Here is a 45,228-nt window from a genome sequence, read left to right as displayed (position 1 = left end):
TCCCGAACGATCCTATTTCAAATTGACAATACTGCAACATTCCTTTAACATTAAATGTAAGGGAACAAGTTTTTATACCAAAAACGAGCGTTTTCGATAATTTGCATAATTAATGATTCAATGAATATGAAATACTGGTATTACTGGAAGTTGTCCTAGTTTTGGGATAGCTTTTTTATTTTACCTAAAACGTCGTTTTAGGTAATCACTAGATTACTTGTTCAAGATAATCCCTCAGTTTAAAAGTTGAAATGAGCTTAGAATCTCTCTACCATTAACGTAGTTTTACCGAATATAGATTTAGTTATAAGTTTTGGTGCTTTCTTCGTCTTTTTTCTCTGTAAAGAGATGCTTCACTTATTCCAGTTTTACGTGAGACATTTTTCGTGGTATCTTTCTTCAGCAATTCCATTGCTAGATCCAATTGATCCTTGCTGAATTTTTTTGGCCGTCCTTCTCGAAAATCAGGATTTAATTTGGCAATCGCCTTACCTTCTTGTGTACGTTCTACGATCATATCTCGTTCAAATTCTGCAAATGCCGAAAAAATTGTAAATGTCAATCTTCCAGTTGGTGTATTCTCGATTATACCCATATTCAAAATATGCACTTTGATTCCTCTTTTGAAAAGATTTTGAACAGTCTCCAATCCTTGAACAGTTGATCGAGCGAAACGATCTAATTTTGTGACGACTAACGTATCACCTTCAGATAATTCTTTAAGCAGCGTTTGAAATTCTTTTCGATCGATTTTTGTTCCTGTGAATTTTTCGGTATAGATTTTTTCACAACCGGCTTTTTTCAAAGCAACAATTTGAGATTCTAAATCCTGTCCCCAGGTACTCACTCTTGCATAACCAAAAATCACAATTTTTGCCCCATTTCTCACCTTACTTATGATAGTAAGATATGACAGTCTTACAGCCTTTATTTTATCAAATCACACAAACGCTATCAATACTTTTTTAAGTTTTGACAGTCGGAACCTTTAGTGATAAAAAAAGTTAAGAAATCGATAGGATATAATCCGATTTCTTAACTTTTTTTATTTCTTTTTTACATTTTAATTATTTAAATAATGCATTCACTACTGTTGAACTCATTTTTACAGATCTTGATACTCCGTTCCCAGAATTAGAATGTATACCAATAACCTGATTTGATGCATTCATTACTGGACCACCGCTCATCCCTGGTGCAGATTGAATTCCCGAAGATTCATATAACCAACCAAACCATTTATTGTGGGTGGAGGTCACTAAGTTACCCGAACTTTTGGAAAAAGTAACGTCATTAACTTTCCCATTGTATCCATAGAGCATACCATAACCTCGACTTGGTGGATTTTTCAAAATGCTCAAATTAGCTGGGGCTTTACCAGCATAAAGCTTTACTTTCAAATGTCCAAAATCTGATCTCCAAGCATCCTGTAATGGGGTTTGAATCCAATCCATATTGGTAACTTGTTGCGTGATCCCGTAAAGAGCTGTTGTATTGATACCACCTGTCTTTGATCGTGTACATCCTAATAATATGCTGCCAGATCCAGCCCAACCATAACCATGCTCTTTATCATAAAACACATGACCAGCAGTTGCAAATCTATCATTGGCAATCTTAAAAGCTGTAGCTGAACCATGTTCCACTCTTCCATCACTTAAAAAATAGTATAACTTTACTTTACCAATACTGCTATTTGGGTTTCCAGTAACGGGGGCAGAAACTCTTGCTCTAGTTAGTGGATTATCTAATTCACCAAAAGATTCCTCAAATGTTATCTCTTCTCCAGAATTTATGTCCGTTATTCTAATTTCCCCAGTGTAATCAGGAAATTTTTTTCTATATGCTTCTTTAACAATTTGATGCCACTTATCACCGTCAATAGTAATTTCTTGCGCTCCACTTCTAGTCATTTTTTTTGTCATGCTAGCACTGAAATCAATAGACTCAGCTTCTTTTGTTTGAACATCTGTCTCTCCTTGCGTTGCTTCAGCTTTCCCCCAAAAAAGTACAGAGCTTAGCAGAATCGTTAATAAAGTAGTCAGTAATAGGCCCTTTTTTCTCATTTTTTACTCTCCCTTTTTGTTGTATATAATACTTTTTGCTTCATACTCATCTGAGTCATGTCCATTTGAATAATAGACTGTCACTTTTATTTCATTTGACTGTATTTCAGAAAGCTTAATCGCTAAGTTCAATTCTGATTTTTCTTTACTAAGAACTGAACTAGTTAGCATCAAGTCACCATGAATGCTATCAACTAATTCCCACTTACCATCTTTCTTTATTGAATACTCAGTCTCAGAATCTAAAATCATGATATCCTCATTAGTATGATTCTCAATTTGTAATTTCGTCCCATCAAATTTAAAGACAATAGGTTCTTCTTTTTTAGGAACTTCTTTCATTCTTCTATCAACTTTTGAACACCCTACCATTAATACTATGAGCAAACTTAACAAAACAAATTTTTTCACTGTTAATCCTTTCATAATTTTTTTTAATTTCATATAGATAATTATATCATATAAAAAGACAAAAACAATATTTTTCTAATTCGACAAAAAAAACTATACCTAAAACGAATGTTTTTGGGATAAAGAAAAACACCATGAATTTTCATGATGTCTTTTTTGCTTTTTATTATAGAGTATTCATATTTCTGTCTACTTTATTAGATACTGTCCACTTTTAAACTCTATTCTTCTTCTTCCGCCATGAATGTATTGAAAACTTCTTCAATCATATCCCATTCAGCGTCTGTTTCGATTTGTTGTAATTCGCCTTCTGTTCCTTCGTTGTTTTCGATGTAAGCATAGGCTTGTAATTCAACATCTTCTTCTTCTGGAACACCTGCTGGATAAAGCAGTACGTAATTTTTACCAAATTCTTCTTGTCCATCAACGGTTAAAAGGATTTCGTATAGTGTTTCGTTTCCTTGTTCATCAACTAATGTGATGTGCTCATGTCCTTCGTGGTCATGATCGTGGTTATGCTCTTCTGCCATTGTTATGCTCTCCTTTTATCTGACACTTGTTTTCTAACAAGTCGTTTAAATTTTATTGCTAGCGCCATCTAGATAATTTTGTAAAATCATGACAGCAGCTACTTTATCGATTACTTTTTTTCTTTTCGCTCGAGAAGTATTGGCTTGTTCAACTAACATACGTTCTGCCTGAACCGTTGTTAAACGCTCATCCTGATAAGTAACAGGTATTTGGAACATGTCTTCGATTTTCTTTCCATACGCCATTGAGGCTTCTGCTCTTGGCCCAATCGAATTGTTCATGTTTTTCGGCAATCCCACTACAAAGCGAGTTACTTCATATTCTTTGACTAATTCTGCTAATCGATCAAAGCCAAATTCTTCCTGCTCTTCATTGATCCGAATGATCTCAACACCTTGAGCTGTCCAGCCAAATGGATCACTAACAGCGATTCCTACAGTCTTTGACCCAACATCAAGTCCCATTACTCTCATCGAATAGTGATTCCATGATCGGATAAGTAATATTTAACCAGCTCTTCCATGATCTCATCTCGTTCGTGACGACGAATCAAATTTCGAGCGTCTTGATAACGAGGAATGTAGGCCGGGTCTCCAGAAAGCAAATAGCCCACAATCTGATTGATCGGATTATATCCTTTTTCCTCTAAAGCCTTGTATACAGTAGCCAGAGTCTCACTTACTTCCTTCTTACGACTGTCATCAAAATCAAAACGTACAGTTTCATCTGTAAAACCCATTTATCTACACCTCACTTTTATTCTATTCATACAGTTTCATTCTACTAAAAACAAGGCAAAACTACAAACAAAACTTAACATTTTCTGCTATATATTAAAGATTTCCTTTAATTTTAACAGAATTGGATGATTATTCAGCAAATAAAAGTGTTTTTACTGTAATTTTAGGTAAAATAATCGCGATTCTTTTCTAATGACTGTTTTTTTATTGTATACTATTTTAAAGTGTTAAAGATAAAATAAAGGAGTTTTTCTTATGTTTTTCGGTATTAGTATTGTAATCGTCGTGTTATTAATCTGTCTATTTGGACTTTTATTGAAGCAATCGAAAAAACCAACTGGGGTTTTAGGTATTTTGATGATGCGACTTTGGAATGCCGTTTATCTGCCTTTAGTGAAATGGACAATGAATCGCGTGGAGTTAGCAGATCATTCGATTATTTTGGACATCGGTGTAGGGAATGGTCGTTCAAGCGAATATCTGGTTAACCAAAAAAAGGCATTAACTGTCACTGGAATTGATCTTTCTGAAGCCGCAATTTCTCAAGCAATCAAGAAATACTCGAGTGAAGCGATCCACTTTAAGACAATGGATGTTCACAAACTTGCATTTAGCTCCGAAACGTTCGATCTAGTCACCGCATTCCAAACACATTTTCATTGGGATGATTTAGACCAAGCTCTCCATGAAATCCATCGTGTTCTTAAAGTAGACGGAATACTCGTATTTGCTTGTGAGACAGCCAAAATCAGTTACTTTTTACCAGAGTTGAAAAAAGTTGTCGTTTTTCAAGCTTATATGTCAAAGTTAGGCTTTTCATTCGTTAATCACGACACAACTGATCAATGGACTATGTTTAGTTTTAAAAAAAAGTGATGCAAAACGAAACTATCGCTTTGCATCATTTCACTTTTATAAATTAGTCATCACTTTAACTAGCAAAGCCTTCTGGGCATGCAGACGGTTTGCGGCTTCTTGATAAATTGCAGAATGGGTTCCATCAATGATATCAGCTGCTACTTCTTCACCTCTATGAGCAGGTAAACAATGGAGAAATAAGTAATCTTTTTTCGCTTGAACAGCTAATCGATTATTCACTTGGAATGACTTAAAGATCGCTTCACGTTCTTTTTGTTCCGACTCATCTCCCATGCTTGCCCAAACATCTGTTACTAAAACATCAGCATTTTTGGCTGCTTGCTCTGGGTCTGTTAAAATCTCTATGTTACTACCGCTTAGCTGGGCATTCTTTTTAGCTAACGCCACATATTCTGCCTTGGGTTCATAGCCCTTAGGTGTTGCAATCGTCACATCCATCCCAACTAAGCTACCACCAATTAAAAATGAATGGGCCATATTATTCCCATCCCCTATATAAGTTAATTTAATCCCTGCCAACTTGCCTTTTTGTTCATAAATGGTTTGAAAGTCTGCTAAGATCTGACACGGATGATGATCGTCAGTCAAGCCATTGATTACTGGAATCGTGGCTTCTGCAGCAAGTTCGGCAACCATTTTATCTGAAAAAGTGCGAATCATGATCGCATCCACATAACTAGACATAACATTTGCCGTATCTTTGATAGGTTCTCCTCGACCCATTTGCGTGCTTTTTGAATCTAAAATAATCGCTTGTCCGCCAAGTTGAATGATTCCTGCTTCAAAGGAAACCCGCGTTCGAGTACTATTTTTTTCAAAGATCATCGCTAAAATCTTCCCAGCTAACACACCTCGGTAAGCTTCTGGCTTCGCTTTTATTGCCACAGCTAGTTCGATGATTGACAAAAATTCTTCTTTGGTCAACTCAGTTAAATTTAAAATACTTTTACCGTACAATGAATTTATCATTTACTATTCTCCTTTTCCGCTAAACCTGTTTATGATGCTAAGTTATTGAACACTTTATCAATTATGCTCAACCCTTGATCGATTTCTTCTTTTGTGATCGTTAATGGTGGTAGAAGACGCAAAACAGTTTGACCTGCTTTTAATGCAAGTAGGCCTTCTGACTCTAATTGATCTAATACTTGTTTTAACGTATTTTGATCGGCTAACTCAATACCGAACATTAGGCCTTTCCCACGCACTGTCATAATGTGCTGATGTTTTTCAGCGATTTTCGTTAGACCAGAATATAATTGTGCTCCTTTTGTTTGAACCGACTGAAGAAAATCAGGCTGATTAATTCGCGTCACAACATGACTTGCAACACTCATTGCTAATTTGTTACCACCGAAAGTAGAACCATGACTGCCCGGTCCAAAAAATTCCGCTAAGTTCGTTTTGCCTAGCATTGCACCGACAGGGATTCCATTCCCCAACCCTTTGGCTAAAGTAAAAATATCTGGTTCAATTTGATACTGTTCATAAGCATAAAAAGTGCCTGTTCGACCAATTCCAGTTTGAATTTCATCAATGATCAATAAGGCACCAAACTCATGACAAAGTGCCTGAACAGACTGAACCCATGACGCCTGTGCAGGTACGACGCCCCCTTCGCCTTGAATCAATTCCAACATAACAGCTGCTGTTTGCTGATTGATTTCTGCTTTTAAAGGCTCAAGCTCGTTAAAGGGTAAGTAAACAAAATCAGGTACTAATGGTTCAAACCCAGCATGAATACCGGCTTGACCTGTTGCACTCATTGCACCATAGGTTCGACCATGAAAAGAATTCGTAAAGGTGATGATCTTACTTCTGCCAGTTGCCTTGCGAGCTAGTTTGATTGCAGCTTCATTCGCCTCTGCCCCACTATTGCAAAAGTAGCTGACATACTCTTTGTTGTTCGCTAATTGTTCAGCGGTCTGTTCTTGAAGCAGATTCTCATATAAGTTAGGTGTATGCCATAAAAGACTAGCTTGATTTTGCAAGACTTGATTCAACTCAGGATCATTATACCCCAAATTCATCACGCCAATACCACTAGTAAAATCAAGATACTTTTTCCCAGAGCGATCAGTCAGTGTATTTTTAGCGCCTTTGATCAGCTCTAGCTCTTTTCTTTGATAATTTGGAAATAAGTAACTCATGCAAAAACCTCCTTCGACTTAATAATAGTCCCCGCATGTTGAAGTTTGTTTGTGATATGAACTTCTTTTACGCCGCCTTTGAGCGCTGTGACCGCACTTTCTAATTTTGGCAACATCCCGCCTTTGATAATATTGGCTGTTTTTAATTTTGGGACGTCACTTGTGGTGATTTCCTTTAACCACTGATTTTCTTTTTTTACACCGGGTACATCTGTTAATAAGTACAATTTTTCTGCTTGTAACTCTTCGGCTACTTTACAGGCGACATGATCAGCATTGATATTTAGCCATTCTCCTGTTTCCGTTAAACCTAAAGGAGCAATGATCGGAATATGTTTTGTCTCAAGTAAATGTTCTAACAATTCAGTATCTACTTGTGTGACCACTCCAACCGCTCCTAATGTATTTTTATCTAGAAATGTTCCGGTAATGATTTGACCGCAAGAAGCATTTAAACCAACTACAGAAAATCCTTCTTGTTGAAAGTGTGTAGTAATCATTGGCTGAACTTGACCAATCAAAACCATTTGCGTAATTTTTAGCGTTTCTTCCGTTGTGATCCGTAGACCATCTTGGGTCTTCACCGGCACATTCAAACGCTGCATCATTTCAGAAATATAATGCCCGCCACCATGGACGATCACTACTTTTTTTCCTGTTTTTTGCCAATGATCGACCTGTTCAAAAAATGATTTTGTTAAGTTATCACTGGCTACTCCACCCATTTTTATAACAATGACCTTCTTCATGCTTGTCGCTCCCTCTTTTTTTACTAGTGCAGATTAGTTAAAATTTTATGGATAAATCGGCAAAAGTTCTAAACCGCAACGTTCATCAAACCCTGCAAAAATATTTAAATTCTGAATGGCTTGTCCAGCTGCCCCTTTTCCTAAATTATCGATCACTGTTACAATCGTCACCATCTTGGTTTGCGGATTATAGGCAAGACCAATATCACAATAATTTGAGCCGATCACTTGTTTTAGAACTGGATATTGTCCAACTGCTTGGATTCGTACAAAAGGACTATTTTCAAAATGCGTACAATACAAATCAACTAATTCCTCGTCAGAAATCGGTTCATTCAATTTGGCATACGTGGTTAGAAATATTCCTCTCGTCACCGGAATCAAGGACGTTGAGAACTGGATTACTTCAAGCGTTGGCGCCCATTTCTTTAATTGCTGAACAATTTCAGGAATATGTTGGTGGCTATTCATTTTGTATACGGTCATATTGTCATGGGTTTCAGAAAAATGAGTTGTTTGTGATAATCCTTTTCCCGCACCTGAAACGCCTGATTTTCCATCAATCACGATCGAGTCCACATCAAGTTTTTTTTCTTTCAATAAAGGCGCTAACGATAATTCTGCTGCAGTCGCATAACAGCCTGGGTTGGCTATCCATTTTGCTTGAGGGTTTTCTCGATATTCCGCCAAACCATAATCAAATTTTTGCAGCAGATCTAGCGGTGCCGCAGAAGAACCATACCAAGTCTCATAAGCCCCAAGTTCTTTCAAGCGAAAATCACCGGATAAATCGATCACTGGAAAATCTGCCTGAATAAAAGGTTCGGCTAATTCCTTGGAAATACCTGACGGGGTTGCAAAAAAGACTAAATCACTTTTATTCATGATTTTTTCTGGATTGATTTCTTCTAAAGGTAAAGAAATAAGGTGTTTCAAATGGGGATTAACAGCCTCTAATGATTTTTTATTCATCGAATGACTATGGATAGAAACAACCTCGACAGATGGATGCTGTCTAAGATAGCGCAATAGCTCTAATCCGCTATAACCTGTTACACCAATAATTGAGACCTTCATTTACTTCACTTCTTTTCCTTTTAGTTTTTTTAAAGGGTGCTGTTTTTCATATTATAAGTTTTCTAATTATACAAGTCAATGGTTTTTTATTAATTTATTAAACTAAAATAAATAAATATACATTTTTGCGAATAAAAAAATCAGGAATAACGTGAAATTCGTCATCCTGATTTTTCTATTTATACAGAAAGGTAAATCACGATCGTCCCATCTGCTTTATAATGTTCAGCATCACTTTTGTAGGTCCGCTGCTTTTCTAAGTCTTCATCTTCCCAAATCTTCTGCCAAGCCCTTCCCACACCTTCTGGACTTGCAACCTCTACTGGGATTTCAACATAAGTTCCAGCTTGAATGATAGATGTCTCTGGAAAACAAGCTTGCTCACTTCCAACTAATAAATCATAATCACCTTTAAAATTACTTTCATAGTTTGAATAAACTGCATAAAAATCTCCAACTAAATGCATCGCAGGTACCTTGTTCCATAATGCAATGATTTCATCTAAACGGTGATTATTCGTGCGAATTTTGTTGCCTTTAATTGTTTTTTCAGTTAATTGAACGGTCATTCCTATCACTCCTTCTAATTTCTAAAATGAGCATAACACAAGAAAGATGACAATAGTCTGTCATCATTTTTATCAATTTTTAAAAATAAAACTGTATCGTAATGATTCCAATTAAAATGAGCAGTCCTGGTAAATAATTGGAGACTCTAATTTTGGTGATTTCCATAATGTTCAAGCTAATGCCCACAATCATTAACCCACCGATCGCACTGATTTCTCCCATCAATAAATCGAGCAGTTCTTTTGGAATATAACGCATCATAACACTTGCGAACAAGGCGATAATTCCTTGATACAAAAAAACAGGGAACGCAGAAAAAAGAACCCCAACACCTAATGTAGCCGTCAGCATGATCGACATAAAACCGTCCATCACAGCTTTTGTAAAGAGCGTTTGATGATTATTTGCTACACCACTTTCAATTGCACCGATAATTCCCATCGAACCAATTAAAAAAATCAACGAAGCCGTCACAAATCCATCTGCAAAATTACTTCCTGGTTTGGCGAAACGTTTTTCCAGTTTCAACCCAAACTCATTCATCTTATTTTCGATACCTAAAGCTTCTCCTACCATTGCACCTATACACAAACTAATCAAGATCACGATAAATGAAGATGTTTTAAAGGCCATCTGAATACCTAATACTAATACACCTAGACCGATTCCTTTCGTTACAGTATCTTTCATTTTCTCTGAAATATTTCGTAAAACAGCTCCTAATAAACTCCCAAATACAATCGCTACCCCATTGATCAAAGTCCCCAATAAAATCATTTATTCATCCCCATCATCCTAATTTTTCATACTTTTTTCTATTATACGATAAGTGACGTTAAAGTGATAATAAATTTTATTACGGATAGACAGTCGATCATTTGTGCAGAGTGATTGATAAATGTGGATCTTTTTACTGTTCCATGCTGTTTTTTCTAGCTACAATCAACTATACTAAGTTTAGATAAGATAGAACTTAAAAGTGAGGAAAATAAATGGCGACAATAGATACAGAAAAAGTCTTAGAAACTTGCTTACTGGCAGGAAAAATCATGCTTGAAAGCGATGCGGAAATGTATCGGGTTGAAGATACTATGAGTCGTATTGCATTAGCGTCAGGTGATTATCGCCTAGTCAGCTACGTTACTCAAACAGGGCTTTTCGTAGGATTAGACGGCACTTCTACGATTCGGATGGTTCAGATTTTAAATCGCTCGATCAATCTAGAAAAAGTCTCTACAATCAACCAACTATCAAGAGAATATGTAACAGGCGTTTTCACACTAGATGAACTTTTAGAAAAACTAAAAACCTTAGAGCAAGAACGAAAATTTTTCCCTTTATGGATGAGATTCGTCAGTGCAGCTGTAGTCAGTGGAACAATTATGATTTTGTTTGGCGGCGTTTGGGCTGATTTGTTTTTAACTTGTTTGATCGGAGGATTAGGCTATAGTCTTTATTACTTCAGCTTAAAAGTCTTAAGGATCAAATTTCTTTCAGAGTTTTTAGCAGCCTTTTTTATTGGCTGTGCTGCTCTTTTAAGTAGTCAAAGCGGATTAGGTGTTAATCAAGATATGATTATTATCGGCTGTGTTATGCCTCTTGTCCCAGGGGTTCAAATGACTAATGCTTTGCGAGATCTTTTAGCAGGTCACTATCTTTCTGGTGTTTCCAGAGGAACTGAAGCCATGATGACAGCCTCTATGATTGGATTTGCGATTGCCTTTGTCTTTCAATTATTTTACTAAAAACTTAATTTACGGAAATAGTCCCTCTTATTTTATAAGAATTCGGAGGTTTTCAGATGATTCATTTACTGGTTCAGTTTTCATTTAGCTTTTTAGCATCAGCAGCCTATGCCATTATTACTAATGTCCCTAGACGCTCGCTGATTGCTTGTGGTTTATCGGGGGCATCTGGTTGGATGTTCTATTGGTTTTCTGTTCAATTAGGCGCTACTGCCGCTTTAGGCTCCTTACTCGGAGCATTGAGTGTGGCGGCTGTTAGTTTTGTCTGTTCACGGCTCCTCAAGCTACCTGTTACAATTTTCAATATTCCCGGAATGGTTCCTTTAGTGCCTGGTGGACTTGCGTATCAGGCCGTCCGCAATTTGGTTATTGGCAACTACGAAACAGCTGCTTATTCTGCGGTACAAGCGGTTATGATCGCTGGGGCAATTGCATTAGGGTTAGTATTATCTGAGGTTTTGAATCATAATATCAGAAACTTTAGAGAAAAACGAGAGCTCGTAGGATTAATTAGAAAAAAAGAAGAAAAATAGCGTTTAATAATAGAGCAGGAGGTGGCTTGATGAGTGCGTTAATTGTTCTTTCATTATGATAAAACAGAAAGGATAAGAAGAATGATCACAAAAATAGAGAATTTAACTACGAATGAATTGGAAGAAATTTTAATCATTTGGCTAACAGCGAATCAGGAGGCCCACCCTTTTATCCCAAGTACTTATTGGCAAGACCACTTTGCTGAGGTAAAAGAAGCATTACCTTTAGCTGAGCTCTACATCCATCGTGATAATGAAAATATTACAGGTTTTATAGGGATCAGTGAAACCTATATTGCCGGCATATTTGTACAGCAAGACTATCGCAATCAAGGCATTGGCCAAAAGCTTTTGAATGAGGCTAAAAATGCTCATAATACGCTAACCCTTTCAGTCTATGCTAAAAATCAGCCTGCCTATACTTTTTATCTAAAGCATGGCTTTCAATTGATGAACGAACATCTAGATGATACAACAGGTGAGCTCGAATATCAGCTTATTTGGGAAAAATAGAAAAGTCAGTTCTCTTTTTGTTAAATGCGCTAATCCCAAATAAACGTTGAAAGCAGAAACAACAATAAGCCAGCATTCACAAAAATTGGTAAAACAATTTTCATGAATGCTGGCTTATTTTTCGGTCCTAAACGTTTCTGGCCCAACCTTAAAATGACCGATAGACATATTGATTTTTCGGTTCCTCAACTTGTTTGACTTTTGTAACATCTACTACAGGAATGTCTCGTTTAAACGGGGCATAATACCCAGAATGAATGGTTCCTGTCAATTCTACCCAGTCATTATTTTTAAAGGTCTGGCCTTCTGGCATATGAGTCAGCAACCCAAACACCCCAGAATCTGCAACGCAATGAATAATTCCAAATCGGAACACAAACACATCAGACTGTTCTTTTTTCGTCGAGTTAAACGCAAATCCTTTATAGCTAATTGTTTTTCCAATAAATTCACTCGGATAATTATAGATCAGTTCCATCACTTCTAAATAATTTTCTTCAGTTACCGTGACATGATCATCTTTAATATACCTCGTTAGCGCTTGTTTCATTTGCTTATCATAATCTGTTTTATCAAAATAAATGCTTGTATCTGGTTTTAAATATTGTGTCTCAACATCTGGATCACCGACCGATTCTTTACTCAAGGGAAAATTAAAGCCTTTTGCTTCAACAATCGATGTATCCAAGCTAACTGTTGGAAATAGAAATCCTACTATTAAAGGTAACACCAGTAACATATAGGCTATCCCGCGTTGATAAGGTTTATTTAAACCATGATCGTGTTCATCATGGTGGTGATGCTCATGCGGCTTTTGATCCACTTCTTTATTCCATAAAATCAGCTGCACGATTGCGAGCACAAAAGAAAGCACCATCGATAAAATGGCTAAATAACGGTAATGAACGTTTATATATTGATTCAATCTACCTGAAACTTGTAGAAACATCATTAATGTAGTATACCCCACTAAAATCAAAAATCTGATCATCTTGCTTCCCTCCTCAAATCGCTAGCGCATACAGACTGACTACGACTGTTACGATCCCAACAAATTTTAACATAAACGACGTTTTAAAATAGCGTTTCATCATCAACAGATTTTTGATATCCACCATTGGACCAAAAACCAAGAACCCGACAACTGGACCATTTCCAAATAAACTTAATAAAGAGGAACCAATAAACGCATCTGCTTCAGAACATAAGGACAACGTAGCTGCCAACACAAGCATAACCAGAATCGCTAAAAGCTTCGTATGGCCTAACTGTAAAATCGCACCGGTTGGTAAATAAGTCTGCATAGCTGCCGCTAACAGAGAACCAAAAATCAAATAACGCCCTGTATCAAAAAATTCATCGATTCCGTGTGTCAATACCGACCAACACTTATGCCAAAAACCTTCTGTTTCATGATCATGCTCTGTTTCTTCTATCGTACAAGCCGCAATTTCTGTTTGTTGTAAAATCGGTTCCTTATTGATATAAGCCAACCAAACACCAACAACTAATGCTACCAGCATACTACCAAGAACCCGCCAAATCACAAATTTAAAAGAATTCCCAAAGGCGATATAGGTAGAAAAAAGCACAATTGGATTAATGATCGGTGCTGTGATCATAAACGCAAAAGCTGTATAAGTTGGCACATCTTTTTTCACAAACTGATGAACGATTGGTACAATACCGCACTCACAAGAAGGAAAAAAGAACCCTAATAGACTTCCGACAACGATCGATAAAAATTTATTTTTAGGTAATAACTTTTTAACTCTGTCTGGCGTTAAAAAGACATATAAAGCGCCCGATATGACACAACCTAACATCACAAACGGTAAAGCTTCGATCACGATCGACAAAAAAATAGTACCCATTTGTAAAACTGAATGAGGTAAAAACTGAAACATCAAATTCCTCCTAACAATAAAAGCGTAGTGGGCTCATTCAGTCTCGACTGAAAAATAGGAAAATATGTTTGTGGCGTTCCTTGCCACACACAGATTTTATCTTTTTTCCGAGAGACTAGCCCACGCAGCTAGATAATCATAAAAGCTGAAAGAGCTCTTTCAGCCTCGACTGGAAAATAGGAAAAATTGATTGAGGTGCTTTTTGCCTCATTCTATTTTTATCTTTTTCCCGAGAGGCTAGCTCTTGAAGCTAGATAATACATGGTAACAACGTTCCACTTCGTTTCACCTTGTACTTTTCAACATCAGTTCATTTTATTCACTGTGTTTCAAAGCAAAAGCGAAGCGAGCTCGTCCAGCCTTGTCTGAAAAACAGCCTCCACTGCATCTTTCATAATGGATTTTTCACATTCAAAAATATAGTTAACTATACTGCAGCCATTTGAAAAAAACAAGCCAAGATCAAGTTTATTAAAACATCTATAATAACTTTACTGCATAATAGAAAAGGGAAAACAAAATCAAAAAGCGATTTTGTCTTCCCTACCATTTATCAGATTGCAAACATTTCTGAAGCTGATTCAGGATCAGTATCATAAACATTAAAGTCAAAATTCACACCTAAACCCTTTTCAGCTAAAATCGACTCCATTGCCATTCTAGCGTGTTCTTTCGTATTGTTTTCTTTACTTAAATGGCCTAAATAAATTCGTTTCGTTTGGTCTCCGATCACTTCAGCCATTGTTAAGGCGCCATCGTCATTTGATAAATGACCTTTATCACCAAGTATTCGTTGTTTTAAACTCCAAGGATAAGGGCCCATCCGTAAGATTTCTAATTCATGATTGCTTTCGATCAAATAAGCATCAGCATCTTTGATTGTTCCACGAATGTGATCACTACAGTAACCCGTATCCGTCAACATTACAAATGAACGATTATCTTTATAGAAACGATAAAACTGTGGTGCAGCTGCATCATGAGAAACACCAAAGCTTTCAATATCCATGTCACCAAAGGTCAATACTTTCCCCATATCGAAAATATGCTTTTGTTCAAGTGCCACATTGCCGATCAACGGATCCATCGCCGCCCATGTTTTTTCATTTGCATAAACATCTAATTTATATTTTCTAGCCAGAACACCAACACCATGAATATGATCCCGATGCTCGTGCGTCACTAAAATAGCATCTAAGTCTTCTGGTTTACGACCCACTTCTGCCAATAAAGAAGTGATTTTTTTCCCACTTAGTCCTGCATCTATCAGTAGCTTCTTATTCTCTGTTTCAATAAAAAGGGAATTACCGGTACTGCCGCTGGCAAGAATGCTGATGTTAAACGCTTTTTCTTGACTCATTTTTCTATTCGCTTCCCTTCATTAGTCTACAGCTACCTATTATACAACCATCTTTACTGATTTTCCACCTTTGGCACAATATTATTCGTGATGATCGTATTACTCATCGCATTGACTTGTTCAATCTGCAAATTGCTGCCATTAGACTTGATTCCAATAAACCAGACTGGTACATATACATTTTTTTCTCGAATTTTGTAAATTCTCGTGTAGGCTAATTTTCCAAAGGTGATTTTTGCATTACTTGGAATTTTATTATTGATATACAGCGTTTCAATAGCGTCACGTTCAGAAGATAAATCAGTCTTATCACGTAATTCCTCAATCCCTTGAATATGAGTTTGAGTATATTTGTAAATTTTGTGGATGTTATCCGATCCATCTGTTTTTTCTAGTTTCAATGAAATCTGTGTAGTATCATCTTTAAATGGAATATTCTTGTAACTTTGAGAAACAACTATCTCTGGGAATTCTCCATCTAAATTAGAGAAATCAGACAAATAGCGATACTGGTTTCCAAATAAAACACTATCCTTATCATTCAAAAACGCTTCTAATGATTTTTCGACATTTTTTTCATCAATAAAGTAACTCGTCTGAGCATAATTCATCTGAGGATAAACAGTCAATGAATTATCCAACAGTTCGATCCCGTTTTTAAAAAAATTACGATCTCTTGTATCACGTTCTTTTTGAATTTCATCGTAGAAATTGGTTTGTTCCCCACTTAGATAATAGCCTTCTTTTTTCTCTCCTGAAAGCGTCCCTTTATAGGTAATACCATCTTTACCAAGGCGTTTTTCGATGCTATCCGTTTGACCAGAAAAAGAAACATTGTTTTCTTCTTTTAAGCCTTCTTGATAGATACCAAAAAGAAACATATTCAACCCCAAGAACGCTAAGAAGAAAATCCATTCGATTCGTTTGAAGTCCATTATTCCACCTCCAACTTCGCTAGATATTCCAGCAATTCTCGTTCTGGATACCACTTATCCTCGTAGCGAATATACCATTCTGGAGTTAGATCGACCACTTGAGTTACTTCTTCGATTTTATGCCAAGTATATCCGATCACCATCGAACTGATTTTTGACTGATCGGCGCCATTGACAGTTAGTTGTTCTAATAAATTTTCAGTCCCTTTCAAATTCACTTCTTCTTCTGAAGGAATCGGCACTTGGATCGTATCCACACTTGTTTCGATAACCACACTTGATTTCTCTGCTTGATCGTTACCGATCGTAATGCGAACTTGTCCTTTGTCATTTTCACTGAAAACTGGAAAACCTTCTACAAATGTTCGATAACTGATCTCCGCATTAGTCCGATCAAAATAGCGAATATTCCCCATATTTGTTCCAAGTTTTTTGATATACTTGAAACTGTCAGAATAAATATTATCTTGCGCCGTCCGCTCCTCTATATCTCCGTCAAAATGAATCGTGCCGAGTTTTTCATCTGCCGTCAAACGTTCACTGCCGCTTGTATAAGATAAGTCTTGACTATCTTCATTAGTCTGGATATCTTCAGCATTAGAGAAAAAAGCATTGCGAAACTTAGTAACAGGTTGGGAAGCCAAAATATAACTGTATTTTTTCATTTTTAAGTCTTCTGATAAATAATAATGCTTGCCAGAAACTACTTGCTGTTCTGAAATCGGGTTATATTGTACACCGACTTTATTCATCAAATTTTGAACCTTCTCACTATTAATAGTGATCGGTGCTTCATAAACATCTTTACGATTAAAATCTAGGAAGCGAATCTTATTTTGAGTTAAGTCCACTTGAATGCAAGTAAAGTAAATTTCATCGACTCCGATATCCGTCAATTTAAGGTCTAAATTATAGACCGAAATATATTCCTTTAACAAAAATGCGCCCTCATAAAGCAGTTCAAATCCCTGATCCATTGATAAATAACTTTCAAATTGATCTGAATCCCCACTGACCGTTTGGGTTAGCTTGCCAAAAGAACTATGTTTGATTTCATTTTGAATGTTGGTAATTAAATTTTCACTATTATTCATTTCTGATTTTCCATTTTGCATACGAACCAAACGTAAGGGTAAAAATACATCCGTATCTATTCGTTCATTAATCACTGTTGTAGCAACTTGTGAGTCATTTTTAACTGGTGCTTCTTTTTTCGAAGAGCTGACCCAAATGGTGAATGAAAAATACAAACTGAGCAATACTAAAAAAATTAAACCGATCCTTACAATTTTTTCTGCTATTTTCATTCCCACCAATCCTCCTCATAAGGTTCATAAGGTAAGGATATATAAAAGGTAGATCCTTGACCTTCCTGGCTTTCAACCCAAATTGCGCCATTATGTGCTTTGACCACTTCTCTTGAAATAGCTAGACCAAGACCTGTTCCACCCTGTTCTCTGGCACGTGCTTTATCCACACGGTAAAAACGCTCAAAGACTTTATTGATATCTTTTTTGGGGATCCCTAATCCTTGGTCCGTTACACTAAACACAACATTATTATGGGTTTCAAGTAACCGACACGTAATTGCGCCTCCATCTGGCGAATATTTGATAGCATTATTTAAGATATTATCCAAAACTTGGATTATTTTATCTGTATCTAGTTCAACCCACAGGTCACGTTTGGTAAATTCACGATGAATCGTATAATTTTTCTCATTTGATTCCACCATCATATCAAAACGGTCTAAAACAAAATTGATCAGCTCATTGAAATTCACATACTCTAGCTGCAACTCACCATTACCAGAATCCATTCGTGATAAATTCAGTAGATCATTGATCATTCGGATCATTCGGTCCGTTTCTTCCAATGTCACTTTTAAAAAATTAGGCGCAATCTCAGGATTTTCCCATGCGCCTTCACTCAACGCTTCAATATAGCTACGCATGCTTGTCAACGGCGTTCGTAGTTCATGAGAAACGTTAGATACAAACTCTCGGCGTTCCCGTTCATTTTTCTCTTGTTCGGTTACATCATGCAGCACACAAACCAATCCAGTAATAAAACCAGACTCTCTACGGATCATCGCAAAATCTACTCGAATAATCATTTGATCTTCTTCCATTGAAGATAACGAGCGATCGATCAAGATCTCTTCTGGCTCTTCCAATAATTTTCGCAAAGTATAGTCTGTTTCTATATCTAATAGTTCTAACAAAGAAGAACCAATGACATCTTCGTCTTTTACATTTAGTAAAGAAAGCGCCATTTCATTGATCGTAATGACTTTTCCTCGTCTATCTGTTGCGATAACACCATCTGTCATGTGGGCTAACACACTATCTAAACGATTCCGCTCTGCTTCCATCGTTTCTTGAGCTTCTTCGATCCTCTCAGACAGTTGATTAAAGGTTTCAGCCAATTGGCCCAATTCATCTTTTCCATAGACTTTGACTTTCCCTGTATAATCACCCTTGGCAATCCGCAAAGCTTGCTCCCTCATTTCACCGATCGGTTGAGTGATCGATCGTGCAATCAATAGTGTAACAATGATTGAAATTGCACCCGCAATAACGGAAGCGGTAAAAAAGATTCGGGCAGTGTCTGTGATTTCCTTATATTTTCCTTCGGTATTACTTTTAACATAAAGAACCCCGAGGACTGTATCTCCAGTCGGGGATTGGATAGGCTGAACATTGATATAGACACGTTTGTCATTATCCATTGCTGAATATTTTTTTGCACTGAAATCATTCAAGTCACGGTAATCATTTTTCTTCCCAACGATTCCTTGTTGATTCAGATCACTGGTTGCCCTGACGATTCCTTTATCATCAACAACACGAGCTTCAATCGTATCAGAGGCAGAGAAGTCACTCAATATTTTTTTCAGATTCGCATCGATCTCTGTTCGATCACGATCTTTTTCACCTAACTTGGCACTCAAAGTACTCGTTAATTGGGTCACTTGAGAGTCAACATTTTTCTTATAGTCTCTGATTGTCGTTGACTCCAACTCTCGAATAAAATAACCACCGATAATTTGAATCGCAATCAATAGCAGTAAAATGAACGATAGCGCAATCTTAAAGTTTACCGATTGAAAAAAGTGAACTTTTTTCTTCATATATCATTACTCCTGTTCAGGGTTTCGTAGATAATAACCAACCCCACGACGTGTTACTAAATAAGTTGGGTGGCTTGGGCTGTCTTCGATCTTCTCTCTCAAACGACGAACAGTCACATCGACGGTACGAACATCTCCAAAATAATCATAGCCCCAAACAGTTTGCAATAAATGTTCCCGGGTCATCACTTGTCCGATATGCTTCGCTAAATAAAAAAGTAATTCAAACTCACGATGTGTCAGTTCAATTTTGCCACCACGTTTTGAGACCATGTAGGCATCTGGATGGATCGTTAAATCGCCAATCGTTAATTCTGATTGTGTCGTTGATTCTGCTTCTTTAGCACTAGTTGCACCACGACGTAAATTAGCTTTGACACGAGCTACTAGTTCACGATTTGAAAATGGTTTTGTTACGTAATCATCTGCACCTAACTCTAATCCTAACACTTTATCGATTTCAGAATCTTTAGCAGTCACCATAATAATGGGCATATCATATGTCTTACGCACTTCTCTAGCAACTTCCAAACCGTCCATTTTGGGTAGCATCAAATCAAGAATGATTAAATCTGGTTCCACTTCCTTAACCTTCTCAACAGCTTCCTCACCATCATATGCTGTAAAAACTTCGTATCCTTCTTTTGTAAGATTGTATTTCACTATTTCTGAAATCGGCTTTTCATCATCTACAACTAATATTTTTTTCATATAAGAGACACCTCTTTTTTCTTTCATCGTTAGATTCGTTAATCGTATTCTCTCCCATTATACCTTATTTTGTCCACTGTTTCATCTTTGACCTAAAGAGACCTTACTCTTTCTTATCTATATCTTGCAAAAACACTGAGTTTCTGACTATAATTGAGTATAAGATGTTTAAAGGAAGCGATAAAATGAAACCACCACGATTACAAGCTGGCGATGAGATTCGAGTCATTGCTCCATCTAGTAGTTTTTCAAAATTAACTGACTTCGGTATTCAAGCCGCCACGGAAAAATTAAATGCTTTGGGCTTTACGGTAACCTTTTCTGAACATACGGCGGAACAAGACACACTTGGTTCTTCTTCGATCATGAGTCGGGTAAAAGACCTCCATGAAGCATTTTCAGATGATAACGTCAAAGGGATACTCACAGCGATCGGCGGATTTAATAGTAATGAATTACTGCCGTATTTGGATTTTGAATTGATCAAACGTCATCCAAAAGTGTTTTGTGGGTATAGCGACATCACAGCCTTATGTAATGCGATTACCACCAAAACCAAGCTGCTGACTTATGTTGGCCCACATTTTTCTAGTTTTCAAATGGAGGAACTTCAGCCTTATCAGACGTTAGCGTTTTTACAGGCAACGGCGACGGAAGATGCTTTTGAAGTATCCGCTTCTAAAACGTGGAGTCAAGACGAATGGTATCTAGCTGAACCGCAACGACTATTGCATGCCAATGAATGGAAAATTTATAGTCACTCACAACCTGTCACTGGGACTTGTTACGGTGGTAATCTTGGTACGTTCCAATTACTCTTTGGAACACGCTTCTTGCCTGAACTTGAACGTTCAATTTTATTTATCGAAAGTGCTGAGGAAGATGACTATCATGATTTTGCTCGTGGTTTAGCCGCCTTACTTCAAGTTGTCAAACATCCGCAAGCGCTACTCATTGGCCGTTTTCCTCAAGAAACTGAAATGACAGAAGAACGTCTTTTGACCATTTTAGCAAAGTATCCGCTATTACGAGAAATACCTGTAATTTACGATATGAATTTTGGTCATACACAACCGATTTTTACAATTCCAATTGGAGATAAAGCTACAGTTGATACGAAACAGCAAAAAATCACCTTTTTTTAAATGAAAAGCCCCAATGATGCTTTCACTAGACGTGTTGTGCACATTGGGGTTATTTAGTATACTCTTTTTCCATTTGATCATATACAGCAAGTTTATCATCTAATAATTGTAGGTGACTTTTTGTTTTTTCAAATTCAGCTAGAATTTTTACTCGATGGTTTAATAGTAATTCTTTTCGCTCAGAAATCGTTGAATCACCGATTTTTCTTAACTCCGTGTATTTTTTTATTTCCCTTAACTCAATGCCGGTGTTTTTTAATTTAATCACAAAGCTTGCCCACTCAATATCTTGATCACCATACATCCGATAATTATGCTGATCTCTAGATGGTTCGATCAGCCCTTCCTTTTCATAATAGCGTAATGTATATTCACTAATACCAATTTTTTTAGAGAATTCACTGATTGTATACACGTTTTCACTCCTTATTTATTTTATGCTTGCTATAGAGTCTACTCTAATCCCTATACTTTGATTGTACCATCAAAATAAAGTATTAGGAGGAAAAATTTATGAAGTATACCGTAATCACAGGAGCTAGTTCAGGAATAGGATTGGAAGCAGCAAAAGCGTTTAGCAAACTAGGAAAGAATTTGATTTTGATTGCTCGAAGAAAAGAGCGGCTTGATCAATTAAAACAAGCAATTGTATCAGAATTTCCTGATTTAGAGGTCATAGTCAAAGTTGCCGATTTATCACAAAGAGAATCTGTTCTGACCTTATATGCTGATTTAAAAAAATATGCTATCGAGACTTGGATTAATAATGCCGGCTTTGGTTATTACCATAACGTAGCAAAACAAGATTTAGATAACGTAGCCCAAATGTTGCAGCTGAACGTTGAAGCATTGACGTTACTTTCTACGCTATATGTTACAGACTATGAAAATGTAGAAAATGCCCAATTGATTAACCTTTCATCTGCTGGCGGGTATAAAAATGTTCCGAATGCAGTCACTTATTGTGCAACTAAATTTTATGTCAGTGCTTTTACCGAAGGACTTGCTTTAGAGTTACAAGCAAAAGGAGCTCCTTTAAAAGCGAAAGTCTTAGCACCTGCAGCGACAGAAACTGAATTCGCACAAATAGCAAATGGTTCGCAGTCTTATGACTACACTAAAGCTTTTTCAACCTTCCATACCGCAAAAGAGATGGCTCAATTTCTGATTGAACTTTATCATAGTCCCAAAGTAGTTGGTCATGTTGACAGAGATACCTTTACCTTCACTTTATCTGATCCTTTATTCGATCATTACCAAACAGGCATGAAAAATATGTAAAACCTAAAAAACACTTACCTGACAATTTTTTATCAGGCAAGTGTTTTTTAGACTGCTTTTAGTCTTCAGTATCAAGTAAGTATTTGCCGACTAAAGCTGCAAGTAGACCACCAATTAGCGGAGCTACAATAAATACCCAAACTTGAGATAATGCTTCACCGCCAACAAAAATCGCTGGCGCTAAACTTCTGGCTGGGTTAACAGATGTACCAGTTAGTGGAATACCAACTAAGTGAATCATTGTTAACGTCAAACCAATGACAATGCCTGCAAGTTTCGCATTGCCTTTTTTAGCACTCGTTACAGTCATGATAACTAAAACAAAAATAAAGGTTAAAATAATTTCTACCGTTAAAGCACCAAAAGCACTTAAATCACCAAAAGCATTTTGGCCTAAGTTTGTTGTCTCTTTGCCAGAAGCATTTAAAATAGATAACAACGCAAATGACGCGATCAAACCACCAACGATTTGTCCTACAATATAATAAAGTAAGTCCATTGTAGAAATTCGTTTATTGACCCACATTCCTAATGAAACTGCTGGATTCAAATGTGCACCTGAAATTGTACCAATGCTGTAAGCCGCTGCAATGATCGTCAAACCGAAAGCTAAAGCGATCCCCGTCGTACCGATCCCTTCGATCCCACCACCTAAAACTGCGGTTGCTGTACCAAAGAAAACTAAAATAAAAGTTCCAAGACATTCTGAAATTGCTTTTTTCATAGATTTCCCTCCCTTCACTTTATTGTAAATAGATTATCACATTCATGAAAGTTTCCGTGATATTTTCAACTAAAATTGAGAGAAAGTTTAATGAGTAATATCTCAATTTGATTGATAAACATAATGATAAGAGGTAAATAAAAAAAATACCAACAAAAAGCATTTATTAAACGCCCCTTTGTTGGTATTGATTTTTTAATCTAAAAGCTGGATACCGATTCCTAATAGTCCTGGTCCAGTATGAACGACTAAGGCAGGACTAATCGTTCCAAAATAAATTTTTTCTGCCTGAGGGAAGTTTGCTTTCAACTTTTCATAAAAAGCTTCCGCTTCTTCTACAGCTTGTCCTTGCGCTACCGCCAATACAAACTTCTGATGCTCTCCAATAAACGCCTTGACTAATTCAAAGGTTTTATCTAGGCTTTTCTTTCTACCACGCGCTTTTGCTACAGTGTGATAGACACCCTCACCATTACATGAGATGATTGGATTTAGTTTTAACGCATTTCCTAAGATTGAAGCTACTAGCCCAATTCGTCCACCTTTTTGCAAATATTCTAATGTTGCTACATTAAAAAAGACTTTGGCTTTTTTTACATCATTTCTTAATTTCGTTTTAAGCTCATCCCACGAATGACCTGCTTCAATCAATTTTGCTGCTTCAATCGCTTGGAGACCACTGCCGATCCCAATATTTTTTGTATCTAAAACAAAGGTCTCTAACCCCTCAAAATCTTCTGCAATCAATCGTACCACGTTAAATGTTCCACTCAATCCACTAGAAATCGTAACAGCCAGTAACTTTTCATAACCATCTGCTTTAATTTTTTCAAAAATCTTAGTGATCGTTTCGCCATCTGGTAAAGAAGTGCTGGGAATTTCAATCGGTAAACGTTCATATACTTCTTCTGGTGTAATATCTACCTTATCAGTATAGATACGATCTTTATAGATAATTTGTAACGGAATCATATACATGCCATATTGTTCCACTAATTCTTGTGGTACATCTGTTCCTGAGTCTACTAATAGAGCAATTTTTTCTTTATTCATTCGATTGTTCCTCATCTTCTTTTAAGTTTTTTTGTGCTAACTCAATAACCTTTTCAGTAAATAATTTCGTTGCAAATGACAATGTTGCACCTTTTACAATCAAAAATTCTACAGGTATTGGCTGATCAAATGCCGCCACAGATTCATTCCCTAAAGCTTGTGCAACCACAACAGCAATCGCCGCTTCTTGTTCTTCACAAAACAAATTATACGCTTCTCGAATTCCAACAGCTGCGCCTTGATAAAGGATGCCCTGCTTGATTTCTGGGATCGTCAGTACTTGTTTTAATAACGTGATTGCAATCAAAAAAGCTAAGTGCTTTTGATTATAGCGTTTTTTATTAGGCGCCGGGATCAAGCCCAACTTAACATAATTATTGACCATTGATGAAGTCAACAATGTATGTTTTTCTTTTAAAATAACTGGAGATAAGTATCGCTCTACAAGAGTGATTACCTGATCCATGTATAGTTCTAATTCAGGTAGTTCATGCCATCTTGGCAAATGGACGTCTACTAACTCTTCTCCCCAAACTCGTAAAGAGGATTTTATTTCATTCACAAGACCCCTCCTTCTACTTACTAAAACAGTTTAACATTTTTTCCAAAAACATTCAATCTAGTTATAGAAACTAGATAAAAAATTAAAAAATGTGAGACAAAAGGATCAATCACTTTTGTCTCACATACTAATTACAAACATCTAGCTGGATCACAAGTGCCATTCTCAACGCTTAGAAGTAAACACTTCTGTCCTAGCCTATGCTGATTTTTATCGCTATTTATTAAAAATCACTAAACCCATCATCTTCCTCATCAGTCGCTTCTTTTGATAGGTCAAACCCAAATTTTCCATTTTTAGGAAAACCAGGTCCACCAAACATCTCCCGTGGATCAAAGTCACGTCCCATTTTTCCATCATTAAAACCGTGTCGTGGACCACCATGTCTACCCCGACCGTGCATATGGTGTCCTTTAAAACCACGTTCTTCTTCTGGTATCTCAGATTCCAAAGCATCAAGTAGTTTGCTTATGATGATTTTAAACGATTCTTGTTCTGACTCAGTCAATACATCAAAGATTGTTGCTTCTTCTTGATCGTTATTATCAGCTGCTGCCATACCAGCTTCAGTTAAACGGATCACCATTACACGGCGATCGCTTTCAAGCGGTTCTCGGCTAATGTACCCATTTTTTTCTAGTTTAGCTAGCAATTCCCCTAACGATTGAGGGCGCATATCCAACAAATAAGACAATTCTTTTTGGGTTGTTTCAGGTTTGAGTTTTAGCAAGCTTAAAACTCTGCCTTGTCCTCGATGAGGATTTCCAAAAGGTCCATGTTCTCTACGACGTTTCATAAAATATCTTTGCATCATCCCTTGTAATCTTAGAAACTGTTCCATCAATGATTGTTCTTCCATAATCGATTCCTCCATTAAAAAATATAAATCAGGTACCTGTTTTATATTATAAAGGCACCTGTTTAAAATGTCAAATCTTCACTTTTTTTACTCTATCATTCAGTAAAAGAATATTATAAAGCCACCTACATAAAAAAAATAGAAGCAAACTTTACAGTCTACTTCTAGTAACTACATTTTTTTTAATTCTCGTTTCCCAAAAAGGATACCAATCAAGAAAAATAATTCTAGTAAAACAAAAAAGAAAATAAAGCAATGCATAAAAAATGTTTCTGGCAACACGTTGATGATCGGATCAGTCACAGGATCAAACAACCAGTCATCATTATTAAAAAACACACCGTGAAAAGCCACAAAAAATTGATCAAAACCAATGGCCATGACTGTTCCAAAAATCACAGGAATGATCATTCCCCATTGGAATGGACGAATCAAGCGCCACACTCGTTTATCCTTGATCAAACGCTTAATAAAGAATCCGCTAGGAATTATCGTAACAATCAGTACGCCGTAACAGAGTAGAAAAAGTCTTTTGACTTCATAAAAATGAAAGGCACCACTTTTTGATACAGGAAAATCTGATAATTGCAGCGTCTGATTGAATGGATTGTTTAGATAGGACATCAATTCTCCATAATTTTTTAACAAGTCTGCTTTATCAAGTGAAACATAATCTAAAATATTTAGCAGCTCGATATCGATCCTATACAATGGTCGAAAATTAATGGTTAACGTAATACTCAAAGAGATGATCGTCAAAATCAAACAGACGATTCCAGCGCGCTCACGCCAAATCCAGCTTTGCTCTTTCCTTCTCATCTCAAAAAATCCATTCATCTAGCGAATCGACAACATAGGTTGGCTGTTCAGGTAAACTAGGAACTGCTGATTTTGCTGTAAAGCCAGATAAAACTAATAAACTATCAATCCCATTTTGAAGGCCCGATTGAATATCCGTTTCATAGTTATCACCAACCATTACCACCTGTTCTTTGTCTAGTTGCATCACTTTCAAGGCTTCCTTCATAATAATTGCATTTGGTTTTCCAATCATGATCGGATCTGTTTGTGTTGCTGTTTGAACTAATGAAATAAATGAGCCGGCTCCAGGTAATAAGCCACGCTCAGTTGGAATACTTTTATCAGGATTTGTACCGATAAACGTCGCACCGTTTCTGATACACAAGGCCGCCGTTGCAAATTTTTCATAATTAATATCGGTATCCAAACCAACTACCACATAATCTGGTGTCTCTTCATCCCAAACAAAACCAGCCGATAATATCAAATCGACTAATCCAGATTCCCCGATCACATAAACGCGGTTACCTTTGCCTTGCTCTTTCATATAGTCGATCGTTGCAAGACTGGCAGTATAGACTGTTTTAGCTGAAACATGGATATCAAATTCTTGCGCTAATCGCTCGGCTACCGCTTCTGGTGTTTTAGTCGTGTTGTTGGTCACAAAAAGAAATGGTAACGCTAATTCCTGTAGCCGTTCAACAAAGCGTTTACCTGCTGGAATCACTTCTTTTCCTAGGTAAATCGTACCATCTAAATCAATTAAATACCCTTGATACTGTTTTTCCACAAATGATTACTCCTCACGTTGACGAATAGTAAATGAGCGACCTTTAGCAGCCTCACTTTTTGGCTTACCAATGACTGCTTTTTGGGGTTCATTTTCTTTACGGTTTTTTATCACTGGTTTGGTTTTATTGTTGACTGGAACTCGTTTCTCTTCTGTATGTGCTTGATTTTGATGGACTGGCTTTTTAGTTGGTTTCTTACGGCGAGTTTGTTGTTTTTCTCGTTTACCACCTACTCGTTCAATCACAAAATAAGCACAACCAAAATTACAATACTCATATAAATAATCTTCTAATGTATCGATTCTTTGCTCAGGAGCCGCCTTCCGATTTGACTCGTTAAAAAAACCTTTTAATCGAAGCTGGTCATATCCCCAATCACCGACAATGTAATCATATCTGGAAAGAACATCACTAAAACGCTCGCCCAAGCGCTCGCCGTCAAAAGCTTCACGATGATTCTTCACCAAAAGATATTGGCGTTCGCCGATCGTTACATGAACATCGTCAACAAGTGTGACAACTTCACCTTTTTTCTTTTCTTTGACAGGTTCTTCTTTTATCTCTTCAAGGACAGCTGTGATCTCTTCTGTTAACGTTGCTGTTGGTTCTTCTTTATGTTTAGCTGGTTTCGCTGATTTGTATGGTTTATTTACTTTTTCTGTCATTTTTTCACCGCCTAGAGTTTATTATACCTTGTTTTTATTGGATTGGGTAGTGCGTCTTCAAGTAGTTTCCTAAAACTGTTCGGAGGAATTCTGGGAAAATAAACTCCACCTTACCTGCAAGCTCGATCGTTGGGAAAAACGGAATAAACATGAAGTGATCGACAGTTGTGAAGGTGTATTCACCCAGCGGCTCGATTGGTCGATTTTGCCACAGCACTTGTTGCTTTTGCACCTCATACGTTATGCCATCATAGTAAAGCTCTCCAAAAACTTTACCTCGAAAACCCATTCCAGTAATCGGAAACTTTCTTAGATAATTGCGATTTTTTTCCATCTCTCGGATCATTCGAAGTAATTCTGTCCCAGATAAAGTCACCCGAATCAAATGCATTGGATGAGGCAGACTTTCATGAAGTTGGTCTGCGTCCACGATTCCTTTTGGAATATCAGATAAAAATAGGCCATTGTTTAAAATTGCAGCTTCTGTCTGGCCTTTTTCTTTTATCGCTTTTAAGGTCGTTACCATCAACGGTTGTTCAGCATTTAAATTAACCAGCAATGGTTGATTTATTTCAGCAATTTTTTTGGCTTTCAACAACTGATGACCTAACGCCAAATAGTCATCACTTTCTCGTTGGTCTTCTGATACTAGCGGCAAATCACTAGTTGGGATCGCTTTGGCTTCACTATGAATGATCCTACCATTTTCAATGCTTAAATGAACCTCGCCAATATAATAGCCAAATTTACCAGCAGCAGAAAGTTGTGTATGATTGATTTTTTCCCCTTGTTTAAATAAATGATGCGTATGTGAACCTAGTAATACATTGACTTCGGGAAATTGATTGGCGATTTTAATATCTTCATCAATCCCCAAGTGACTCATTAAAACAAGTACGTCACATTGGGGCTGAACATCTCTGATCAATACTGGTAAGGTCTCTTTCGTAGATCGAATATCCCAGCCATTTGGTCGATACGTTAAAGGAAATGGCGCTGTTAAAGCAATCAAACCAATCTTTGTATGACACTTAGTTTCTATAATTTTATAAGGGCTTGCCCAGTCAGGTGCTTGACCGGTTTTTAAATCGAACAAGTTTCCTAATAATACATCAAAATTGCGATGATCATATAAATGATTCAGCTGCTCTTTAGAATTCCCTACTCCTTCATTATTGCCGATTGTAGCGGCATCATAACCGATCTCATTCATCAATTCTACATTTGCTTGACCATCAGTAGCTTCTGTCAATGGATGCCAACGATCGACAAAATCGCCTAAATCCACGGTCAGAACTGCTTTACCTGCTAACTCATATTGTGCTTTTTGAGTGCGTAAATATCTTCTGATTTTAGGCCAATTTTCTAGGTGTGAATGTAAATCATTCGTGTGAAAGATGACGATTTCTTCCATTCTATCGCCCCCAAATTCTATATATAAAAATATAGTACCACACTTCCAGATGAAGTATAATAAAGTAACCACACAATAAAGGAGAAAATAATGAAACTTAATGTCCCTTTTGGCTCTATTTGGTTAGATGCCGATCATGAAGGTCTAACTACTATCTCTTTTTCTGAACTAAAACAGCATCAAACAAATCAAATTACAGAACACGCTGCTAAAGAACTGACAGAATATTTTGCTGGTCAACGCACGTGTTTTACTGTCCCTTTATCTATTCAAGGTGGCACTAAATTTCAGAGAAATGTTTGGAAAGCTCTTTATCAAATCCCTTACGGTGAGACTCGTAGCTATTTAGATATTGCTCAAGCTGTTGATTCGCCAAAAGCTGTTCGAGCAATTGGTCAGGCAAATAGTAAAAATCCGATTCCGATCATCGTTCCTTGTCATCGAGTAATCGGTAAGAACGGAAAATTGACTGGTTATTCAGGTAGTTCTGAACAAGCTGGGCTCGATATCAAGCGTTTTTTACTCCATGTAGAAAATGTTTCTATTTAAAAAATCCACGTAATAAGGACCATAACTCTATGAGTTATGGCCTATTACATAAAATCCGAATAAAGAGTGGGAGCAAAAAAATCACTAACTACATCTCAAAAGTTTCCGTCCCAACCTCATTGATTTTGTTGTTGTCTCATTAGAATGCACAAATTAAAAAAATCGACTAGTTGTCTTCCTTATTTTCTTCGCTATCTTTACCACGATATTTTTCTAAATATTGCTCTTTTGTCATAACGTCATCGACATTCATGTTAAATTCTACTAGCTCTAAGCCCGTCATATGTTTGATCGCTTCTTTAACTTTTCCAACGGTAACATCAAAAACGTCTGAGATCGCTACATCATACTTACAGATCACGGATACGTCAACAGCCACTTGTTTGGTACCAACTTCAACACCGATCCCTTTCGTCACATCTTCGTTGTCTCTAAAACGATCAGCAAAATCAGTAAAAAGATTACCGCTCAAGCCTAAAATACCATCACTATCAGATATTACAACACCTACGATTTTTTTGATGACTACATCATCAAATGTCAACTTTGTTTTTAAAGCACTTGAATTATTTTGTCCTGCTTCTGTCATTTGCGTTCACTCCTTAACCTTATTTTTTAAATTCCGAGTATAGACCTGACTGAGTCTATCAAGGAATAAATATCTAAATCTTCATCCCGCATTTTTCCGATAATATAGCCGATTGCTGCAAAAATCAACAAGACAAGTGTCTTACCAAAACCGATCCACAGCAAAAGCAATGCGAGTAAGAAAAATACCGTCGTCCAAATTATCCGAAAACGATAGGGTTTCAGCTCGTTCATCCAATAATCTTTTTTCTCTTGATCCATGGCTTGTCCCTCCTAAATCACCCGTGATTGTTTTTTACTGAATGCCCCTGTTTCTATTGGATCTTTTTCTCTTAATTGAACAGTTACTCGGCTATCAATCGATTCCAGTGCAACTGACAATGATTGTTGTAATTGTTCCTTGATTTCTTCTGCCAACGGACGAGAGCGTTCTTTGCTTCTAACATCGACTCTGACGTTGACAGCAACTTTTTGTTTGCCTTTGATTTTAACAGTCAACTTCGTTTTATCTGGGTGAATAATCGTACTATAGGTATCTTCTACGATTTGGATTACTGTACTTTTCGGGATGTCGATTCGATCTTTACCAGATTTCACTACTAAATGCTTTCTTCGTCCTGATACGGAAAGAACAATGATCAGACTAAGAAGCAAAAGTCCCCCTAAAATGAGTAAAATACCTTCAAAAAGAGATCTTCCCCCAGGATAGCTGTATAAAAGTGAGTCTACTTGATCGGTCAACCAAGGAATATCGATCAGCTGACTGAGTACCCCTAATGTTCCAATAAACAATAGCGCGATGACCAGCATAAAAATAAGTTTCAGTAATCGTTTCATATACTTCCCTCCTTATGTACATGTTATTTTCCTGTTGATTAAATTGTAACGCCTAAAAAAAAGTATTACAAAAGATACGATTTTTTAGAAAAAAAGAGAACAAGCATGTGGATTCCTTTTCAAGCATATACTGGCTGAATGATCTCCACTCACTTGTACTCTTTTAACTATTCATCAAGATATTCTTCTTTTGAAAATTCAGTATCTTCATATTCACCGCTATCGCCATAAAATTGATTATAGCGTTGCTTGAATTTACGAAATATATAAGTAACCAACACTTTAGCGATCGCATAAATTGGAATACCAAAAATAAGGCCGAACATCCCTAATAAATCTCCCATTACTAATAATACGATCACGATCGTTAATGGATGAACAACTAGTTTTTTCCCCATCACTTGAGGTGATATCAAATGACCGTTCAACATTTGAACAATCATCCAGACGACCGTCATTTTGATAAACATCCCAAAAGAAACCATCAAAGCAACGATTGCCGCTGGAATAAAGGCAATTACTGGTCCAATGTAGGGAATCACAGCTGTCACACCAACAATGATCGACAATGTCCCAGAATATGGAACCTTGATCAGCCAGAAACCGATAAACGTTAAAATACCAATCGAAATTGAAACGAGAATCTGACCTTTTAAATAGGCTCCAACCTGACTGCTCATGGTTGCGCCGATTTCTTTGGCATCATTTCTAAAACGAGGCGGTAGAATCTTCAGAACAAAGCTGAAAAATTTTTGATCATCTTTTAACAAGAAAAAAGTAATGATCGGTGCGGTCACCATCACTAAAGCAAAACCTGTTAACGTAGAAAATACGGTAGATGCACCTTCCACTGCCTTACTAAAGTAACTACCAATTCCATCTGAGACATTATCGAACCATTTTTGAATACCATCTAACGCATTGGCTAACGGTTTTTCTAATGCAGAGTTATGGAAAAAATCTGTGACCATCTTGTTTAGATCGTTCATATACTGCGGAAAACTTTCTACTAATCCATCAACTTGTTTTTGCAAAATCGGAACAACCAGAATGATTCCCACAACGATCAACGTGATCAATACAACAAAGATAGCCGAAACGCCATAAACACGTTTTACTTTATGTTTTTCCAGCCAATTGACCACTGGATTAAATAAATAATATAAAATCAATGCTAAAATTGTTGGACCAATAATCGTTTTAAATATCACACCGATCGGTCCGAAAATAAAACCAACTTGATGAAAAATAAAAATCACTGCACCAAGTAATAACAAGGCAACTAACGTGAATAATAAATTTTTACCACCAAGAAATTTGATCCAACGTGTTTCTTGTTTCTTCTCCATGAACTTCCCTCCTTATTTTACAATGGTAGCAACGTTCCGATTCGCTTCACCTTGTACGTTTCAACATCAGTTCTTTTCTTTCACTGTGTTTCAAAGCAAAAGCTGAAAGAGCTCGTTTAGCCTTGACAGGAAAATAGGAAAAATAACTGAGGTGCTTTTTGCCTCATTTAGTTTTTATCTTTTTCCCGAGACCTTCAATCCTTAGCGCTTTAGCGCTTAGGAATTGATGAGATCGAAGCAGAGCGTAGTGCTAGCTCTTGAAGCTAGATAACATTAAAAGCATAGCAGGCTCGTTCAACTCTGACAGGAAAATAGAAAAAATCGATTGTGGTGCTTTTTACCACAAACTATTTTTATCTTTTTCCCGAAGAGTTAGCCTGCTAAGCTAGATAACTTCATCACTTCATTTTAACTAAAAAATCAGTTTCTGTAAAAAAATAGTCATTTTCATGATTAAACAAATAAATCACTCAGTCATAATAGCTAACTGAGTGATTGATTGACTAATTTGCTGCTTTACGTCCTTTGCGTTGTGTTGCTTCCATAATCACTGGAAGGATCACAGGACGCCGTTTTGTTTGTTCAAACAAGTAACGGCTCAATTGCTCGCGGATATCTTGTTTTAATTTGCTCCATTCAAAATCGCTACTTTCAAGATGTTTTTCAACGATTTCCGTTACAATACTGCTGCTTTCTTTCATCAAGTCCTTGCTTGTTTTAACATAAACAAAGCCTCTTGAAGTGATTTTAGCAGGTGAAACAATGCGTTTTTCACGACGATTGATCGTAACAACTGCTACAAAAATACCATCTTCAGATAAGATTCTACGATCACGAAGGACAATATTTCCTATATCCCCCACACCAATACCATCAATCATGATATTATCAGCCGTTGTACTCCCAGCAACATTCATTTTTTGTTTACTGTATTCAAGAATATCTCCTCGTCCAGTAATAAAAATGTTTTTGTATGGGATACCTAGCTCATGGGCTAAATCGGCATGAGCAGCTAATTGACGATACTCACCTTGAATTGGAACAAAATATTTAGGTTTCATCAAATTCAACATCAGCTGTAAGTCATTGGGACTTGCATGACCTGAAACACGCATATTATCAGAAATCTGTTTCACTACACCACCTGCACGGTAAACGATATCTTCTGTCTTAGCAACAGCTGTTTCCATCGCAGTGGTCGGCGTTGTTGTAATGTACACCAAATCGCCTTCTTTGATTTTGATCACGCGATGTGTTCCATTTGCCATTTTTTGTAGTGACTTGATTGGTTCGCCCATTGTTCCAGTTTCTAAAATCACTAGCTGATCTGCTTGATATTTTTTCATATCTTTTACATTAATAATCAACTCTTCACTTGGTAATTTTAGTTTATCCAATTTGATTGCTGTATTAATAATACGCTGGAAGTCTTGACCTGTTAAAACAATTTTACGATTAGAACGATGTGCTGCATCTAAAACTTGTTGCACACGTTGAAGATTGCTTGCTACACAAGCTACAATGATACGACCTTCCCAGTAACGAATCGTATCGAAGACTTCGTCTGCAATCTGTAATTCAGAAACAACTTGAGCCGCATTTTCAGCATTAGATGAGTCACTTAGTAATGCTAAAACCCCTTCTCTGCCAATTTCTGCCAGGCGACCAAAATCCGTTTCATACATCGGGATCGCACTTTGATCAAACTTGAAATCCCCTGTATAAACAATATTGCCTTCTTTGGTCTTTAAATTGATTCCGATTGAATCCGGAATCGTGTGTGTTGTGCGGAAAAAACTGATCGTAGCATGTTCAAAGTCGATTTCTGTATGAGCATCGACTACGTGGAAATCATTAAAATCTTTTGAATCTGCATGATCTCCTACGTTTAATTTTGCTAACTCGATCGTTAATGCCGTACCAAATACTGGTACATGAACTTTCGATAAAAGATACGGTAATGCTCCGATTGCGTCGGCATGACCATGTGTTAAGAAAATCCCTGCAACACGGTCAATATTTTCCACCAAATACGTAAAATCGGGAATTACCACATCAATCCCTAATAGCTCATTTTCTGGATATTTTAATCCACAATCCAGTACAAAAATTTCATCTTCCACTTCTGCGATGTACATATTTTTACCATTTTCACGAACGCCGCCTAAGGGAACGATTTTTATTGTACTCACTCATTTCACCTCTCTATATTCTCATACTGAATCAAAGATCCAGTATGCTTAAAATTTTCGCCTTTTCTTCAGAAGTACATGGTACAAGAGGTAAACGTAAATCACCAACGGAAATCCCCATTTGGTTCAACACTGCTTTTACAGGAGCTGGAGACGGTACTGAGAACAAGGCATTCATTTTAGGTAGTAACTGACGCTGAATGCTTGCAGCTTGTTTGATTTCTCCGTGATCTAGCGCTTGGAACATATCGTACATTTCAGTGCCGAACACATGGCTAGCTACTGAAATTACCCCTTGTCCGCCTATTGCTTTTATTGAAAAAGCTAAGGAGTCTTCTCCAGTATACACTAAAAAGTCTTTTGGCGCCTTTTCTACCAACTCAGTTAACGCATCTAAACCAAAACATTCTTTGATTGCAATGATATTATCCAATTCAGCTAAGCGTAAAGTTGTCGCTACATCAAGACTTGCCACCGTTCTTCCCGGAACGTTATACAATATGATCGGCAAATCACTTGCTTCAGCGATCGCTTTAAAATGTTGATACAAACCTTCTTGATTCGGTTTATTATAATAAGGAACAACCGCCAAGCCAGCATCGATTCCTCTAATTGCAGAGATTTCCTGCACAAATTCAACAGAATCTCGAGTATCATTGGTTCCCACACCACAGATGATCGGCACTCGTCCATCAACCAAACGAATCACTTCATTGAATAACTCAATCTCTTCATCATGCGTTAACGTTGGTGACTCTCCGGTCGTGCCAGCTAAAATAATTCCTTCTGTATGATGATCAAGCAAATGGTCTACTAATTGAGGCAGCTTTGCAAAATCGATTGCGCCGCTTTCATCAAAAGGGGTGACCATTGCTGTAATTATCGTTGCATTTTCTAAATTCATACTTACTTACCTCCTAATTTAAAAGCGGAACAAATCGCTTGATCCTGTAGAAAATTAGGAAAATGGCATTGAAACGTTCTTTGTTTCACTGACAATTTATCTATTTTCCTAAGGATTGATTTGTGCAGCTAGATGACATTAAAAGCTGAAAGAGCTCGCTCAGCCTTGACAGGAAAATATGTTTGTGACGCTTTTTGCCTCATTCATCATTTATCTTTTTTCCGAGAGACTAGCCCACGAAGCTAGATAATACATGGTAACAATGTTCCGTTATACTCTCACCAAATCCATCTCATGCAAAGTCTCAGCAATTTGAACTGAATTCCAAGCCGCACCTTTTAACAAGTTATCTGAAACGACCCACATATGATAGCCTTTATCGATATCAATATCTTGACGAATTCGGCCTACAAAGGTTTCTTTCCGATCGATACTTGTTAAGGCTTGCGGATAGAGCTGTTGACTTGGATCATCTTGTAAAACAGCTCCTGGCGCATTGGCAATCAATTCTTTGATTTTGCTCACATCAGAGCCAGCTTCTTTGACTTCAATATAGATTGATTCAGAATGACCTGATAAAACAGGAATCCGTACACAAGTCGCAACGACCTTAATACTATCGTCTTCCATGATTTTTTTCGTTTCATTGATCATTTTCCACTCTTCATACGTGTAATCAGCCTCTGCAAAGACATCTATCTGAGGTAAGGCATTGAATGCGATTGGATAATGCTTCTTGTCACCACCGCTAGGTAATATCTCAGCCGTTAATTGTTCAGCTGGTGTACCATCGATATAGGCTAGCGCTTGTGATTTTAGCTCTTCCATTGCATGGATACCTGCTCCACTAACTGCTTGATAAGTCGAAACAATCAAACGGTCTAATCCATAGGCTTGACGAATTGGTTCAAGCGCCACCATCATCTGGATCGTCGAGCAATTTGGGTTAGCGATAATTCCTTTGTGACGCTTTAGCGCATGTGGATTGACTTCTGGTACCACTAAAGGAACTTCCGGGTCCATTCTGTAATGACTTGTATTATCGACAACAACGGCTCCCCGTTTAACCGCTTCTGGCGCATATTGTTTTGAAATACTGCCACCTGCACTAAATAAAGCAAGATCCACACCTGCAAATGAGTCAGGTACTAACTCTTCGATTACAAGGGTCTCGCCCTTAAACGTTACTTCTTTTCCCGCAGAACGTTTTGAAGCCAAAAGTTTCACCTGATTCAATGGTAATGAGGTTTCTTCCAACATTTCGATCATTTTAGTGCCTACTGCACCAGTTGCGCCTACCACGGCAACATTATACTTTTTTTTCATACTTATTAATCTCCTCTCAAATTCCTGAAGAAAGTTGCTTTTTCTATTTTACCATAATATTGGCGTTTACTACATAGGAAGTAAAAGGATTTTGCTTTATTTTCAGGAAATGTTCGGTAATACATTTCAAATTGTTCTTTAATGCCTTTCTTAGGATCTGTGCAACTTAGTCGACTAATTTTTTTTAGAGATTTATACTGTCTTAGCAAGTAATTTTTATGAAGAGGATGATCAGATGTACACTGTAGCGGATTATTTATTAGATCGTTTAAAAGAATTAGGGATAGATGAAATATTCGGTGTTCCTGGCGATTATAACTTACAATTTTTAGACCATGTCACTGCCAGAGAAGATCTTGAATGGATCGGAAATGCGAATGAATTAAATGCCGCATATATGGCTGATGGCTACGCCCGCACTAAAGGGATTTCTGCATTTGTGACAACTTTTGGTGTTGGAGAATTAAGTGCTGTCAATGGTTTGGCGGGGAGTTTTGCTGAAAATGTGCCTGTTATCGAAATTGTCGGCTCACCTACAACAGCTGTTCAAGCAAGTAAAAAACTTGTTCATCATACTTTAGGTGATGGTGATTTTCTCCGTTTTGAAAAAATGCATGAAGAAGTAACCGCAGGCATCGCTCATTTAACGGCAAACAATGCCTTAACTGAGATCGATCGCGTTTTACTGATTGCGATAACTGAAAAACGGCCAGTTTATATTAATTTACCGATCGATATTGCGACAATCACAGTCAGCAAACCTCAAAGTAAGTTAAACTCGCAAGCAGAACAATTAACAGCTGTTGAAGCTGCCATTTTAACCAAAGTGGAACAGGCCTTACAACAAGCTCAATGTCCGGTTGTCATCGCAGGGCATGAGATTTTAAGCTACCATATAGAACAGCAATTAGATGCCTTTATTCAAAAATTTAACTTACCGATTACGACGCTACCACTGGGAAAAAGTGCTTTTAATGAGGATGATGCCCATTATTTAGGCACATACACTGGTTCAACAACAGATGAGCCCCTTAAGAGCCGTGTTGATACGGCTGATTTAGTGTTACTTTTAGGCGTAAAATTGACTGATTCCGCAACTTCAGGCTTTAGTTTTGGCTTTACCGATCAACAAGTTATCTCAATTGGTAGTACCGAAGTCTTATTTTACGGAGAGCAACAAGAAAAAGTTCAGCTAGACCGTTTTGTTTCTGCTTTAGCCACACTCTCTTTCTCCAGATTTACAGGAGAAATAATTCCAGTAAAACGAACCGAAAACCTAGTCATAACCGACGAAAACTTAACACAAAAACAGTTCTGGAAAATGGTGGAAGAGTTTTTGATTTCTGGTGATACGATCATTGGCGAACAGGGAACTTCTTTCTTTGGTTTAACAAATGTGCCGCTAAAAAAAGCCGTAAATTTTATTGGTCAACCTTTATGGGGCTCGATTGGCTATACCTTCCCCTCTGCTTTAGGGAGTCAACTTGCAAATAAAGCCAGTCGCCATCTATTATTTATCGGCGACGGTTCATTGCAATTAACCGTTCAAGAACTAGGAACTGCTATCAGAGAGAAACTTGCACCGATTGTCTTTGTAATCAATAACAACGGCTATACTGTTGAACGGGAAATCCATGGTGCCACAGAACAATACAATGATATTCCAATGTGGGATTATCAAAAACTACCTTTCGTCTTTGGCGGAACCGAACAAACTGTTGCAACGTACAAAGTTTTCACTGAACTTGAACTTGATGAAGTTATGAAGACCGCTCGAAACGATACAGAAAGAATGCAATGGATCGAAGTAGTGATGGACCAAGAGGATGCACCTGAGTTATTAAAAAAATTAGGAAAGATCTTTGCCAAGCAAAATGCTTAAAACATCGATCATGCTACCTGAATCTATTGACATTCCAAGGTATTTTGTTATAGTTAAAAGCGACATTTACTTAATTTGAAGGAGTGAATACTTATGGCACGTGTTGAAAGTTTTGAATTAGATCACAACACCGTTAAAGCGCCTTATGTTCGTTTAGCGGGTACTGAAAAAAATGGTGAAGCGTTGATCGAAAAATACGATCTACGTTTCTTACAACCAAATGAAGATGAATTACCAACAGCTGCGGTTCATACATTAGAACATTTGTTAGCAGTGAACTTACGCGATCACTTAGAGGGCATCATCGATATCTCACCAATGGGTTGTCGTACTGGTTTTTATATGATTATGTGGAATGAGCATTCGCCAAAAGAAATCCGCGATGCTTTAGTAACAGTCTTGAATTTTATTGCTGAAACTGATTTTGTTCCTGCAGTTTCTGCTAAAGAATGCGGAAATTATAAAGACCACTCTTTATTTTCTGCACAAGAATATGCGAAAATTGTTTTAGAAAAAGGGATTAGCTTAGATCCGTTTGAACGAATCTTATAAACCAAATAAAAAAACATCCAACCTCATTCATTAAGGTTGGATGTTTTTTAGCCCAAGGCCACATCTAAAATCATCATAATAATAAAGCCCAGCATCACACCAAAAACAGCGAAATGCCGTTTACTTGTAACGGTTTGTTGCGCTTCTGGGATCAATTCCTCCACCACTACGTAAATCATCGCACCGGCGGCAAATGCCAAAGCATACGGCAACAGCAATGTCACTTTGGTCACTAAAACCGCCCCGATAATTCCTGCAATCGGCTCAACAATACCTGATGCCTGTCCATAAAGAAAGGCTTTTTTCCGACTTAAATTTTCTTGTCTTAATGGAATAGAAACAGCGGCACCTTCTGGAAAATTTTGAATACCGATCCCCAACGCCACAGAAATGGCCGCAAGTACCGCTTTTTTGGGGTCATCAGCTGAATTTGCAGCACCAAAAGCCACCCCAACGGCTAACCCTTCAGGGATATTATGCAATGTAATAGAGAATACTAATAAAATCGTCCGTTTTAAATGACTAGGCAGACCTTCTTTCTCATGGTTCGGACCAAAATGCATATGAGGTAACGTTTTATCTGCAATGTATAAAAATAAACCACCTAAGCCAAACCCGAAGCTGACAACTAGCCACGCAATACTACCATTTTCTTCTGCTTGTTTGATTGCAGGATCTAACAGTGACCAAAAACTAGCCGCAATCATCACACCAGCCGCGAAGCCTAACATCATATTCAGAATATCTTTTTTGATCTCTTTAAAGAAAAAAACTAATCCAGCGCCCAAAGCTGTCATAAAATAAGTAAAACCTGTCCCCACTAATGCCTGCTGCCAAGCTTCTAAAGATAACAGCCAATTCGTTATGATCAACACCCCATCTTCCTCAAACACTTTTCTTTCCTTAACTTTATCACACCAATGATTTTATGACCACGCCTAAAGTGAAAAATGCTTTCATTTGGTGCAAAAATCTAGAAAGAGTATACTTTAGTCGGAGTCTATTTAGGAGGAGCCGATTTTGGCAAAGTTGCTGAAGCACTTGGGGCTCAGGGCTTTACGATTACTGAATACAGCCAATTGGAACCTGCTTTTGAGGCTGCTAAAAAAAGCCTGCGCCCAGTTGTGATCGATGTAAAAATTAGAAATACTCGTCCTTTACCTGTCGAAGAATTGGTGTTAGATCCTGAAAAATTTAGTGAGAATGAAATCAATGCGTTTAAAGAAAAATATGAGGTTTATGATATGCCCGTTTTGAAACAACTATTGAAAAACTAAAAAAGTGTGTGAACCAAAAGTGATTTTCACTTTTGGTTCACACACTAAATACGAATACACGGCGGGAGCAGAAGGTTTTCCTTCTGCTCCCGCCTCATGTTTATTTTTTATTTATCATCATGTTTATGGAATTTTTCTTTGATATCTTCAAAGCCTTCTTTGATTTTGTCGCCTAGTTTTTCAGTGCCTTCTTTGATATCATCACCAGCATCACGAGCTTTGTCTTTTACATCGCCAAAAGCTGATTGCGCTTTGCCTTCAAGCTCTTTGCCTTTATCATCTGTTACTTTACCTTGAACTTCTTTAGCTGTTCCTTCAACTTTGTCTTTTGCATCATTTACGCGTCCATTTAAATCTGCCATGTGAAAATCCCTCCTAGTTAATTTATACTACATCACTAGCATAACATCATTTTTAACTTGCTACAAAAGATTCGCTTTGCTCTTAGTAACCCACTATTTAGTGTTCACTCAACCATTTTTTAGCCTGATTGATTTCATCCATCGTTAGTTGATGTCCTGCACTTGTTGACGTAATCGTGAGGTTTGCCTGACGTTTTTCCAATTGTTGAATTAACTGATCAAACGCTTCTGCAGAAATGATTGGATCGTTTTCACTGATTGATAGCCATAATTTTTTATCAGAGAGTGAGAATTGTTGTGTGTCTACACCTAAAGACATCGGGTGAAACAAAATGGCTTGCTTAATCGCAAAATGACGCTCCAAAAGTATGTGAGCTGCAATATTGGCGCCATTTGAATAGCCAACAATGGTCCACTCTTCCAATGGTATCTTTTTTTCTTCACTAACAGATAGAATCACTTGGATCAGTCGATCACTTTCTGCTTCCAAACTAACTAAGTCAAATTGATTTAAACCATTCCGTTTAAAAAAACGATTCATTCCAGCTTCTTGGATTGTTCCGCGAAAAGACAGTACAGTTGCCCCTTCATCCAAGTAATGAGCAATCTCTAATAATGACGTTTCATCGCTGCCAGTTCCATGAAGCAATAATAACTTTTTCCCTTGCGCTTGACCTTCTTCAAATATGTATTGCATATTCAACCTCATCCTTCCAATTTATCTTTAGAATTATCCTTTTATTATCTATAGAGCTTACTTTTAGTAAGTATAGAGATTATCTTAACATGTTTGCTTCTATTTGTCCTCTTCAGACAACTTTACAGTTGTTGCCAATAATCAGCGATAGCAATAGCTCTTTTTGAAATCTTCTTTTGTAAGTGGAGCGGTTCAATCTGTAGAACTGATTGACCAAACTGAAGCAAATAGTCCGTGATAAAGTCTTCCTCATCTGCATGGTACTGACCCTTAATAAGATAATTTTCATGGTAGGATTCGATTGTCATGGAGGGATAATGTTCCTTTGAAAATATATCCTTACCTTTTTCATCAACTTCAATTGAAAATGAAATGAATGAATCTTTTTGATAAAAAGTTGTGGTTTCTTTTAATAGTTCTTCTAGCAACCTTGGTTCAAAAATATCCGTTTCAGTTAGCTCTTGGATTTTATCACAGCGAATCACTCGAATTTTTCGGGTTTCCAAGTTCCAGATTTTAGCGTACCATTGGCCAAATTTAGAAGAAAGCTGGACAAATTGAACTGTCATCGACTGTTGTTTTTGATTTTTCATGTAGCATATCGTAAAAACCGTTTCGCGAAGGATGCCTTGAACGATGTCTTTTAAAAATAAACTAGTGTTACTATGATTGATTTGTTCAAGAGAGATGATTTTATTCATTACTAAAAGTTCTTGCTGCAGCTTGGCTGGAAGAACCTGATTATATTTTAACTCAAGTGTACTGATTTCCATCTTAAAAGGTGTAGATCGATAACTTTTTAGTGTTAATAAAGCGAAATATAAGGCGTAAATTTCTCCTTCTGTAAATAGACCCGGCGCAATGATCCGAGTATCCAATAGTTGATATTTACCGTATCTACCAAGCTCTGAATAAATGGGCAATCCGATTTCTTCAAGAGACTGTACATCTCGTAATGCAGTACTTTTTGAAATAGTATATCTATTCATTAATTCTTTTAAATTGAAACTATTTTTATCCGCTAGAAAAAGGATCATATCGTTGATTCGTTCTGCTTTTTTCATAACTCCTCCTATAAGTGTCATGTTATGATACTTTTAAACAGTATACTAAACGTGTCAAGAAAATAAAAGAAATGAGGAATTTAGATGACTTTAGAAATTGCTGTATTTTTATCAATGAATGGACGTGCTGGAGAAGCTTTAGCTTTTTATAAAAAGCATTTAGATGCTAAGGAATTATTCGTCGTAACCTATGAACAGATGGCTAAAAAAGACCCTAGCTTTCATGTAACAGAAGAAACGAAACACTTTCTCTCTCATTCTGTTTTACAAGTTGGTAAAACCAAGATTATGATCGCAGAGGATTCAATGAATCCTACAGAAACATTTAAGCTTGGCAATAATTTTTCTTTATGTCTTCAAAGCGCTGATTTAGCTGAAATACAAACATTTTATTCTAGCCTAGTCTCAGATGACCGTGTAAAAATCATCACTCCCTTAAGCCAAAATGTCTTTAGTGGGGCCTACGGTATTGTTGAAGATCCTTTTGGTATACAGATTCAGTTAATGCACGATAAGCGGTTAATGCTTTAATCTGTCACTACAGCTAAAAAATAAAAAAGTAAGCAGCTATGTGATTGTTCGCCATAGCTGCTTACTTATGTTTTGCTACTATTTTAGTATAATTTCTGTAGTTCATTTTTAGCTAATGCTAAACATCCAATCGTTCCCGGATCCTCTTCTAATGCTGGTGTTACGATATATTGTTCCAACGGTGGTGTTTTTACATATCCATTGACCAATTTCTCAAATTCATGGTGGATCTTTGGAAACATATGGCGCTGTTTCATCACACCGCCACCAAAAATTATCACATCTGGCGCAAGCGTCAAGGTTGTGTTATAAGCTGCCTGAGCAACATAAAAAGCCTCAATAGTCCAAATCGGATCATCTTCAGCTACTTCTTGTCCTTTTTTCCCGGCCCGTTTTTCGATTGCAGGACCTGCTGCCATCCCTTCTAAACAATCACGATGAAATAGACAGCTTCCTTCAAATGAATCATCCGGATGGCGTTTTACGATCATATGTCCCATTTCAGGATGACTAAACCCTTCGATAAAAGAACCAGTTTGAATGGCACCAGCACCTACACCAGTCCCAATTGTATAATAGACACAACTAGATAATCCCTTACCAGCCCCTGCCACATATTCTCCATACGCTGCTGTATTGACATCCGTTGTAAAAGCAATCGGTCTATTAAATTCTTTTTTCATGGCACCAACAATAGCATAATCCTGCCAAGCTAGTTTCGGAGTAGACGAGATCTGACCATAAGTTGCTGAATCTTTATGAATATCGATTGGTCCAAAAGATCCGATCCCAATTGCTTTTAAGGGGTATTTCTTAAAAAAACCAATCACCAAATCCATCGTTTCCTCAGGTGTTGTCGTCGGAAAGCTGACTCTTCAATAATATTAAGTTGGTCATTCCCTATGCCGCTATACCGCATACAAATTTTGTGCCGCCTGCTTCAATACTTCCTAAAAACTTCTCTGTCATTTTGGCCACTCCTGAATATAGTTTATCCTTCAATTGAGTATGAACTTGATGCTTTTACTTAATTTTAAATATGGTTCGACTTTGATAGGGGTTTTCTGGACGTAATATAATATCACCTAATCCCTCAAATTCAACAGCTCCTGGGCTAACTTGGGTTTCCAACGTAATCCCACCATGACTGACTAATTTTTGACCTCGAACCTCTGGTCCATTATCACCAAATTGTGCTGTAAAAATCACAACTGCCGGTCGATCTGTGTACATTTCAACCGTCAGGTCCTTTTGTGGTGCTATAATCATTGCTTGTGCCTGATCAAAACCAGTCTGATTCAAAATAAACGGATGATCCAATCCATCTACTAAACGATTCTGCTCATACTCCGTCTGAAATACCTGCTTCATGCTCTGCGGTTGTCTAAAATCAAAAGGTGTTCCTGTAACTGAGCGTAATTCACCCGTAACGGTTGTATCATCAGCAACTACAGCGAATCGGTCGGCATCAACAAATAGCGAATGCTGATCAACAGGTTGCGTCATATCCCCAGTTAAATTGAAATAAACATGATTCGTTGGGTTATAAAGCGTTGGTTGATCTGTTTTAGCATAGTAATCTAGTATCCATTCATTATTATTCGTTAGTGTATACGTCACTCTTGCTTGTAATTCTCCTGGAAAACCATTCTCTCCTTCAGGACTCAGATAAGAAAATACCACAGAAACTTGTTCACTGGTTTCTGCTATCTCCGCTTCCCAGATCCTTGCCTCAAAGCTTTTTGAACCACCATGCAAAGTATGACCATTTTCCGGAGAAATTGGTAACTGATAGTTATGCTCATCTATTGAA

At 37.2% G+C, this 45,228-nt stretch carries 50 protein-coding genes and 2 pseudogenes (1 of these 52 running past the window's edge); 11 read left to right on the top strand and 41 right to left on the bottom strand.

Translation table 11 applies throughout. From position 1 onward, the window contains the following. Positions 1 to 304 precede the first annotated feature (304 nt). From ATZ35_RS12060 to ATZ35_RS12035, 6 genes are all read right to left on the bottom strand, one after another. Complete coding sequence (locus ATZ35_RS12060) at positions 305 to 868, bottom strand: recombinase family protein (protein WP_208927452.1); 564 nt, start codon at positions 866 to 868, stop codon at positions 305 to 307. A 199-nt stretch (positions 869 to 1,067) separates the two neighbouring features. Continuing rightward, positions 1,068 to 2,066 (bottom strand): trypsin-like serine peptidase, encoded by a 999-nt coding sequence (locus ATZ35_RS12055; protein ID WP_208927451.1) that lies wholly within the window; start codon positions 2,064 to 2,066, stop codon positions 1,068 to 1,070. 3 nt (positions 2,067 to 2,069) lie between these two features. After that, positions 2,070 to 2,477 (bottom strand): hypothetical protein, encoded by a 408-nt coding sequence (locus ATZ35_RS12050; protein ID WP_208927450.1) that lies wholly within the window; start codon positions 2,475 to 2,477, stop codon positions 2,070 to 2,072. A 221-nt stretch (positions 2,478 to 2,698) separates the two neighbouring features. Further along, positions 2,699 to 3,007 (bottom strand): DUF1292 domain-containing protein, encoded by a 309-nt coding sequence (locus ATZ35_RS12045; RefSeq protein ID WP_010760984.1) that lies wholly within the window; start codon positions 3,005 to 3,007, stop codon positions 2,699 to 2,701. 45 nt (positions 3,008 to 3,052) lie between these two features. Continuing rightward, on the bottom strand, positions 3,053 to 3,481 hold the full coding sequence (ruvX, locus tag ATZ35_RS12040) for a Holliday junction resolvase RuvX (RefSeq protein ID WP_208927449.1): 429 nt from the start codon (positions 3,479 to 3,481) through the stop codon (positions 3,053 to 3,055). Next, positions 3,478 to 3,747: an IreB family regulatory phosphoprotein gene (locus ATZ35_RS12035; protein WP_010760982.1), complete on the bottom strand. Its 270-nt coding sequence runs from the start codon at positions 3,745 to 3,747 to the stop codon at positions 3,478 to 3,480. The genes ruvX and ATZ35_RS12035 overlap by 4 nt, the downstream gene beginning before the upstream one ends. A gap of 256 nt (positions 3,748 to 4,003) precedes the next feature. On the opposite strand from ATZ35_RS12035, the gene ATZ35_RS12030 reads away from it, so the two are divergent. Further along, positions 4,004 to 4,624, top strand: a complete 621-nt coding sequence (locus ATZ35_RS12030) for a class I SAM-dependent methyltransferase (RefSeq protein WP_208927448.1) — start codon at positions 4,004 to 4,006, stop codon at positions 4,622 to 4,624. 36 nt (positions 4,625 to 4,660) lie between these two features. On the opposite strand, the gene argF is transcribed toward ATZ35_RS12030, so the two are convergent. From argF to ATZ35_RS12000, 6 genes are all read right to left on the bottom strand, one after another. Then, positions 4,661 to 5,596 (bottom strand): ornithine carbamoyltransferase, encoded by a 936-nt coding sequence (argF, locus tag ATZ35_RS12025; protein ID WP_208927447.1) that lies wholly within the window; start codon positions 5,594 to 5,596, stop codon positions 4,661 to 4,663. Between the two features lie 29 nt (positions 5,597 to 5,625). After that, positions 5,626 to 6,777, bottom strand: a complete 1,152-nt coding sequence (gene argD, locus ATZ35_RS12020) for an acetylornithine transaminase (protein WP_208927446.1) — start codon at positions 6,775 to 6,777, stop codon at positions 5,626 to 5,628. Further along, on the bottom strand, positions 6,774 to 7,526 hold the full coding sequence (gene argB / locus ATZ35_RS12015; RefSeq protein WP_208927445.1) for an acetylglutamate kinase: 753 nt from the start codon (positions 7,524 to 7,526) through the stop codon (positions 6,774 to 6,776). The genes argD and argB overlap by 4 nt, the downstream gene beginning before the upstream one ends. A gap of 45 nt (positions 7,527 to 7,571) precedes the next feature. Next, positions 7,572 to 8,603, bottom strand: a complete 1,032-nt coding sequence (argC, locus tag ATZ35_RS12010) for an N-acetyl-gamma-glutamyl-phosphate reductase (protein WP_208927444.1) — start codon at positions 8,601 to 8,603, stop codon at positions 7,572 to 7,574. A gap of 179 nt (positions 8,604 to 8,782) precedes the next feature. Continuing rightward, positions 8,783 to 9,172 (bottom strand): GyrI-like domain-containing protein, encoded by a 390-nt coding sequence (locus tag ATZ35_RS12005; protein ID WP_208927443.1) that lies wholly within the window; start codon positions 9,170 to 9,172, stop codon positions 8,783 to 8,785. 79 nt (positions 9,173 to 9,251) lie between these two features. Next, the gene (locus ATZ35_RS12000) at positions 9,252 to 9,950 is read right to left on the bottom strand and encodes a DUF554 domain-containing protein (protein WP_208927442.1); all 699 of its coding nucleotides are present in this window, start codon (positions 9,948 to 9,950) and stop codon (positions 9,252 to 9,254) included. A 215-nt stretch (positions 9,951 to 10,165) separates the two neighbouring features. On the opposite strand from ATZ35_RS12000, the gene ATZ35_RS11995 reads away from it, so the two are divergent. The 3 genes from ATZ35_RS11995 to ATZ35_RS11985 all read left to right on the top strand — a co-directional run bounded on the left by ATZ35_RS11995 (position 10,166) and on the right by ATZ35_RS11985 (position 11,964). Then, positions 10,166 to 10,918: a threonine/serine exporter family protein gene (locus ATZ35_RS11995; RefSeq protein WP_086281585.1), complete on the top strand. Its 753-nt coding sequence runs from the start codon at positions 10,166 to 10,168 to the stop codon at positions 10,916 to 10,918. 56 nt (positions 10,919 to 10,974) lie between these two features. Continuing rightward, the gene (locus ATZ35_RS11990; protein WP_086281588.1) at positions 10,975 to 11,451 is read left to right on the top strand and encodes a threonine/serine exporter family protein; all 477 of its coding nucleotides are present in this window, start codon (positions 10,975 to 10,977) and stop codon (positions 11,449 to 11,451) included. Between the two features lie 81 nt (positions 11,452 to 11,532). Continuing rightward, the gene (locus tag ATZ35_RS11985; protein WP_208927441.1) at positions 11,533 to 11,964 is read left to right on the top strand and encodes a GNAT family N-acetyltransferase; all 432 of its coding nucleotides are present in this window, start codon (positions 11,533 to 11,535) and stop codon (positions 11,962 to 11,964) included. A gap of 148 nt (positions 11,965 to 12,112) precedes the next feature. On the opposite strand, the gene ATZ35_RS11980 is transcribed toward ATZ35_RS11985, so the two are convergent. The 7 genes from ATZ35_RS11980 to yycF form a co-directional block, all read right to left on the bottom strand. Continuing rightward, a complete protein-coding gene (locus ATZ35_RS11980) occupies positions 12,113 to 12,955 on the bottom strand; it encodes a TIGR03943 family putative permease subunit (RefSeq protein WP_208927440.1) in 843 nt (280 codons plus the stop codon). Between the two features lie 13 nt (positions 12,956 to 12,968). Next, a complete protein-coding gene (locus tag ATZ35_RS11975; RefSeq protein ID WP_208927439.1) occupies positions 12,969 to 13,871 on the bottom strand; it encodes a permease in 903 nt (300 codons plus the stop codon). A 553-nt stretch (positions 13,872 to 14,424) separates the two neighbouring features. Next, positions 14,425 to 15,231: an MBL fold metallo-hydrolase gene (locus ATZ35_RS11970; protein ID WP_208927438.1), complete on the bottom strand. Its 807-nt coding sequence runs from the start codon at positions 15,229 to 15,231 to the stop codon at positions 14,425 to 14,427. A gap of 53 nt (positions 15,232 to 15,284) precedes the next feature. Then, positions 15,285 to 16,166 (bottom strand): two-component system regulatory protein YycI, encoded by an 882-nt coding sequence (locus ATZ35_RS11965; protein ID WP_208927437.1) that lies wholly within the window; start codon positions 16,164 to 16,166, stop codon positions 15,285 to 15,287. Further along, positions 16,166 to 17,473: a YycH family regulatory protein gene (locus ATZ35_RS11960; protein ID WP_208927436.1), complete on the bottom strand. Its 1,308-nt coding sequence runs from the start codon at positions 17,471 to 17,473 to the stop codon at positions 16,166 to 16,168. The genes ATZ35_RS11965 and ATZ35_RS11960 overlap by 1 nt, the downstream gene beginning before the upstream one ends. Further along, a complete protein-coding gene (walK, locus tag ATZ35_RS11955; RefSeq protein ID WP_208927435.1) occupies positions 17,470 to 19,299 on the bottom strand; it encodes a cell wall metabolism sensor histidine kinase WalK in 1,830 nt (609 codons plus the stop codon). The genes ATZ35_RS11960 and walK overlap by 4 nt, the downstream gene beginning before the upstream one ends. A gap of 6 nt (positions 19,300 to 19,305) precedes the next feature. After that, positions 19,306 to 20,010, bottom strand: coding sequence for a response regulator YycF (gene yycF / locus ATZ35_RS11950; protein WP_208927434.1), 705 nt, complete (start codon positions 20,008 to 20,010; stop codon positions 19,306 to 19,308). 185 nt (positions 20,011 to 20,195) lie between these two features. Here yycF and ATZ35_RS11945 point away from each other — a divergent pair, with 185 nt between their 5' ends. Continuing rightward, positions 20,196 to 21,155, top strand: coding sequence for a S66 family peptidase (locus ATZ35_RS11945; protein WP_208927433.1), 960 nt, complete (start codon positions 20,196 to 20,198; stop codon positions 21,153 to 21,155). A 49-nt stretch (positions 21,156 to 21,204) separates the two neighbouring features. Here the strand turns inward: ATZ35_RS11945 and ATZ35_RS11940 are convergent, their stop codons facing one another. Next, positions 21,205 to 21,570, bottom strand: a complete 366-nt coding sequence (locus tag ATZ35_RS11940) for a MerR family transcriptional regulator (protein WP_208927432.1) — start codon at positions 21,568 to 21,570, stop codon at positions 21,205 to 21,207. A 98-nt stretch (positions 21,571 to 21,668) separates the two neighbouring features. Here ATZ35_RS11940 and ATZ35_RS11935 point away from each other — a divergent pair, with 98 nt between their 5' ends. After that, positions 21,669 to 22,436, top strand: coding sequence for an SDR family NAD(P)-dependent oxidoreductase (locus ATZ35_RS11935; RefSeq protein WP_208927431.1), 768 nt, complete (start codon positions 21,669 to 21,671; stop codon positions 22,434 to 22,436). A 58-nt stretch (positions 22,437 to 22,494) separates the two neighbouring features. Here the strand turns inward: ATZ35_RS11935 and ATZ35_RS11930 are convergent, their stop codons facing one another. From ATZ35_RS11930 to ATZ35_RS11895, 8 genes are all read right to left on the bottom strand, one after another. After that, positions 22,495 to 23,160, bottom strand: coding sequence for an MIP/aquaporin family protein (locus tag ATZ35_RS11930; RefSeq protein WP_208927430.1), 666 nt, complete (start codon positions 23,158 to 23,160; stop codon positions 22,495 to 22,497). A gap of 195 nt (positions 23,161 to 23,355) precedes the next feature. Beyond that, positions 23,356 to 24,213: a DegV family protein gene (locus ATZ35_RS11925; protein ID WP_208927429.1), complete on the bottom strand. Its 858-nt coding sequence runs from the start codon at positions 24,211 to 24,213 to the stop codon at positions 23,356 to 23,358. After that, the gene (locus tag ATZ35_RS11920; protein WP_086281611.1) at positions 24,206 to 24,775 is read right to left on the bottom strand and encodes a DUF1836 domain-containing protein; all 570 of its coding nucleotides are present in this window, start codon (positions 24,773 to 24,775) and stop codon (positions 24,206 to 24,208) included. Before ATZ35_RS11920 ends, ATZ35_RS11925 begins: the two co-directional genes overlap by 8 nt. A gap of 223 nt (positions 24,776 to 24,998) precedes the next feature. Next, positions 24,999 to 25,634, bottom strand: a complete 636-nt coding sequence (locus tag ATZ35_RS11915; RefSeq protein WP_208927428.1) for a MarR family winged helix-turn-helix transcriptional regulator — start codon at positions 25,632 to 25,634, stop codon at positions 24,999 to 25,001. 171 nt (positions 25,635 to 25,805) lie between these two features. Next, positions 25,806 to 26,453, bottom strand: coding sequence for a TIGR01906 family membrane protein (locus ATZ35_RS11910; protein WP_208927427.1), 648 nt, complete (start codon positions 26,451 to 26,453; stop codon positions 25,806 to 25,808). Position 26,454: 1 nt separating this feature from the next. Continuing rightward, positions 26,455 to 27,225, bottom strand: a complete 771-nt coding sequence (locus tag ATZ35_RS11905) for a TIGR01457 family HAD-type hydrolase (protein WP_208927426.1) — start codon at positions 27,223 to 27,225, stop codon at positions 26,455 to 26,457. A gap of 6 nt (positions 27,226 to 27,231) precedes the next feature. Further along, positions 27,232 to 27,891, bottom strand: a complete 660-nt coding sequence (locus ATZ35_RS11900) for a YutD family protein (protein ID WP_208927425.1) — start codon at positions 27,889 to 27,891, stop codon at positions 27,232 to 27,234. A gap of 34 nt (positions 27,892 to 27,925) precedes the next feature. After that, positions 27,926 to 29,305: a bifunctional metallophosphatase/5'-nucleotidase gene (locus ATZ35_RS11895; RefSeq protein WP_208927424.1), complete on the bottom strand. Its 1,380-nt coding sequence runs from the start codon at positions 29,303 to 29,305 to the stop codon at positions 27,926 to 27,928. A 90-nt stretch (positions 29,306 to 29,395) separates the two neighbouring features. On the opposite strand from ATZ35_RS11895, the gene ATZ35_RS11890 reads away from it, so the two are divergent. Then, on the top strand, positions 29,396 to 29,854 hold the full coding sequence (locus ATZ35_RS11890; protein ID WP_208927423.1) for a methylated-DNA--[protein]-cysteine S-methyltransferase: 459 nt from the start codon (positions 29,396 to 29,398) through the stop codon (positions 29,852 to 29,854). Positions 29,855 to 30,020: 166 nt separating this feature from the next. Here ATZ35_RS11890 and ATZ35_RS11885 read toward each other — a convergent pair whose 3' ends face one another. The 7 genes from ATZ35_RS11885 to ATZ35_RS11855 all read right to left on the bottom strand — a co-directional run bounded on the left by ATZ35_RS11885 (position 30,021) and on the right by ATZ35_RS11855 (position 37,050). Further along, on the bottom strand, positions 30,021 to 30,443 hold the full coding sequence (locus tag ATZ35_RS11885) for an Asp23/Gls24 family envelope stress response protein (protein WP_208927422.1): 423 nt from the start codon (positions 30,441 to 30,443) through the stop codon (positions 30,021 to 30,023). A gap of 26 nt (positions 30,444 to 30,469) precedes the next feature. Next, complete coding sequence (locus ATZ35_RS11880) at positions 30,470 to 30,703, bottom strand: DUF2273 domain-containing protein (RefSeq protein ID WP_208927421.1); 234 nt, start codon at positions 30,701 to 30,703, stop codon at positions 30,470 to 30,472. A 12-nt stretch (positions 30,704 to 30,715) separates the two neighbouring features. Then, positions 30,716 to 31,279: an alkaline shock response membrane anchor protein AmaP gene (amaP, locus tag ATZ35_RS11875; protein WP_208927420.1), complete on the bottom strand. Its 564-nt coding sequence runs from the start codon at positions 31,277 to 31,279 to the stop codon at positions 30,716 to 30,718. 167 nt (positions 31,280 to 31,446) lie between these two features. Continuing rightward, positions 31,447 to 32,628, bottom strand: coding sequence for an AI-2E family transporter (locus tag ATZ35_RS11870; protein ID WP_208927419.1), 1,182 nt, complete (start codon positions 32,626 to 32,628; stop codon positions 31,447 to 31,449). Between the two features lie 503 nt (positions 32,629 to 33,131). Then, positions 33,132 to 34,820, bottom strand: coding sequence for a ribonuclease J (locus ATZ35_RS11865; protein ID WP_208927418.1), 1,689 nt, complete (start codon positions 34,818 to 34,820; stop codon positions 33,132 to 33,134). Between the two features lie 31 nt (positions 34,821 to 34,851). Further along, complete coding sequence (gene dapA / locus ATZ35_RS11860; RefSeq protein WP_208927417.1) at positions 34,852 to 35,724, bottom strand: 4-hydroxy-tetrahydrodipicolinate synthase; 873 nt, start codon at positions 35,722 to 35,724, stop codon at positions 34,852 to 34,854. 270 nt (positions 35,725 to 35,994) lie between these two features. Then, entirely contained in the window at positions 35,995 to 37,050 is a 1,056-nt protein-coding gene (locus ATZ35_RS11855) for an aspartate-semialdehyde dehydrogenase (RefSeq protein ID WP_208927416.1), read from the bottom strand. Positions 37,051 to 37,285: 235 nt separating this feature from the next. Here ATZ35_RS11855 and ATZ35_RS11850 point away from each other — a divergent pair, with 235 nt between their 5' ends. Further along, positions 37,286 to 38,932, top strand: a complete 1,647-nt coding sequence (locus ATZ35_RS11850; RefSeq protein ID WP_208927415.1) for an alpha-keto acid decarboxylase family protein — start codon at positions 37,286 to 37,288, stop codon at positions 38,930 to 38,932. A 93-nt stretch (positions 38,933 to 39,025) separates the two neighbouring features. After that, positions 39,026 to 39,484, top strand: coding sequence for an S-ribosylhomocysteine lyase (locus tag ATZ35_RS11845; protein WP_208927414.1), 459 nt, complete (start codon positions 39,026 to 39,028; stop codon positions 39,482 to 39,484). Between the two features lie 47 nt (positions 39,485 to 39,531). On the opposite strand, the gene ATZ35_RS11840 is transcribed toward ATZ35_RS11845, so the two are convergent. Continuing rightward, positions 39,532 to 40,350, bottom strand: a complete 819-nt coding sequence (locus ATZ35_RS11840) for a ZIP family metal transporter (protein WP_208930478.1) — start codon at positions 40,348 to 40,350, stop codon at positions 39,532 to 39,534. A 129-nt stretch (positions 40,351 to 40,479) separates the two neighbouring features. On the opposite strand from ATZ35_RS11840, the pseudogene ATZ35_RS11835 reads away from it, so the two are divergent. Further along, positions 40,480 to 40,761: pseudogene (locus tag ATZ35_RS11835) on the top strand (thiamine pyrophosphate-dependent enzyme); the annotation flags it as partial. Between the two features lie 107 nt (positions 40,762 to 40,868). On the opposite strand, the gene ATZ35_RS11830 reads toward ATZ35_RS11835, so the two are convergent. The 3 genes from ATZ35_RS11830 to ATZ35_RS11820 all read right to left on the bottom strand — a co-directional run bounded on the left by ATZ35_RS11830 (position 40,869) and on the right by ATZ35_RS11820 (position 42,884). Next, entirely contained in the window at positions 40,869 to 41,123 is a 255-nt protein-coding gene (locus tag ATZ35_RS11830) for a CsbD family protein (RefSeq protein WP_208927413.1), read from the bottom strand. A gap of 97 nt (positions 41,124 to 41,220) precedes the next feature. After that, positions 41,221 to 41,820 carry an alpha/beta hydrolase gene (locus tag ATZ35_RS11825; RefSeq protein ID WP_208927412.1) on the bottom strand — a complete coding sequence of 200 codons (600 nt, stop codon included), beginning with the start codon at positions 41,818 to 41,820 and terminating at the stop codon, positions 41,221 to 41,223. Positions 41,821 to 41,942: 122 nt separating this feature from the next. After that, the gene (locus ATZ35_RS11820) at positions 41,943 to 42,884 is read right to left on the bottom strand and encodes a helix-turn-helix transcriptional regulator (RefSeq protein ID WP_208927411.1); all 942 of its coding nucleotides are present in this window, start codon (positions 42,882 to 42,884) and stop codon (positions 41,943 to 41,945) included. A gap of 84 nt (positions 42,885 to 42,968) precedes the next feature. On the opposite strand from ATZ35_RS11820, the gene ATZ35_RS11815 reads away from it, so the two are divergent. Further along, complete coding sequence (locus ATZ35_RS11815; protein WP_208927410.1) at positions 42,969 to 43,415, top strand: VOC family protein; 447 nt, start codon at positions 42,969 to 42,971, stop codon at positions 43,413 to 43,415. Positions 43,416 to 43,498: 83 nt separating this feature from the next. Here the strand turns inward: ATZ35_RS11815 and ATZ35_RS11810 are convergent. After that, positions 43,499 to 44,384 (bottom strand): annotated as a pseudogene (locus tag ATZ35_RS11810) (ROK family protein). Between the two features lie 54 nt (positions 44,385 to 44,438). Further along, positions 44,439 to 45,228 carry the 3' portion of an aldose epimerase family protein gene (locus ATZ35_RS11805; RefSeq protein ID WP_208927409.1) on the bottom strand. Its footprint extends 251 nt past the window's final position, so the window shows 790 of its 1,041 coding nt (coding positions 252–1,041); the start codon falls outside the window, past its right edge; the stop codon is at positions 44,439 to 44,441.

Source organism: Enterococcus rotai (assembly GCF_001465345.1).
GTDB classification, from domain to species: Bacteria; Bacillota; Bacilli; order Lactobacillales; family Enterococcaceae; genus Enterococcus_L; species Enterococcus_L rotai.
Note: the sequence above shows the minus strand (reverse complement) of the source record. Positions and strands in the feature narration are given on the sequence as shown.

Bases quoted from the DNA above. Each gene is read 5' to 3' on its own strand.
- ATZ35_RS11855 (WP_208927416.1), bottom strand. From the start codon at position 37,050: ATGAAAAAAAAGTATAATGTTGCCGTGGTAGGCGCAACTGGTGCAGTA.
- amaP (WP_208927420.1), bottom strand. From the start codon at position 31,279: ATGAAACGATTACTGAAACTTATTTTTATGCTGGTCATCGCGCTATTG.
- argF (WP_208927447.1), bottom strand. From the start codon at position 5,596: ATGATAAATTCATTGTACGGTAAAAGTATTTTAAATTTAACTGAGTTG.
- ATZ35_RS12045 (WP_010760984.1), bottom strand. From the start codon at position 3,007: ATGGCAGAAGAGCATAACCACGATCATGACCACGAAGGACATGAGCAC.
- argD (WP_208927446.1), bottom strand. From the start codon at position 6,777: ATGAGTTACTTATTTCCAAATTATCAAAGAAAAGAGCTAGAGCTGATC.
- ruvX (WP_208927449.1), bottom strand. From the start codon at position 3,481: ATGAGAGTAATGGGACTTGATGTTGGGTCAAAGACTGTAGGAATCGCT.
- ATZ35_RS12030 (WP_208927448.1), top strand. From the start codon at position 4,004: ATGTTTTTCGGTATTAGTATTGTAATCGTCGTGTTATTAATCTGTCTA.
- ATZ35_RS12035 (WP_010760982.1), bottom strand. From the start codon at position 3,747: ATGGGTTTTACAGATGAAACTGTACGTTTTGATTTTGATGACAGTCGT.
- ATZ35_RS11980 (WP_208927440.1), bottom strand. From the start codon at position 12,955: ATGATCAGATTTTTGATTTTAGTGGGGTATACTACATTAATGATGTTT.
- ATZ35_RS11890 (WP_208927423.1), top strand. From the start codon at position 29,396: ATGAAACTTAATGTCCCTTTTGGCTCTATTTGGTTAGATGCCGATCAT.
- ATZ35_RS11815 (WP_208927410.1), top strand. From the start codon at position 42,969: ATGACTTTAGAAATTGCTGTATTTTTATCAATGAATGGACGTGCTGGA.
- ATZ35_RS11880 (WP_208927421.1), bottom strand. From the start codon at position 30,703: ATGGATCAAGAGAAAAAAGATTATTGGATGAACGAGCTGAAACCCTAT.
- ATZ35_RS11830 (WP_208927413.1), bottom strand. From the start codon at position 41,123: ATGGCAGATTTAAATGGACGCGTAAATGATGCAAAAGACAAAGTTGAA.
- argC (WP_208927444.1), bottom strand. From the start codon at position 8,603: ATGAAGGTCTCAATTATTGGTGTAACAGGTTATAGCGGATTAGAGCTA.
- ATZ35_RS11965 (WP_208927437.1), bottom strand. From the start codon at position 16,166: ATGGACTTCAAACGAATCGAATGGATTTTCTTCTTAGCGTTCTTGGGG.
- ATZ35_RS11915 (WP_208927428.1), bottom strand. From the start codon at position 25,634: ATGGAAGAACAATCATTGATGGAACAGTTTCTAAGATTACAAGGGATG.
- ATZ35_RS12055 (WP_208927451.1), bottom strand. From the start codon at position 2,066: ATGAGAAAAAAGGGCCTATTACTGACTACTTTATTAACGATTCTGCTA.
- ATZ35_RS11945 (WP_208927433.1), top strand. From the start codon at position 20,196: ATGAAACCACCACGATTACAAGCTGGCGATGAGATTCGAGTCATTGCT.
- ATZ35_RS12000 (WP_208927442.1), bottom strand. From the start codon at position 9,950: ATGATTTTATTGGGGACTTTGATCAATGGGGTAGCGATTGTATTTGGG.
- ATZ35_RS11990 (WP_086281588.1), top strand. From the start codon at position 10,975: ATGATTCATTTACTGGTTCAGTTTTCATTTAGCTTTTTAGCATCAGCA.
- ATZ35_RS11820 (WP_208927411.1), bottom strand. From the start codon at position 42,884: ATGAAAAAAGCAGAACGAATCAACGATATGATCCTTTTTCTAGCGGAT.
- ATZ35_RS11970 (WP_208927438.1), bottom strand. From the start codon at position 15,231: ATGAGTCAAGAAAAAGCGTTTAACATCAGCATTCTTGCCAGCGGCAGT.
- ATZ35_RS12005 (WP_208927443.1), bottom strand. From the start codon at position 9,172: ATGACCGTTCAATTAACTGAAAAAACAATTAAAGGCAACAAAATTCGC.
- ATZ35_RS11925 (WP_208927429.1), bottom strand. From the start codon at position 24,213: ATGAATAAAGAAAAAATTGCTCTATTAGTAGACTCAGGAACAGATGTA.
- ATZ35_RS11845 (WP_208927414.1), top strand. From the start codon at position 39,026: ATGGCACGTGTTGAAAGTTTTGAATTAGATCACAACACCGTTAAAGCG.
- ATZ35_RS11930 (WP_208927430.1), bottom strand. From the start codon at position 23,160: ATGAAAAAAGCAATTTCAGAATGTCTTGGAACTTTTATTTTAGTTTTC.
- dapA (WP_208927417.1), bottom strand. From the start codon at position 35,724: ATGAATTTAGAAAATGCAACGATAATTACAGCAATGGTCACCCCTTTT.
- ATZ35_RS11850 (WP_208927415.1), top strand. From the start codon at position 37,286: ATGTACACTGTAGCGGATTATTTATTAGATCGTTTAAAAGAATTAGGG.
- walK (WP_208927435.1), bottom strand. From the start codon at position 19,299: ATGAAGAAAAAAGTTCACTTTTTTCAATCGGTAAACTTTAAGATTGCG.
- ATZ35_RS11895 (WP_208927424.1), bottom strand. From the start codon at position 29,305: ATGGAAGAAATCGTCATCTTTCACACGAATGATTTACATTCACACCTA.
- ATZ35_RS11900 (WP_208927425.1), bottom strand. From the start codon at position 27,891: ATGACAGAAAAAGTAAATAAACCATACAAATCAGCGAAACCAGCTAAA.
- argB (WP_208927445.1), bottom strand. From the start codon at position 7,526: ATGAAGAAGGTCATTGTTATAAAAATGGGTGGAGTAGCCAGTGATAAC.
- yycF (WP_208927434.1), bottom strand. From the start codon at position 20,010: ATGAAAAAAATATTAGTTGTAGATGATGAAAAGCCGATTTCAGAAATA.
- ATZ35_RS11995 (WP_086281585.1), top strand. From the start codon at position 10,166: ATGGCGACAATAGATACAGAAAAAGTCTTAGAAACTTGCTTACTGGCA.
- ATZ35_RS11935 (WP_208927431.1), top strand. From the start codon at position 21,669: ATGAAGTATACCGTAATCACAGGAGCTAGTTCAGGAATAGGATTGGAA.
- ATZ35_RS11870 (WP_208927419.1), bottom strand. From the start codon at position 32,628: ATGGAGAAGAAACAAGAAACACGTTGGATCAAATTTCTTGGTGGTAAA.
- ATZ35_RS11975 (WP_208927439.1), bottom strand. From the start codon at position 13,871: ATGTTTCAGTTTTTACCTCATTCAGTTTTACAAATGGGTACTATTTTT.
- ATZ35_RS11885 (WP_208927422.1), bottom strand. From the start codon at position 30,443: ATGACAGAAGCAGGACAAAATAATTCAAGTGCTTTAAAAACAAAGTTG.
- ATZ35_RS11910 (WP_208927427.1), bottom strand. From the start codon at position 26,453: ATGAGAAGGAAAGAGCAAAGCTGGATTTGGCGTGAGCGCGCTGGAATC.
- ATZ35_RS11960 (WP_208927436.1), bottom strand. From the start codon at position 17,473: ATGAAAATAGCAGAAAAAATTGTAAGGATCGGTTTAATTTTTTTAGTA.
- ATZ35_RS11825 (WP_208927412.1), bottom strand. From the start codon at position 41,820: ATGCAATACATATTTGAAGAAGGTCAAGCGCAAGGGAAAAAGTTATTA.
- ATZ35_RS11985 (WP_208927441.1), top strand. From the start codon at position 11,533: ATGATCACAAAAATAGAGAATTTAACTACGAATGAATTGGAAGAAATT.